Annotated in this window: 57 protein-coding genes (1 of these 57 running past the window's edge); 40 read left to right on the plus strand and 17 right to left on the minus strand. The window is 67.1% G+C overall.

All coding sequences use genetic code 11. From position 1 onward, the window contains the following. Nucleotides 1-90 precede the first annotated feature (90 nt). Both WEA29_09180 and WEA29_09185 read right to left on the minus strand, forming a co-directional pair. On the minus strand, nt 91-1203 hold the full coding sequence (locus WEA29_09180; GenBank protein MEX2323925.1) for an META domain-containing protein: 1113 nt from the start codon (nt 1201-1203) through the stop codon (nt 91-93). 40 nt (nt 1204-1243) lie between these two features. After that, nucleotides 1244-2116, minus strand: coding sequence for an alpha/beta hydrolase (locus WEA29_09185; GenBank protein MEX2323926.1), 873 nt, complete (start codon nt 2114-2116; stop codon nt 1244-1246). A 120-nt stretch (nt 2117-2236) separates the two neighbouring features. On the opposite strand from WEA29_09185, the gene WEA29_09190 reads away from it, so the two are divergent. The 10 genes from WEA29_09190 (at nt 2237) to groL (ending at nt 11161) form a co-directional block, all read left to right on the plus strand. After that, nucleotides 2237-3637, plus strand: a complete 1401-nt coding sequence (locus WEA29_09190) for an NAD(P)H-hydrate dehydratase (protein MEX2323927.1) — start codon at nt 2237-2239, stop codon at nt 3635-3637. Continuing rightward, nucleotides 3634-4722 (plus strand): alanine racemase, encoded by a 1089-nt coding sequence (gene alr / locus WEA29_09195; protein MEX2323928.1) that lies wholly within the window; start codon nt 3634-3636, stop codon nt 4720-4722. The genes WEA29_09190 and alr overlap by 4 nt, the downstream gene beginning before the upstream one ends. Further along, nucleotides 4719-5636 carry a P1 family peptidase gene (locus tag WEA29_09200; GenBank protein MEX2323929.1) on the plus strand — a complete coding sequence of 306 codons (918 nt, stop codon included), beginning with the start codon at nt 4719-4721 and terminating at the stop codon, nt 5634-5636. The genes alr and WEA29_09200 overlap by 4 nt, the downstream gene beginning before the upstream one ends. Continuing rightward, on the plus strand, nt 5633-6259 hold the full coding sequence (locus WEA29_09205; GenBank protein ID MEX2323930.1) for a uracil-DNA glycosylase: 627 nt from the start codon (nt 5633-5635) through the stop codon (nt 6257-6259). The genes WEA29_09200 and WEA29_09205 overlap by 4 nt, the downstream gene beginning before the upstream one ends. A gap of 124 nt (nt 6260-6383) precedes the next feature. Next, nucleotides 6384-6839: a tRNA (adenosine(37)-N6)-threonylcarbamoyltransferase complex ATPase subunit type 1 TsaE gene (tsaE, locus tag WEA29_09210; protein MEX2323931.1), complete on the plus strand. Its 456-nt coding sequence runs from the start codon at nt 6384-6386 to the stop codon at nt 6837-6839. Beyond that, nucleotides 6836-7540, plus strand: coding sequence for a tRNA (adenosine(37)-N6)-threonylcarbamoyltransferase complex dimerization subunit type 1 TsaB (gene tsaB, locus WEA29_09215; protein MEX2323932.1), 705 nt, complete (start codon nt 6836-6838; stop codon nt 7538-7540). The genes tsaE and tsaB overlap by 4 nt, the downstream gene beginning before the upstream one ends. Then, nucleotides 7531-8028 (plus strand): ribosomal protein S18-alanine N-acetyltransferase, encoded by a 498-nt coding sequence (gene rimI / locus WEA29_09220; protein ID MEX2323933.1) that lies wholly within the window; start codon nt 7531-7533, stop codon nt 8026-8028. The genes tsaB and rimI overlap by 10 nt, the downstream gene beginning before the upstream one ends. Next, nucleotides 8025-9035 carry a tRNA (adenosine(37)-N6)-threonylcarbamoyltransferase complex transferase subunit TsaD gene (gene tsaD / locus WEA29_09225; GenBank protein ID MEX2323934.1) on the plus strand — a complete coding sequence of 337 codons (1011 nt, stop codon included), beginning with the start codon at nt 8025-8027 and terminating at the stop codon, nt 9033-9035. The genes rimI and tsaD overlap by 4 nt, the downstream gene beginning before the upstream one ends. A gap of 165 nt (nt 9036-9200) precedes the next feature. Then, nucleotides 9201-9509: a co-chaperone GroES gene (gene groES, locus WEA29_09230; protein ID MEX2323935.1), complete on the plus strand. Its 309-nt coding sequence runs from the start codon at nt 9201-9203 to the stop codon at nt 9507-9509. Between the two features lie 20 nt (nt 9510-9529). Continuing rightward, a complete protein-coding gene (gene groL / locus WEA29_09235; GenBank protein ID MEX2323936.1) occupies nt 9530-11161 on the plus strand; it encodes a chaperonin GroEL in 1632 nt (543 codons plus the stop codon). A gap of 148 nt (nt 11162-11309) precedes the next feature. Here the strand turns inward: groL and WEA29_09240 are convergent, their stop codons facing one another. Next, entirely contained in the window at nt 11310-11915 is a 606-nt protein-coding gene (locus WEA29_09240) for a GNAT family protein (GenBank protein ID MEX2323937.1), read from the minus strand. Between the two features lie 230 nt (nt 11916-12145). Here WEA29_09240 and WEA29_09245 point away from each other — a divergent pair, with 230 nt between their 5' ends. Next, a complete protein-coding gene (locus WEA29_09245; GenBank protein ID MEX2323938.1) occupies nt 12146-12688 on the plus strand; it encodes a CoA pyrophosphatase in 543 nt (180 codons plus the stop codon). A 95-nt stretch (nt 12689-12783) separates the two neighbouring features. Here the strand turns inward: WEA29_09245 and WEA29_09250 are convergent, their stop codons facing one another. From WEA29_09250 to WEA29_09260, 3 genes are all read right to left on the minus strand, one after another. Beyond that, nucleotides 12784-13191 carry an arsenate reductase ArsC gene (locus WEA29_09250; GenBank protein MEX2323939.1) on the minus strand — a complete coding sequence of 136 codons (408 nt, stop codon included), beginning with the start codon at nt 13189-13191 and terminating at the stop codon, nt 12784-12786. 139 nt (nt 13192-13330) lie between these two features. Then, on the minus strand, nt 13331-14035 hold the full coding sequence (locus WEA29_09255) for a DUF554 domain-containing protein (protein ID MEX2323940.1): 705 nt from the start codon (nt 14033-14035) through the stop codon (nt 13331-13333). Beyond that, on the minus strand, nt 14032-15114 hold the full coding sequence (locus WEA29_09260) for a HEAT repeat domain-containing protein (protein ID MEX2323941.1): 1083 nt from the start codon (nt 15112-15114) through the stop codon (nt 14032-14034). The genes WEA29_09255 and WEA29_09260 overlap by 4 nt, the downstream gene beginning before the upstream one ends. Before the next feature lie 67 nt (nt 15115-15181). Between WEA29_09260 and trpS the strand changes: the two genes are divergently transcribed. From trpS to mdh, 14 genes are all read left to right on the plus strand, one after another. Further along, on the plus strand, nt 15182-16156 hold the full coding sequence (gene trpS, locus WEA29_09265) for a tryptophan--tRNA ligase (protein MEX2323942.1): 975 nt from the start codon (nt 15182-15184) through the stop codon (nt 16154-16156). Nucleotides 16157-16274: 118 nt separating this feature from the next. Further along, nucleotides 16275-17738, plus strand: a complete 1464-nt coding sequence (locus WEA29_09270) for an amidohydrolase family protein (GenBank protein ID MEX2323943.1) — start codon at nt 16275-16277, stop codon at nt 17736-17738. 72 nt (nt 17739-17810) lie between these two features. Beyond that, nucleotides 17811-18968: a GuaB3 family IMP dehydrogenase-related protein gene (locus WEA29_09275; GenBank protein ID MEX2323944.1), complete on the plus strand. Its 1158-nt coding sequence runs from the start codon at nt 17811-17813 to the stop codon at nt 18966-18968. 7 nt (nt 18969-18975) lie between these two features. Further along, entirely contained in the window at nt 18976-20511 is a 1536-nt protein-coding gene (gene guaA / locus WEA29_09280; GenBank protein MEX2323945.1) for a glutamine-hydrolyzing GMP synthase, read from the plus strand. Between the two features lie 107 nt (nt 20512-20618). Next, nucleotides 20619-22634, plus strand: a complete 2016-nt coding sequence (locus WEA29_09285) for a response regulator (protein MEX2323946.1) — start codon at nt 20619-20621, stop codon at nt 22632-22634. Nucleotides 22635-22795: 161 nt separating this feature from the next. Next, nucleotides 22796-24979: a DNA helicase PcrA gene (pcrA, locus tag WEA29_09290; GenBank protein ID MEX2323947.1), complete on the plus strand. Its 2184-nt coding sequence runs from the start codon at nt 22796-22798 to the stop codon at nt 24977-24979. Then, nucleotides 24976-25629: an MgtC/SapB family protein gene (locus WEA29_09295; GenBank protein MEX2323948.1), complete on the plus strand. Its 654-nt coding sequence runs from the start codon at nt 24976-24978 to the stop codon at nt 25627-25629. Before pcrA ends, WEA29_09295 begins: the two co-directional genes overlap by 4 nt. Before the next feature lie 86 nt (nt 25630-25715). Further along, nucleotides 25716-26111 carry a cobalamin B12-binding domain-containing protein gene (locus WEA29_09300; protein MEX2323949.1) on the plus strand — a complete coding sequence of 132 codons (396 nt, stop codon included), beginning with the start codon at nt 25716-25718 and terminating at the stop codon, nt 26109-26111. Between the two features lie 3 nt (nt 26112-26114). Further along, the gene (gene sucC, locus WEA29_09305; GenBank protein MEX2323950.1) at nt 26115-27260 is read left to right on the plus strand and encodes an ADP-forming succinate--CoA ligase subunit beta; all 1146 of its coding nucleotides are present in this window, start codon (nt 26115-26117) and stop codon (nt 27258-27260) included. After that, the gene (sucD, locus tag WEA29_09310) at nt 27260-28138 is read left to right on the plus strand and encodes a succinate--CoA ligase subunit alpha (protein ID MEX2323951.1); all 879 of its coding nucleotides are present in this window, start codon (nt 27260-27262) and stop codon (nt 28136-28138) included. Before sucC ends, sucD begins: the two co-directional genes overlap by 1 nt. A gap of 108 nt (nt 28139-28246) precedes the next feature. After that, complete coding sequence (udk, locus tag WEA29_09315) at nt 28247-28900, plus strand: uridine kinase (GenBank protein ID MEX2323952.1); 654 nt, start codon at nt 28247-28249, stop codon at nt 28898-28900. Between the two features lie 43 nt (nt 28901-28943). After that, on the plus strand, nt 28944-29804 hold the full coding sequence (locus WEA29_09320) for a tetrahydrofolate dehydrogenase/cyclohydrolase catalytic domain-containing protein (protein MEX2323953.1): 861 nt from the start codon (nt 28944-28946) through the stop codon (nt 29802-29804). A gap of 99 nt (nt 29805-29903) precedes the next feature. Continuing rightward, nucleotides 29904-31124 carry an NADP-dependent isocitrate dehydrogenase gene (gene icd, locus WEA29_09325; GenBank protein MEX2323954.1) on the plus strand — a complete coding sequence of 407 codons (1221 nt, stop codon included), beginning with the start codon at nt 29904-29906 and terminating at the stop codon, nt 31122-31124. A 127-nt stretch (nt 31125-31251) separates the two neighbouring features. Beyond that, the gene (gene mdh / locus WEA29_09330) at nt 31252-32190 is read left to right on the plus strand and encodes a malate dehydrogenase (protein ID MEX2323955.1); all 939 of its coding nucleotides are present in this window, start codon (nt 31252-31254) and stop codon (nt 32188-32190) included. A gap of 21 nt (nt 32191-32211) precedes the next feature. Here the strand turns inward: mdh and WEA29_09335 are convergent, their stop codons facing one another. Then, a complete protein-coding gene (locus WEA29_09335; GenBank protein ID MEX2323956.1) occupies nt 32212-33129 on the minus strand; it encodes a hypothetical protein in 918 nt (305 codons plus the stop codon). A 140-nt stretch (nt 33130-33269) separates the two neighbouring features. Here WEA29_09335 and WEA29_09340 point away from each other — a divergent pair, with 140 nt between their 5' ends. Next, nucleotides 33270-33554, plus strand: coding sequence for an HU family DNA-binding protein (locus WEA29_09340; GenBank protein MEX2323957.1), 285 nt, complete (start codon nt 33270-33272; stop codon nt 33552-33554). Between the two features lie 162 nt (nt 33555-33716). On the opposite strand, the gene WEA29_09345 is transcribed toward WEA29_09340, so the two are convergent. Both WEA29_09345 and WEA29_09350 read right to left on the minus strand, forming a co-directional pair. Next, a complete protein-coding gene (locus WEA29_09345; GenBank protein MEX2323958.1) occupies nt 33717-34103 on the minus strand; it encodes an SCP2 sterol-binding domain-containing protein in 387 nt (128 codons plus the stop codon). 31 nt (nt 34104-34134) lie between these two features. Beyond that, entirely contained in the window at nt 34135-35022 is an 888-nt protein-coding gene (locus WEA29_09350; protein MEX2323959.1) for a dihydrodipicolinate synthase family protein, read from the minus strand. Between the two features lie 185 nt (nt 35023-35207). Here WEA29_09350 and WEA29_09355 point away from each other — a divergent pair, with 185 nt between their 5' ends. The 5 genes from WEA29_09355 (at nt 35208) to WEA29_09375 (ending at nt 40300) form a co-directional block, all read left to right on the plus strand. Beyond that, on the plus strand, nt 35208-35930 hold the full coding sequence (locus WEA29_09355; protein MEX2323960.1) for a succinate dehydrogenase cytochrome b subunit: 723 nt from the start codon (nt 35208-35210) through the stop codon (nt 35928-35930). A gap of 7 nt (nt 35931-35937) precedes the next feature. After that, a complete protein-coding gene (locus WEA29_09360; protein ID MEX2323961.1) occupies nt 35938-37854 on the plus strand; it encodes a fumarate reductase/succinate dehydrogenase flavoprotein subunit in 1917 nt (638 codons plus the stop codon). Next, nucleotides 37854-38618 (plus strand): succinate dehydrogenase/fumarate reductase iron-sulfur subunit, encoded by a 765-nt coding sequence (locus WEA29_09365; protein ID MEX2323962.1) that lies wholly within the window; start codon nt 37854-37856, stop codon nt 38616-38618. The genes WEA29_09360 and WEA29_09365 overlap by 1 nt, the downstream gene beginning before the upstream one ends. A 321-nt stretch (nt 38619-38939) precedes the next feature. Continuing rightward, a complete protein-coding gene (locus WEA29_09370; GenBank protein MEX2323963.1) occupies nt 38940-39221 on the plus strand; it encodes a WhiB family transcriptional regulator in 282 nt (93 codons plus the stop codon). A gap of 158 nt (nt 39222-39379) precedes the next feature. Further along, entirely contained in the window at nt 39380-40300 is a 921-nt protein-coding gene (locus WEA29_09375) for a hypothetical protein (protein MEX2323964.1), read from the plus strand. A 189-nt stretch (nt 40301-40489) separates the two neighbouring features. Here WEA29_09375 and phoU read toward each other — a convergent pair whose 3' ends face one another. From phoU to WEA29_09400, 5 genes are all read right to left on the minus strand, one after another. Beyond that, nucleotides 40490-41182, minus strand: a complete 693-nt coding sequence (gene phoU / locus WEA29_09380) for a phosphate signaling complex protein PhoU (GenBank protein MEX2323965.1) — start codon at nt 41180-41182, stop codon at nt 40490-40492. Nucleotides 41183-41196: 14 nt separating this feature from the next. Beyond that, nucleotides 41197-42012: a phosphate ABC transporter ATP-binding protein PstB gene (pstB, locus tag WEA29_09385; GenBank protein ID MEX2323966.1), complete on the minus strand. Its 816-nt coding sequence runs from the start codon at nt 42010-42012 to the stop codon at nt 41197-41199. Nucleotides 42013-42085: 73 nt separating this feature from the next. After that, the gene (pstA, locus tag WEA29_09390) at nt 42086-43027 is read right to left on the minus strand and encodes a phosphate ABC transporter permease PstA (GenBank protein MEX2323967.1); all 942 of its coding nucleotides are present in this window, start codon (nt 43025-43027) and stop codon (nt 42086-42088) included. Continuing rightward, entirely contained in the window at nt 43027-43983 is a 957-nt protein-coding gene (gene pstC, locus WEA29_09395) for a phosphate ABC transporter permease subunit PstC (protein ID MEX2323968.1), read from the minus strand. Before pstC ends, pstA begins: the two co-directional genes overlap by 1 nt. Then, complete coding sequence (locus WEA29_09400) at nt 43980-44933, minus strand: PstS family phosphate ABC transporter substrate-binding protein (GenBank protein ID MEX2323969.1); 954 nt, start codon at nt 44931-44933, stop codon at nt 43980-43982. The genes pstC and WEA29_09400 overlap by 4 nt, the downstream gene beginning before the upstream one ends. A 151-nt stretch (nt 44934-45084) precedes the next feature. Between WEA29_09400 and WEA29_09405 the strand changes: the two genes are divergently transcribed. Continuing rightward, nucleotides 45085-46305: an ATP-binding protein gene (locus tag WEA29_09405; protein MEX2323970.1), complete on the plus strand. Its 1221-nt coding sequence runs from the start codon at nt 45085-45087 to the stop codon at nt 46303-46305. Continuing rightward, nucleotides 46302-46994 carry a response regulator transcription factor gene (locus WEA29_09410; GenBank protein MEX2323971.1) on the plus strand — a complete coding sequence of 231 codons (693 nt, stop codon included), beginning with the start codon at nt 46302-46304 and terminating at the stop codon, nt 46992-46994. Before WEA29_09405 ends, WEA29_09410 begins: the two co-directional genes overlap by 4 nt. Here WEA29_09410 and WEA29_09415 read toward each other — a convergent pair whose 3' ends face one another. Further along, a complete protein-coding gene (locus tag WEA29_09415; protein ID MEX2323972.1) occupies nt 46995-47456 on the minus strand; it encodes a redoxin domain-containing protein in 462 nt (153 codons plus the stop codon). A gap of 113 nt (nt 47457-47569) precedes the next feature. Between WEA29_09415 and WEA29_09420 the strand changes: the two genes are divergently transcribed. After that, entirely contained in the window at nt 47570-49174 is a 1605-nt protein-coding gene (locus tag WEA29_09420) for a PAS domain-containing sensor histidine kinase (protein MEX2323973.1), read from the plus strand. A gap of 93 nt (nt 49175-49267) precedes the next feature. Here the strand turns inward: WEA29_09420 and WEA29_09425 are convergent, their stop codons facing one another. Together WEA29_09425 and WEA29_09430 are read right to left on the minus strand one after the other, a co-directional pair. Then, a complete protein-coding gene (locus tag WEA29_09425; protein ID MEX2323974.1) occupies nt 49268-50344 on the minus strand; it encodes a zinc-dependent metalloprotease in 1077 nt (358 codons plus the stop codon). Then, nucleotides 50341-51552, minus strand: a complete 1212-nt coding sequence (locus WEA29_09430; GenBank protein MEX2323975.1) for a trypsin-like peptidase domain-containing protein — start codon at nt 51550-51552, stop codon at nt 50341-50343. Before WEA29_09430 ends, WEA29_09425 begins: the two co-directional genes overlap by 4 nt. 11 nt (nt 51553-51563) lie before the next feature. On the opposite strand from WEA29_09430, the gene WEA29_09435 reads away from it, so the two are divergent. From WEA29_09435 to WEA29_09460, 6 genes are all read left to right on the plus strand, one after another. Continuing rightward, on the plus strand, nt 51564-52016 hold the full coding sequence (locus tag WEA29_09435; GenBank protein ID MEX2323976.1) for a molybdenum cofactor biosynthesis protein MoaE: 453 nt from the start codon (nt 51564-51566) through the stop codon (nt 52014-52016). A gap of 136 nt (nt 52017-52152) precedes the next feature. Then, the gene (locus WEA29_09440; protein ID MEX2323977.1) at nt 52153-52935 is read left to right on the plus strand and encodes an ABC transporter ATP-binding protein; all 783 of its coding nucleotides are present in this window, start codon (nt 52153-52155) and stop codon (nt 52933-52935) included. Next, nucleotides 52932-53771: an ABC transporter ATP-binding protein gene (locus tag WEA29_09445; GenBank protein ID MEX2323978.1), complete on the plus strand. Its 840-nt coding sequence runs from the start codon at nt 52932-52934 to the stop codon at nt 53769-53771. Before WEA29_09440 ends, WEA29_09445 begins: the two co-directional genes overlap by 4 nt. Beyond that, nucleotides 53768-55618, plus strand: a complete 1851-nt coding sequence (locus WEA29_09450) for an AMP-binding protein (GenBank protein MEX2323979.1) — start codon at nt 53768-53770, stop codon at nt 55616-55618. Before WEA29_09445 ends, WEA29_09450 begins: the two co-directional genes overlap by 4 nt. After that, nucleotides 55615-56505, plus strand: coding sequence for a branched-chain amino acid ABC transporter permease (locus WEA29_09455; protein MEX2323980.1), 891 nt, complete (start codon nt 55615-55617; stop codon nt 56503-56505). The genes WEA29_09450 and WEA29_09455 overlap by 4 nt, the downstream gene beginning before the upstream one ends. Further along, a protein-coding gene (locus tag WEA29_09460; protein MEX2323981.1) for a branched-chain amino acid ABC transporter permease crosses the window boundary here: on the plus strand, nt 56502-57671 show its 5' portion. The gene runs 27 nt beyond the window's last position; only the first 1170 of its 1197 coding nucleotides appear in the window; the start codon lies at nt 56502-56504; the stop codon falls past the right edge of the window. The genes WEA29_09455 and WEA29_09460 overlap by 4 nt, the downstream gene beginning before the upstream one ends.

A 57671-nucleotide genomic window follows, 5' to 3' on the forward strand; every position in this document is an offset into this window, starting at 1 on the left:
GGCTTGTGGCAAGCCGAAACCTGATGAAGCCAGCGACCTATTCGCGCACCCCCTAACAGACCGGAGATCGACGAGAACCGCTGAGGTCGGTCAGGGCCTGTCGGCGTCGAACACCAGCGCCGTGCCGTCGGAGGAGGCGATGGTGAGCGTCGAGCCGTCGACCGTCACGAGTGGTGAACTCTCGAGGACAGCGACTACGAGGCGCTCCTGATCGGCCACGGCCTCGTCGAGGCAGGCTATCTTGATCAGCCCCAGGGGTCCGAACCCGTTGTCGTCGTCGTAGGTGCCGGAGAACTGGTTGCACCCGGTGTTTCCGGTGACGCTTCCGTCGTCTTCGATGCGGATCCAGGCGTCGGCGGCGGTCGTGCTCGCCGTTTCCCCGTCGATGACGGTCGTCAGGGTCCAGGTGGTGCCCCGGAGCGCCAGGTTGGGTTCGGGCGCCGACGCCCGGTAGAGGAGAGCCCGCTCACCGCTGCTGATGGTCATGGTGGCTCCGTCGATGGCGACTTCGGCGTCGCCGGTAAGGACTGACATCACGAACGCCTCCTGATCGGCGACCGCCCCCATGCACCCGATCAGGGTCTGGAACAGATCACGGAACCCGCCGGTCGTGTCGTAGGAGCCGCCGAACAGGTTGCATCCGTTGCCTCCGCCGACGTGCCCGTCGTCCTCGAAGACGATGAAGGCAGACGCCGCCGCCGCCGCCGACACCGAGTCGCCGTCGACCAGTGACTCCAACCGCCAGTTGGTGCCGATGAGAGCGGCCGGTGGCTCGGGTGGGATCTCGGAGAATCTCAGTTCGACTCCCTCACCCGTGAGTACCAGGTGGTCCTCGTTGTTGAAGGCGGTGTCGATGCGCTGGAGTGCAGCGAGGAACGCTGCTTCCAGTTCCATGACCCCGGCGACACCGCAGTACATCTCGGTGACCGCGATCTCGCTGATGGTCGATCGGGTCCCGGTCTCCACGAGGGTTCCCGAGTAGTGGTTGCAGGCGGCGGTGCCACTGACAGACCCGTCCGAGGCGGTCAGGGTCACGTCGTGACCGTCGACGAGCACGATTGGGCTGCCGTCGACGGTGCCCGACTTCAAACCCCAGGCCCTGTCGCCGAACGGACTGGTGCTCGGCAGGGTCTCCTGGCCGCAGGAGGCGAGGAGGGCGGTGGTGAGCAACGTCGCAGCGACAGTACGAGTGAGGGTGGTCATGCCATTTGGACGGAAAGTCCGGGCTGGTAGTTCCCTCGGATCAGAGCCCGGCGAGGATCTCTGCCCAGTGATCGACGGCGATGAAGTGCCCCTCTCCCTCGAACAGGGTCAGCCGGGCTTTGGGGAGCACCGCCGCCAGTCGCTCAGCCTCTTGAACCGGTACCAGCACATCGTGGGTTCCGTGCCAGAGAGAGACGGGGGTCTCGATGGCGCTCGGATCGTATCCCCTGGCGAGTGCCCAGACCGCCGCCCATCCGTCGGTGAGTCCTCGCGCCCCCTGTCGGGCACCCTCCTCCAACATCACATTGAAGGCGGCCCGAACCTCACCCCGGGCCATCACTGCGGCATCCGGATCTCCCTCGTCGGTCGTGGTGCGCTGGACGATCGCCGTCGGGTCATCGGCATAGAACGCGAACCCGGACTCGACGGTGGCCAACGCCTCGGAGTCCCTCTCGCGAAGCCGCGCGATGAGATCCTCCACTTCCTCGGTTCGTTGGCTCATGACATCGGGGTCGTCTGCCAGTCCGGAACCGGACACGAGTGCTACCGACTCGACCAGGTTCCGGTGGCGGGCAGCGATTGCAAGCGCTACCGGGCCTCCGTCGGACCAGCCGATGATCGGTACCGGCCCGAGTCCGAGGGCCGCCGAGAGTTCGGCGAAGTCGTCGGCGACCTCGTTCAGGTCGTGGAAGAGCGACGGGTCGGAGCGGCCCACTCCCGGGCGGTCGTAGGTGATGAGGCGGATTCCGGCGTCTGCCGTCGCCTGCTCATCCGGGCAGATCAGGCGGGACCCGGGGTTTCCGTGGAGGAGGACCACCGATCGTCCAGAGGGATCGCCAAACTCCGCATGGGCGAGCCGCCGCCCATCTCGGAGGGTGATGATCCCTTCACTATGGGGTTCCGCAGTCGCCACGCTCCTGTCTCCTCTCGCCGTCGATCAGATTGCAGGCTAGGGAGCAGCCCCCTGGTGCGGCCAGTAGGGGCGCACCCGTCGACCGGGTCTGGCCGTGAGCGATGCCGGTATCTTTGGCAGGTGCGCCCTGTGATCACTGCTGCCGAAGTCGCGCGACTCGATGCGTCCGCCGACGCCGCCACTGATGTCCTGATGGAGCGCGCTGGTCTGGCCGTCGCCATCCAGGCGGCGCGTATGGGGGCGACCTACGGATCTCGGGTGGTGGTGCTGGCCGGAGTGGGCAACAACGGTGGTGACGGCTTCGTCGCCGCCCGCCACCTGAAGGAGCGTGGGGTCGACGTGATCGTCCACTGCCTGGCCTTCCCCAAGGGTGAGCCGCTGGTGCACCGGGGCATGGGGATCCGTGCGGCTCGGGCCGGGGTTCCGATCGAGCCGCTGGGGGAGCCGGTGCCCGCCGATCTCGTGATCGACGCCCTCTTCGGGGTCGGCTTCCACGGCACGCTCCCCGAGGTCGTGGAGCCATGGCTAGGGCACCCGGCCCCGGTTCTCGCCGTCGACGTGCCCAGTGGACTCGACGCCACCACCGGTGAGGTCGAGGGTGGAGCGTTTCGTGCCGCCCACACGGTGACCTTCCATGCGTTCAAGACCGGGATGCTGGTGGGCGCAGGGCCCGACCACTGTGGGGTGGTGTCGGTGGCCGACATCGGCCTCACCGGGGAGCGGGCCGATTGGCTCTTGTGTGAGGATGGCGATGCAGCGGTTCCGGCGCGGCCCCGTGCCGCCCACAAGTGGTCGGCAGGATCGGTCGCCGTCGCCGGGGGTTCATCGGGGATCGTCGGTGCCGCCGTGCTCACCGGCTCGGCCGCCTTGTCCTTCGGGGCTGGAGCGGTGCGCGTTCTCGTGCCGGGTGCGTTGCGGTCCGAGGCGGCTTCGATGACGCCGTCACTGATGACGGAGGGTGTCGGGACGGCGACCATGCACGACGACGCGGACGCTGTGCTCGCCGCTGCCGACCGCTTCGACGTCCTCGTCGTCGGCCCCGGGATGGGTGCGAGCGAGGTGGTGGAGGGGATCGTCACCGGTTGGGATGGCGCGCTCGTCATCGACGCCGACGCGCTCCGCGCGGTGACGCCGGATCTTCTCCGGGAACGATCAGGTCCCACCGTGATCACACCTCATGCCGGGGAGTTCGAGGCGTTGGCCGGAGAGCCGGCGAGCCCGGCAGCAGCGGCGCGACTCGCCGAACGAACCGGGGCGGTCGTGGTTCTCAAGGGGAGTCCGACCTTCGTGATGGGTGAAGAGGCCTGGGTGGTGACCAGCGGGGGACCGGAGCTCGCCACGATCGGGACCGGAGACGTGCTGGCCGGTATGGTCGCCGCTCTCCTCGCCCGCGGGATGGACGCGGAGGCGGCGGCACGATCGGCGGCACATCGTCACGGCCGGGCCGCGGCTGCCCTGGCGGCGACCGGTACCGTCACCGCCGGCCATCTCGCCGACGAGATCAGGAGGTTCGCCTGGTGAGGTTGTCGGTCATCGAGGTCGATCTCGCCGCGATCCGCCACAACGTCGTGGTGTTCGCCTCCCTCGTGGCACCGGCGCGGCTCTGCGTGGTGGTCAAGGCTGACGCCTACGGCCACGGCGACGTGCCCGTCGCCGTGGCTGCTGCCGACGCCGGAGCCGACCGGCTCGCGGTGGCACTGGTGTCCGAGGGCATCGGGCTGCGCGAGGCCGGCGTCGAGCTACCGATACTCGTGTTGAGCGAGCCCGCTCCTACCGACGCGGTGGAGTCGGTGCGGTGGCGATTGACCCCCACCGTGTACACGGAGACCTTCATCACGGCCCTCGAGTCGGTCGCTCCGGCAGAATTGGGAGTTCATCTCAAGGTGGACACCGGCATGCACCGGGTGGGCGCGCCGTTCTCGGCTGCTCCCGACCTGGCGCGTCGGATCGCCAGCGGACCCTTGCGCCTCGAGGGACTCTGGACGCACTTCCCGGTTGCCGACGAGGACCCGGCCTTCACCTCCACCCAGGTGCGGGCCCTGCGCGAGGTCGAGGCGCGGCTCGCCGCAGACGGCATCTCACCCGATGTCGTGCACGCCGCCAATACGGCTGCCGCCATCGGCGACCCGGAGTCCCGGCTGGGCATGGTCCGTATCGGGCTGGGGATCTACGGCCTGCTGCCGATCCCCGACGCTGCGGTCGACGTCCACCCGGCAATGCGGGTGGTCAGCGGCGTGGCGCACCTGGCGCGACTCCCCGGCGGTGCCCGTCCCTCCTACGGTCGCCGCCGTCCCCTGGCTCATGAGTCCACGGTGGCGACCGTTCCGATCGGCTATGCCGACGGGGTGCCGAGGCGCCTGTTCGACGCCGGTGGCGAGGTCCTGATCCGCGGCAACCGGTATCCGTTCGCCGGGATGATCACGATGGACCAGTGCGTGGTCGACGTCGGTGACGATCCGGTGGCGGTTGGCGACGAGGTGGTGTTGCTTGGTCGTCAGGGCGATGGCGAGATCACGGCGGAGGAGTGGGCGCAGCGCCTGGGGACCATCGTGTGGGAGGTCGTCTGCGGGTTCGGGCCCCGCCTCCCCCGGCGGTACGTCGGATGACGCTCACGGCGGTTCCCGGTGTTCGCGTGGGCCACTGGACTGATGCGGTCGGGGTGACCGGGGTGACCGTGGTGGAGCTGCCGGAGCCCAACGTGACCACCGTCGAGGTGCGCGGGGCGGCTCCCGGTTCGCGGGAGACCGCATTGCTGGCACCCGGTATGCGGGTCGAGACCGTCCAGGCGATCGTTCTCGCCGGGGGTAGCGCTTTCGGTCTCGCCGCCGCCGACGGCGTTACCAGCGCTCTGGCGGCCGCAGGGAGAGGCCATCCGACGATGGCCGGTCCGGTCCCCATCGTCCCGTCGGCGATCATCTACGACCTGGCCGTGGGGGACCCGACGGCCCGGCCCGGTCCTGCCGAAGGCGCTGCCGCCTACGGGGCGTGCTCCGCCGATCCCGTTCCCATGGGCAGTGTGGGAGCGGGCACCGGCGCCTGTGTGGCCGGTTGGCGGGGTCGGGAGCACCGACGCAAAGGCGGTGTGGGATCGCACGCCGTCACCCATGAGGGGACGACGGTGGGGGCGCTCGTGGTGCTCAACGCCGTCGGCGACGCCTTCAGCCTGGAAGGCAAGTCGCTGACCGGCGGCGACCTGCTGCCCAGGAGCACCCCGGTGATCCCATCCATCGCCGAGAACACGACGCTGGTCGTGATCACCATCGATGCCGCGGTCGACCGCGCCGCTCTCAGCAGGCTCTGTGTACAGGGTCACGACGCCCTGGCCGTCTGCCTTCGCCCGAGTCACACCCGATACGATGGCGATGCCGTCTTCGCGGTGTCCTGTGGCACCCGCGAGGCGGATCTGGATCGTCTGGGGGTGATGGCGTTCGAGGCCGTAGGGCGGTCGATCGAGGCAGCGGTCCGCCAGGCCACGACACTGGGAGGGATCCCGGCCATCGAATCGGAGGAGTCGTCGTGAACGAAGCCGGGCTGGCCGAACTCGCCGCCCTGGCCGAACGCGCCTCGGGATGCGTCGACTGCGGGCTGTCCACCACTCGCACCACGGTCGTGTTCGGCGACGGGTCGCCGGAGGCGGACGTCATGTTCGTCGGCGAGGCGCCCGGGAAGAACGAGGACGAGCAGGGGCTTCCGTTCGTCGGCGCCGCCGGCAAGCTGCTGGACACGCTGCTCGACGAGATCGGGCTGCGGCGGCAAGACGTGTACATCGCCAACGTGATCAAGTGTCGTCCACCGAACAACCGGGATCCCCAGCAGGAGGAGATCGACGCCTGCAAGGGCTACCTGCGGTCCCAGATCGCGCTGATCGACCCGTCTGTAGTGGTGACACTCGGCAACTTCGCCACCAAGCTGCTGCTCAAGCGGGATGTCGGCATCACCCGACTGCGCGGCCAGGTCTACCCATGGTGGAACCGGCAGCTGGTACCCACCTTTCATCCGGCCGCTGCCCTGCGCGGGGGTCAGCGTGTCCTCGACGACATGCGCCACGACTTCGCCCTGGTCCGCGGGGTGCTGGATGAGGAAAGCGACGCGACGACATCGCCCGCCCCCGACACCGCCGACCAGCTGGGCCTGTTCGAATGAGGCGCGATTCGCGATTCGCGATTCTCGGTTCGCAATTCGCGATACCGGAAGCTTGCCCGACGACGCGCTGTCGATCCCGCGAATCGCGAATCACGAATCACGAATTGCGGAGCGAAGCGACCCCATGAGCGTCTCCCTCTTGTGTCCCACCGAGGCCGACACCCGTGCGGCAGGTCGCCGCCTCGCCAGCCTGCTGCGGCCCGGTGATGTCGTACTGCTCGCCGGGGACCTGGGGGCGGGTAAGACGGTGTTCGCCGGTGGGATCGGGGAGGGCCTGGGGGTCGACGAGCCGGTCATCAGCCCCTCCTACATCCTGAGCCGGCGCTACGAGGGGTTCCTGCCGCTGGTGCACGCCGACATCTACCGCCTCGGGTCTTCTGCGGAGATCGACGATCTCGACCTCCTCGGCGACGCCGCCGACGGGGTCCTGGTGGTCGAGTGGGGCCATGCTGCCGAGCAGGTGTTTGGTGACGAGCACCTGATGATCCGTATCGAGGTGGTGGAGGACGGTGCTCGCCGGGTTGACCTCGAGCCGCATGGTCAGTGGCGTTCTCGGCCGCTCGCGGAGATCGTCTCATGAGGATCCTCGCCATCGAGACCGCCACCGCGGCATCGTCCGTCGCCCTCGGTGACGACTCCGGCGTCGTCGCCATGGCGAGCCTCCTCGACGCCCGGGGTCACGTCGAGTTCGTGATCCCTGCGGTCGAGTTCTGTTTCCATCGCGCCGGGTGGGATCCGGGGGAACTCGATGCGGTCGCGGTGGATGTCGGTCCCGGGTTGTTCAGCGGCCTCCGTACGGGCCTGGCGACGGCCCAGGCGATCGCCGGAGCCGTCGGGGTGCCACTGATCCCGGTGGGGTCCCTGGACGCCGTCGCCTTCGACGCCGCCACCGGTCGTCGACGGGTCTGGGCGGTGATCGACGTTCGGCGCGGCGAGGTGGCGGTGTGCCCGTATCGGCCGGTTCCGGGCGGCGTCGTTCGGGATGGGGCGGTCGAGCTGTGCACACCCGACGAGTTCAGAGGGATGCTCCAGGAGGACCGTTCGGACATCCTCGTCGTCGGGGAGCACGCCGCCTTGCCCGAGGGAAGCCTGGTGGGGTTCCACTCCCTCAAGACGGGACGCCCGGAGAACCCGTCGGCCGCCGCAGTCCTGGCGATCGCTCGCACGCGCTTACTCCGCGGCGACGTTCCCCATCCTGAGGAAGTGCGACCCGCCTACCTCCGAGACCCGGACGTGACGATCAACTGGTCCGACTTCAGGTCGGAGGGGCCATGGTCGTGACCGTTGGCACCATCCGCCCGATGACCACCGCCGACGTGGCTGCCGTGGCCGACCTCGAGGGCGCTTCCTTCGACATGCCGTGGCCGCCCGAGGTGTTCTTCGAAGAGTTGTCCGCACCGAGCCGCTGGTACCTGGTGGCCGAGTGCGAGCACGGGGTCACCGCCTACGGCGGGATCATGCTCGTCGACGGCGACGCCCATGTGATGACCATCGCCGTAAGCCCCGATCATCGCCGCAGCGGGGCAGGGTCGCGGATGCTCATGGCACTCATCGACGCTGCGTTGGAGATGGGGGCGAACGCCATCACCCTCGAGGTGGCGGTGTCGAATCGCCCCGCCATCGCCCTGTACGAGGTTTTCGGATTCGAAGCCGTGGGTACCCGGCCGGGGTACTACGGCGGGGAGGACGCCCAGATCATGTGGGTGGTGGAGGCGGATGGTCCGAGCTATCGGGACCTCCTCGACGAGATCCGGGGCAGGTTGTCATGACCGACAGGCCGCTCATCCTGGGCTTCGAGACCTCGTGCGACGAGACCGGGGTCGGCGTCGTCCGGGGCCACGAGGTGCTCGCCAACGTGATCGCCTCCCAGGTGGAGGAGCACGCCCGCTTCGGTGGGGTGGTCCCGGAGGTTGCGGCCCGGGCCCACGTCGAGGCGATCCGATCGCTGACGCACCGGGCGTTGCGCGACGCCGGCGTGCACTCGACCGACCTCGATGCCATCGCCGCCACACGCGGTCCGGGGCTCGCCGGTGCGCTCATGGTCGGATTCGCCTACGGGAAGGCCCTCGCCTGGGCGCTGGAGAGGCCATTCCTTGGTATCGACCACATGGAGGGGCATCTGGTGGCGCCGCGGCTGGAGGACGATCGGTTCGAGCCGCCGGCCGTGGTCCTCCTGGCCTCTGGTGGGCACAGCCAGATCGTCCATGTCGAAGCGTGGGGGCAGTACCGGACGGTCGGGTCGACCATCGACGATGCCGCCGGAGAGGCGCTCGACAAGCTGGCCCGGTTCCTCGGCCTCGGGTACCCGGGTGGACCGGCCATCGACCGCGAGGCTCGCCACGGCGACCCGTCGGCGGTGGCGTTCCCCCGGGCGCTACCGGACCGTCCTTTCGACATGTCGTTCTCGGGTCTCAAGACGGCGGTGATCACCTTCGTGCGGGAGCACCACCGGGCGGGGACCCTGCCCTCGATCGCCGATCTGGCCGCCTCCATCCAGGAGGCCGTCATCGACGTGCTCGTCGACAAGACGATGAACGCCGTCGAGGAGACCGGCGCACTGCGAGTCGCCGGCGGCGGCGGTGTCATGTCCAACAGCAGGCTCAGACAGCGGCTGGGCGAGGCGTGTGAGGAGCGGGGGATCGACCTGCACCTGCCGTCGCCGCTGCTGTGCACCGACAACGGCGCCATGATCGCCAGCGCCGCGGTCCGTCGGTTCCTCGAGGGTGAGCGAACTCCGTGGGATTCGGCGATCGACCCGGGGTTGCGATTGGGCTGAGGTCAGGCTCCAGGCGCCAGCCAGGCGAATTGCGAATCGCGAATCGCAACTTGATATCCCTCCACTCACATCACCTGCTCCCGTCTGGCACTCTCCCCGGGTGATTGCTAGTGTTGGCACTCGGTAGCGACGAGTGCTAGCGCCATGACAGGAGGAATTCGTCGTATGGCAAAGACATCGAAGGGGTTTCGGCTCCAGCCGCTGGGGGACCGGGTTGTCGTCCTCCCCAAGGAGGATTCGGACTCTCGTACGCCGAGCGGCCTCGTCATTCCCGACACCGCCAAGGAGAAGCCGCAGCTCGGCGAGGTACTCGCCGTCGGCCCCGGTGACTTCCAGGACGGTGAGCGGGTCCCGATGGACGTCGAGAAGGGCGACCTGGTCGTCTACTCGAAGTACGGCGGGACTGAGGTCAAGTTCGAAGGGGAGGACTATCTGATCCTCTCATCTCGCGACATCCTCGCGGTCATCCGCTGAGGCCTGAGGAGGAACACGCAATGGCTGCAAAGGATCTGAGATTCAACGAGGAGGCCCGTAGGGGTCTCGAAGCAGGCGTCGACAAGCTGGCGAACGTGATCAAGGTGACGTTGGGCCCCAAGGGCCGCAACGTCGTCCTCGAGAAGAAGTGGGGCTCGCCCACCATCACGAACGACGGTTACACGATCGCCAAGGAAATCGAGCTGGATGACCCGTGGGAGAACATGGGCGCCCAGCTCGCCAAGGAAGTCGCCACCAAGACGAATGACGTCGCCGGTGATGGAACGACCACCGCAACGGTGCTCGCCCAGGTGATGGTCCACGAGGGCCTGCGCAACGTGGCCGCCGGGGCCAACCCGATCGAACTGCGGCGTGGCATCGCCAGCGCCGTCGACAAGGTCGTCGAGTTCATCGCCGAGATCGCCGAGGCGATCAAGGCGACCGACAGCCAGAAGATCGAGTTCGTCGCCTCCAACTCGGCTGCGGACACGGATGTCGGCGAGAAGCTCGCCGAAGCCATGGCCAAGGTCGGCAACGAGGGCGTGATCACGGTCGAGGACAGCCAGACGTTCGGCATCGACCTCGAATTCACCGAGGGCATGCAGTTCGACAAGGGCTACATCTCGCCGTACTTCATCACCGACCCGGATCGCCAGGAGGCGGTCTTGGAGAACCCGTACATCCTGGTGGCCAACCAGAAGATCACCGCGGTGCACGACCTGCTGCCCGTGCTCGAGAAGGTGATGCAGGCGGGCAAGCCGCTCGTCGTCATCGCCGAGGATCTCGAGGGCGAGGCCCTCGCCACGCTCGTGGTCAACCGGTTGCGCGGCACCTTCCAGTCGGTGGCCGTCAAGGCTCCCGGTTTCGGTGAGCGCCGCAAGTCCATGCTCCAGGACATCGCCATCCTCACGGGTGCCACGGTGATCTCGGAGGAGGTCGGGCTCAAGCTCGACGGCGTCACCGTCGACATGCTGGGCAAGGCGCGCAAGGTGGTCGTCACCAAGGACAACACGACCGTCGTCGAGGGATCTGGCTCGAAGGCAGACGTCGGCGCCCGGATCAAGCAGATCCGTCGTGAGATCGAGAACTCGGACTCCGACTGGGATCGCGAGAAGCTCCAGGAGCGTCTGGCCAAGCTGGCCGGCGGTGTAGCCGTCATCAAGGTCGGCGCCGCCACCGAGGTGGAACTCAAGGAAAAGAAGCACCGTATCGAGGACGCCATCCAGGCGACTCGTGCCGCGGTCGAGGAGGGCATCCTCCCGGGCGGCGGTGTGGCGCTCCTACGTGCCCAGGGGGCCATCGACAAGATGCGCGGCGGCACGCCCGACGAGAAGACGGGCCGCGCCATCGTGCGTCGTGCTCTCGAGGAGCCGATGCGCCAGATCGCGTTCAACGCCGGCTACGAGGGTGGCGTGATCGTGGAGAAGGTGCGTGGCCTCACCGGCAACGTCGGCTTCAACGCCGCCAACGGTGAGTACACGGACCTCATCAAGGCCGGGATCCCCGATCCCGCCAAGGTGACCCGTTCCACGCTCCAGAACGCGGCGTCGATCGCCTCGATGCTCATCACCACCGAGGCGCTCATCGCCGAGCGCAAGGAAGACAAGCCCTCGGCCCCGGCCATGCCCGGCGGCGGAGACATGGACTTCTAAGCGCAGCGTTTCGAAACGAACGGTTGAGGGGCGGCCCACGGGTCGCCCCTCAACGCGTCGTTAGTTGCCAGTTGCCAGTTGCCAGTTGCCAGTTGCCGGTCGCCGGTCCCCAGTCTCTTGGGGCGGGGCTCTGGCTGGTGGCTGATGGCTACTCGCCGAGCCACCCCTCTTCGACATACCGTGGCTGCTCGCGGGGGTACTCGTCGTCGAGGAGGGCCCAGAGGGAGTGGTCCACCCATTCGCCGCGGACGAGGACTTCACGGCGCAGGACGCCTTCCTGGACGAAACCGAGTTTTTCGGCGATGCGCTCACTCGCCCGGTTGCCCACCGCGATGCGCAGGGTCACCCGGTGCAGTTCGAGTTCTTCGAAGGCGGCCTGCACCACCCGCGCTCCGGCTTCGGTGGCGATGCCCTGACTGCCGACCGAGGTCCGCACCCAGTATCCGATCTCACCCGACTGCTCGCGACGGGAGGTGTGCCACACCGAGATGTTGCCCAGGTGGCGCTCGGGATCGTCGAGGGGGCGGATCGTCATGTCGAAGGCTCGCCCATCGACCCACGCCGCCGCCGAGTCACGGATGAAACGGAGGGCATCCGCGCGGCGATAGCGGTCGGCTGCCCATGGGAGCCACGGTTCCAGTTGGGACTTGGATTCGGTGACGGCCTCGAGTAGGGAGTCGAGATCGCGCCGACGAAAGGGCCGCAGCTCCAGTCGTGGCGTGTAGCGCGATTGTGCGGCCAGCCGTGAAGGCATAGCGAGAAGTTAGTCAACGCTCAACGCTCAACGCTCAACGCCTTCACGCTCAACGCTCAACGCTCAACGCTCAACGCCAGACTCGTCGAGTACTGCGTTCAGCGTGAAGTGTTGAGCGTCTTCTCCTGCGTTGAGCGTTAGGCGTTGAGCGTCTTCTCTGGCGTTGAGCGTTTTCTCCTGCGTTGAGTGTCTTCTCCTGCGTTGAGCGTTCTTGTCGTATCGTCCTCCCCATGACCGACCTGTGGGCCCCCCTCGCTTCGCTGCCGTCGGTGGCGAGTCCGTCAGGGGTGCGGGCTGCCGTCCTCGTGCCGATCTATGAGGACGACGGGCGGTTGCGGGTCATCATGACGCAACGGCCTGAGGAAATGCGCAGCCATCCGGGCGATGTCGTGTTCCCCGGTGGGATGATCGAACCAGGTGACGCCGACCCGATCGCTTGCGCCATCAGGGAGGCTTCCGAGGAGGTGGGACTCCCGGCCCGCAACGTCATCGAGATCCTGGGCGGTCTCAGCCCGGTGAACACCCGGTCGGTGACGATGAAGATCGTCCCCGTGGTCGCCCGGGTGGAACGCCCCGCCGAACTGGTGCCGCAGCCCGACGAAGTCGCCGCCATCTTCGAGCCGAGCATCGACGAGCTGCTCGACGACGATGCCTGGCGCACCACCGACTGGGGCGGTCGCACCATGTGGTTCTACGAATTCCCCAACGCGGTGCTGTGGGGAGCCACCGCGTTCATGGTGCGAGACCTGTTGGAGTACTTCAGGAACGCGTAGTAACGCTCAACGCAAGAGAAGACGCTCAACGCCTAACGCTCAACGCCAGATCTGGCGAGTCCTGCGTTGAGCGTTGAGCGTTGAGCGTCGGCCCCTTAACGGAGCGCGTCGAACTCCTTCAACAACGCTTTCACACGCTCTTTGATCTCATCCCTGAGCGGGCGGATGTCCTCGAGGGGTAGGCCCGAGGGGTCGTCCAGTTCCCAGTCGCGGTAGACGACGCCGGGGAAGTAGGGACACTCGTCTCCGCAGCCCATGGTGACCACGACGTCGGCGTCGCCGATGACGTCGTCGGTCCACTTCGCTGGCTTCGTCTCCGACATGTCGATGCCGACCTCGAGCATGGCGGCAACCGCACTGGGATTGACATGGGCGCCGGGATCGGACCCACCGGAGAACACCTCTACCCGGTCGCCGCCCAACTCCCGAGCGAACGCCGCAGCCATCTGCGATCGCCCTGCGTTGTGGACGCAAAGGAAGACGATGCGGGGCGTGGCGGTCACAGGCGCGATTGTCCCACGCGCGAGAACGCTTAACGCTCAACGCTCAACGCTCAACGCAAGAGAGGGTGAGTCTGGCGTTGAGCGCTCACCCCCTAAGCGTCTGCAAGGCAACGATGACCGTCTCACTAGGTTCTCCTTGCTACGCGCCCCACCACGCCACGAACAGCGGTGCCAGCGCGATGGCCGGCAGCATGTTCGCCACCCTGACCTGCTTCAGGTCGAGGAGGCGCAGCGCAATGCCGAGCAGCAATATCCCGCCGGCCGTTGCCAGGGCATCGATCATCGGGTCGGTGAGGAGTCCGTCGAGCGCTCCTCCGGCGACGGCCAGGCCGCCCTGGACGACGGCGACGGTCATCGCCGCCAGTGCCACCCCCCACCCGTAGACGGCGGCAAAGGCGATCGAGGCGAATCCGTCGAGCGCCGCCTTCACCAGCAGCATCTCGTGATCTCCGAGCCCGTCGCGGATGGACCCGACGACGGTGAGCGGTCCCACGCAGAACACCAGAGAGGCGAGGACGAAGCCTTCGCTGAACCTCCGCTGGCCGCCTCCGGAGAGGTCTTCGGACGAGACTCGTGATTGGAGGAACCGGCCGAAGCGCTCCAATCCCTGTTCGATCCGCAGGCTCTCTCCCAGGAGCACACCGACGAGGACGGCGGCGATGACGAGCGGGAATTCGCCGGTGGCCATCGTCTCGCGAATCCCGAGTGCGGCGGTGATGAGGCCGAGCGTTGCCATCAGGGTGGTGCGGAACCGCTCGGGGAAGCGACTGCCGGCGACGGCTCCTATGGCACCCCCGACGAGCACGGTCACGACGTTCACCAGGGTGCCGATCGGGAGGCTCATCGTCGTCCCTCCAGGGCTGCCGTCGCCTCGAAGCGCACCCGGAAGTCCTCGTCGACGGCGGCGAGGATCATGGTCTCCTCGCTCGGGCCGATGCCGAGGGCGGCGATCGCCTTTACCGCACGCCAGCGGGTCCACGCGTCGGTGTCGAAGACGGCTTCCTCGAAGAGGGGTCGGAACGCATCGTCCTCCCGGTCGGCTGCGGCATCCACGGCGGCTCGTCGCACCATCCGGGTCGGATCCCGGTAGCCGGTGACGATGGCCGCGGTGGCCACCGCCTCGTCCCCGGACAGCGCCAGGGTGACGACGGCTGCCCGGCGTCGCCTCGGCTCCGACGAGGCGAGCGCCTCGACCAGCGTCTGCTGTTGCGGCTGGTCGTCGGGGTCCATCAGGTGCAGATCCTCGGCGCGGATGGGCGTCGTGTGACGACGTCCCGCCTCCTCGAGCAGCTGTTCCCGGGTGCGAACCGGGGGAGTGCCTGCGTCGCCGATCCAGAACAGCTCGGTGACCCGTTCGAGGACGTCGTCGAGTCGCTCCTCCCAATCGGCCGACGGGCGCAGCCCGACGGTGACGAAGTCACCGGCCACCATCACGTCCGACACGTCCTCGTCGTCCATGAGGGCGCGGACCCGCTCGTCCTCGACGTCCTCGCCTCGGCGATGCCAGACACCCGGGGCGGGGGTCCCGCCGACGGTGAATTTGATCTTGCGGGGATGCGGCGTCTGCTCGGGTCGGACCGGCCCGGAGAACGCCCGTTGGAACAGGGTCGTCATGCTGGGTGGCTCCCCGGTCACGGCCAGGGTGTAGCGGCCGTCGCGGATCCCGTGCTCCAGCGTGAGGCCATGGCCGAGGTCGTGGACCCACCATCCTTCGGAGAGGTGCGGAGTCACCAGGTTGCTGAGCCGCTCGGCGTCGTTCTCATCCCACGGAGCGTGTGAGAAGAACCGCTTGAGTGCTGACTTCAGCGCCACCACCCCCTCGAACGGCAGCTGGACGGCCACCGTCTCCGTGAGGTGCGCCGATGCGGCGGCGACCAATTCCAGTTCGGCGACGGCGGCGCGGGGCTCGGTTCCGGCGGACACTCGGGCATGTTGGCACGATCACGGATGGCAGTCGGCCGCGAAGCGGCCGGTCTACCCTGCGGCCCTCATGGAACGCAAGACCGCTTTTTCCGGCCTGCAGCCCACGGGCAACATCCACGTGGGCAACTACCTGGGTGCCCTGCGCAACTGGGTGCGGCTTCAGGAGGAGTACGACTGCATCTATTGCATCGTCGATCTTCACGCCATCACACAGGACTACGACACCGGCGCATTCGCCAAGGAGCGCCAGGGGGCCGCCAAGGTCCTGATCGCCTGTGGCGTCGACCCCGAGAGGTCGCTGTTCTACTACCAGAGCCAGGTGCCCCAGCACACCGAGCTGGCGTGGATCCTCGGCACGATCACCGGAACCGGTCAGCTCGCTCGCATGACCCAGTACAAGGACAAGGCCGACGACTCGGGCTCCAATCTTGGCCTGTTTGCCTACCCGGTCCTCATGGCCGCCGACATCCTCCTCTACAGGGCGCACGCGGTGCCGGTCGGAGAGGATCAGAAGCAGCACCTGGAGTTGACCCGCGACCTCGCCGAGCGCTTCAACCATCGCTTTGGTGACGAGTTCCCGATCCCCGAGCCGATCATCCCCGAGGTCGGGGCTCGGATCATGTCGCTCCAGGATCCCACCCAGAAGATGTCGAAGTCGGACCCGGACGAGTCGAGCCGCATCCTCGTGCTCGACAGCCCGGACGAGGTCCGCGCCAAGCTGAAGCGGGCCGTCACCGACTCGGAGACCGAGGTCCGGTTGGACTGGGAGAACAAGCCCGGCGTGTCCAATCTGCTCGAGATCATGTCGCTGTTCACCGGCAGGCCGATCGCCGACCTCGAGACCGAGTTCGGGAGGGGCGGATACGGCAAGTTCAAGGAGGCGGTTGCCGAGGCGGTGATCGACGGGCTGGCGCCGATTCGCGCTCGACACCGGGAACTCGCCGACGCCGACGTCGATCGGATCATGCAGCGCGGTGCTCTTGACGCTCGCACCCGAGCCGAAGGCTTCCAACAGCGGGTGCGCAAGCTCGTCGGCCTCTGACCGGTAACCAGCCTCCAGACACCGGCGGCGGTAGTGCGGGTTCTGGAGCGCCAGGGCACGGTCTGCAGGAGGCACACATCGCCGGCGTCACTACATTCCCTGGAGAAGGCGAGGTGCCATGGTGGATTGGCGAGACGAGGATCCCGGTCTCCCGATCAAGCTCGGCCCCGTCTCCAACGGCGAGTTCCTACCGGAGCCGCTCTCACCGACCGTCACCGAGGCTCTGCGCGCGGCGCGGGCGCAGTGTGATCGGGCTGCCGACAGGCTCAGCATCGACCGTCGCGAGTTTCTCAAGATGGCAGCTGCTTCCGCGATCACCCTCTACTTCCTCGACCGTTTCACGTCCAGAGCCGAGGCGCATCCGGGCGGTCGCTTCGTCATACCCCGGGATGCCCTCTGGGAGCCTGCGGCTGCTGAGGTCCGGCTCTCCGGTGACGAATTCATCATGGACGTGCAGGGCCACCTGTTGGAGTACGACCTGAATCCGGCGACCAGGGGCCGCCGCTTTTGGGGAAGCCAGTTTCCACAGGTGAACTGTGGGGACGACGACCCCAGGGCCTGTTTCTCGATGACGCACTTCATGGAGGAGATGTTCCTGCGGTCCGACACGTCGATGGCGGTGGTGTCCGCCTTGCCCATCCACCCGGAAGGGAGCCCGCTGCCGATCGAGGTGATGGACGAGACCCGCCGGGTCGCCCTCGGGCTCAGCCGTGACGACCGGATCCTGCTCCATGCCCAGGCACTACCCCAGGTGGGCAACATCGACGCGACGCTCGAGGAGATGGAGGCGACGGCCGCTCGATATCCGGTCGCCGGCTGGAAGACCTTCACTCACTTTCGTGATCCGCAGACCGGCAACCGGTTCTGGCTCGACGACCACGAGTCCGGGATGCCGTTCGTCGGGCGATCCTTCATCGAGAAGTCGCTGGAGTTGGGGATCAACATCATCTGTGTCCACAAGGGCTTGTCGGGTGGAGACCGCTACGCCTCGCCGGTGGACATCGGTGCCGTCGCTCGCGACTACCCGGACATGAACTTCGTCGTCTACCACTGCGGGTTCGAGGTGTCGGTCTCAGAGGGCCCGTATACCGAGTCGACGCGTGATGTGGGGGTCAACCGGTTCATCTCCTCGCTCGTCGACAACGGGATCGGGCCGGGTAGCAACGTGTATGGCGAGTTGGGCTCGACCTGGTGGTACCTGATGCGGACCCCGACGCAGGCCGCGCACGTTCTCGGGAAGCTGCTCACCTACCTGGGCGAGGACCGAATCCTTTGGGGCACCGACTCGATCTTCTATGGCTCGCCCCAGGATCAGATCGAGGCGATGCGGGCTTTCGAGATCACGCCGTCCTTCCGCGATCGGTACGAGTACCCGAAGCTGACGCCCTACGTGAAACGCAAGATCTTCGGTCTCAGTGCCGCTGATCTGTATGGGGTCGAGCCGGAGCGCCGGTGGTGGTCGTTCGACCGAGATGACATTCGCGACCTGCGGCGGACCTTCCCCGACGGGAACAAGCCATGGGGGCCAGCGACCATCGAGGAATTCCGGCGCTTTCACGAGTATCACCAGGGGTGGGCCTAACGGCATGCCGTCGCTGGTCTCGTTCCTGGAGCCCAGGGCCTCGGGCCCGTGGCCCGGAGTAACCTCTGCGCCATGGACGTCGAGATCGGGATCGGGAAGGTGGGTCGTCGGGCATGGGGCCTCGACGACATTGCCATCGTTCCCAGCCGCCGCACCCGGGACCCCGATGACGTCGACATCTCGTGGGAGGTGGACGCCTACACCTTCGACCTCCCGTTCTTGGGTTCGGCGATGGATTCGGCGATCAGCCCGGCGACCGCCGTGCAGATCGGTCGGCTCGGCGGTGTGGGGGTCCTCAACCTCGAAGGGTTGTGGACCCGGTACGCCGATCCCGAACCGCTCCTGGATGAGATCGCGGCGTTGCCCGCCGACAAGGCGACCCGCCGGATGCAGGAGATCTACCTGGAGCCGATCGATCCCGACCTGATCACCGAGCGCATCGCCGAGATGAAGAAGAGCGGCGTGGTCACCGCGGCAAGCCTCACGCCGCAGCGTGTCGCCGAGTACGCCCCGACGACGGTGAAAGCCGGGTTGGACCTGCTCGTCATCCAGGGAACCGTGGTGTCCGCGGAGCACGTGTCCACCCGCAGCGAGCCCCTCAACCTCAAGGAGTTCATCGCCGACTTCGACCTCCCTGTGATCGTGGGCGGCTGCGCCTCGTTCTCCACCGCCTTGCACCTGATGCGGACCGGGGCCGTGGGGGTTTTGGTGGGGGTGGGACCGGGGGCGGCGTGCACCACCCGTGGCGTCCTCGGCGTCGGGGTTCCACAGGCGACAGCCATCGCCGATGCCGCAGGAGCCAGGATTCGCTACCTCGATGAGACCGGTCGGTATGTCCATGTCATCGCCGACGGCGGTATGCGCACCGGTGGGGACATCGCCAAGGCGATCGCCTGCGGAGCCGATGCGGTGATGCTGGGCTCGCCGATCGCTGCCGCCACCGAAGCCCCGGGGCGGGGTTTCCACTGGGGGATGGCGGCCTTCCATCCCACCCTGCCGAGAGGCACCCGCGTCGAGGTGGGCGACCTGGGCACCCTCGAGGAGATCCTGGTGGGGCCCGCCCACGAGAATGACGGCCGCCGGAACCTGTTCGGTGGGCTCAGGGTGTCGATGGCCACCACCGGCTATGCCGATCTCAAGGAGTTCCAGAAGGCCGAGGTGATGGTCGCCCCGGCCCTCCGGACCGAGGGGAAGAGCCTCCAGCGTGATCAGCGCGTCGGCATGGGTTGACCGGTTCGTGCCGACCAGCCAACGGGTCCTCGTCGTCGACTTCGGTGCCCAATACGCCCAGCTGATCGCCCGACGCGTGCGCGAGGCCCGCGTCTTCTCGGAGATCGTCCCCCGGGAGGTGACGGCAGCTGAGGTGGAGGCGGCGGCACCGATCGCCATCATCCTGTCCGGCGGCCCTGCCTCGGTCTACGCCGACGATGCCTACCGGCTCGATCCCGGGATATTCGACCTCGGCATCCCGGTCATGGGCATCTGTTACGGCCACCAGGTGATCGCCGACACCCTCGGCGGCACGGTGGAGCGCACCGACGCGGCCGAGTTCGGTCGAACGCCGATCACCGTCGCCGACCGGACCGGGCTGTTCTCGGGGCTACCCGCCGCCCACGAGGTGTGGATGAGCCACCGGGACGCCGTGGTGAGACCCCCCGACGGGTTTACCGTCACCGCGGCGACGCCGGGGTCTCCGGTAGCCGCCATGGAGTCTGTGGGCCGCCGGATCGTCGGTGTGCAGTTCCACCCCGAGGTGGCGCACAGCCCTCATGGTCAGGCGGTGCTGGAGCGCTTCCTCTACGACGTGTGCGGTGCGTCGCCGTCATGGACCGCGGAGTCGATCGTGGACCAGGCGGTGGCTCGGGTCGCCGCCCAGGTCGGCGACGCCGAGGTGATCTGTGCGCTTTCGGGCGGCGTCGACTCGGCTGTGGCCGCGGCGATCGTCCATCGCGCCGTCGGCGATCGTCTCACCTGTGTCTTCGTCGATCACGGTCTGTTGCGCGAGGGTGAGCGGGCACAGGTGGAGGCGGCCTTTCGTGCGGCGCTCGACGTGCCCCTGGAGGTGGTCGACGCGTCGGACCGCTTCATCGATGCGCTCGCCGGTGTCACCGACCCCGAGGAGAAGCGCCGCATCGTCGGGGAGGCCTTCATCAGGGTGTTCGAGGAGTTCGCGCGACGGCACCGCGGCGCTCGCTTCCTGGTCCAGGGCACGCTTTATCCCGATGTCATCGAGTCGGGGAGCCGGGATGCGGCCCGGATCAAGAGCCACCACAACGTCGGGGGGCTGCCCGAGGACATGGACTTCGAGCTCGTGGAGCCGCTGCGTGACCTGTTCAAGGACGAGGTACGGGCCGCCGGCGAGGAGCTCGGCCTACCGGAGGCCATGGTGTGGCGGCAGCCCTTCCCGGGTCCCGGTCTCGCGGTGAGGATCATCGGCGAGGTGACCCGTGAGCGTCTCTCCATCCTGCGTGCTGCCGACGCAATCGTCACCGAGGAGATCCGCAAGGCGGGGCTGGAACGCGAGGTGTGGCAGGCGTTCGGGGTCCTTCCGGCGATTCGGTCCGTGGGCGTCCAGGGGGATACCAGGACCTACGCCCATCCGCTCATCCTGCGGGCGGTGTCCTCCGAGGACGCCATGACCGCAGACTGGGTGCGGCTGCCCTACGAGGTGCTGGAAGCGATCTCGTCGAGGGTGATCAACGAGGTAGACGGGATCAACCGGGTGGCCTACGACATCTCGTCGAAGCCGCCGGCGACGATCGAGTGGGAATAGGCGCGATACGCGAATCGCGAATCGCGAATTGCGGTGCCGCGGCGGCTTGTCTCAAGGCGCCGCGTGCCACGCCGATACCCTGACGAGTGGTAGTCCGAGGTAATCCCGTGTCCGCAAGCGATGAAGTAGATCTCCAATCGCTCTTCGCCGCCGAGATCGATGAGCGCAGTGCCCGTCTGGCCGAGGGTGCGACGCGTTTGCATGGCGCGCCGCTCGATGCCGAGTCCCTCGCCACGATGGTGAGGGAGGGGCACACCATCAAGGGAACGGCCCGGATGATGGGGTTCATCGCAATCTCCGACGCCGGCAAGCTCCTCGAGGACGGATGGCGATACCTGCGTGATGGGGAGCTCGAGGCCTCGAGCACCATCGCCGAGGCTCTCGCCCTGCTCACCGCGGAGGTGCGTGCCGCCGTGGACGCCGACCCGGCCACCGGCACTCCCGGTCTGGCCGCGGGGATGCGCGCCCTGCGGGTCGCTCTCCATGACCAGGGCGCCGATGCACCCGAGCCCACGCACGATCCCGTTCCCACCGCCAGCGATCTCGACGGTCTGCTCGGCACGATCGGCACCCTCGGGTTCGGCGACAACGTTCGGGTCGACGCCACCAACCTGTATCGCCTGATCAACGAGTTGTGCTCTCTGCGCGTCGACGTAGAAGTGCTCGCCGAGAAGGCGGGGAGCGCGGTCGCCGATGGCTCCAAGGTCGCCGAACTCGCCGCGTTGGTAGATGAGATCGACGCCTCCGTCGTCGACCTGCAAGAACGCGCCGTCGAGCTGGCCGCTATGCCGCTCAGTGAGATCACAGCGACGTTCATCCAGCTGGTTCGCTACATCGCCCGTCGCTCCGACAAGGACGTCCGGCTCGAGATGACCGGGACGGACACCGTCGCCGACCGCCGGGTCGTGGAGAGACTGTCGGACCCGTTGCGCCATCTCCTGGTGAATGCGGTGGAGCACGGGATCGAGACGGTCGCCGAGCGTCAGGCGCGAGGCAAACCCCGTACAGGGTCGCTGACGCTGACCGCCGAGGTCACCGGTCAGCGGCTCACCATCACGATCGAGGACGACGGGCGCGGGGTGGACTGGGCGGCGGTGCACCGCGTCGGAATTCGGCGCGGCCTGATCGACGAGAGTCAGGTGGACGATCGGGATGCGCTTCGCTCCCTGCTGTTCACCGCGGGGGTGTCGACGGTGCCGGACGGCGAGTTGGTCGGGGACGGATCCGGCCTGGCCCTGGTGGCCTCGGTGGTGGAGTCGCTCCAGGGAACGCTCACTTTCGACACCGAGCCGGGGCGGGGGACCCGGGTGGTGATCGCGGTTCCGCGAAGTAGGGCCCTTCAGGATGCGGTGATCGTCACCGCCGCCGGCCAGGACTGGGGCATTCCCGAGATCTCGATCCTCGAGTCGGTGCCCTTCGCCGATCTGGAGATCCACGAGACCGGGTCGCGCCGCGAGGTGTTCTGGCTCGATCGCTGGATCCCCGTGGTGGGATTTGCCGAGGCCGTCGGGCTGCGACCGGCTGGCGAGCCCGATCGCCTCCTGGTGGTGTCGACGACATCTGGTCCGGTGGGTCTCGCCGTCGAGTTCGAGAAGGGCCGCCGTCAGGTCGCGGCCCGCGAGCTGGGGCCGGTACTCGCAGGCATTCCCCATCTCACCGGCGCGGCGCTCCTCGGGGCAGGCGAGGTGATCGTGCTCGTCGACCCGACCCGGCTGGCCGATCGGGCCCGCGCTGCGCAGACGCCGACAGGCCCGCGGCCCAAGGTGCTCGTCGTCGATGACTCCCGAGGGGCTCGACTGGTGGTGGGCGGGGCACTCGGTTCGGCCGGGTTCGAGGTCGAGCTGGCCGGCAGCCCGACCGAGGCGCTGTCCGTTCTCGCCGAGCAGTCGTTCGATGCACTCGTCGTGGACTATCAGATGCCCACCATGGACGGTGCCACCCTGGCGGCTCGAATCAGGGAGTTGGGGATCGATTCTCCGATCATCATGCTGTCAGGCGTGGCTACCGCCGCCGACGCCAGCCGGGCGATCGAGGCCGGCGCCAACGCCTATCTCGACAAGGACGACGTCCGTAAGGGCGCCCTCGCCGAAGCGATACGGGGATTGGTGAGGACCAGCGACTAGCGCTGGTCCGCGATTCGCGATTCGCGATTCGCAAGACGCACCGTGAGCCTTCCAGCGCGGCTCTGGCGTCCTGTCTGACGAATAGCGAATTGCGAATTGCGAATAGCGCTCAAATCACAGCCCGGTGATTCGAGCCATACCCCCGCCCTAAACTCTTTCTCGTGGCCGAATCGACGCTCCTCGACGATCTGAACGCGTCGCAGCGCGACGCGGTGACGACCACCGAGGGACCGGTGCTCGTGGTGGCCGGCGCCGGGTCGGGCAAGACCCGCGTCCTCACCTATCGGGTCGCCCATCTGATCAGGGACCTGGGGGTGTCTCCGTACGCCATCCTCGCCATCACCTTCACCAACAAGGCCGCCGATGAGATGAAGGAGCGAGTAGCTCGTCTCGTCGGTGGGGTGGCTCGCGGCATGTGGGTGTCGACCTTCCACTCGGCGTGCGTGCGGATCCTGCGCCGGGAGGCCCATGCCCTCGGATATCGCTCGGGATTCACCATCTACGACGACATCGACTCGCGTCGGCTCGTGGAGATGTGCGTGCGCCAGCTCGACATGGATCCGAAGCGGTTCCCTCCCAAGGCGATCCGCGGTGCCATCAGCAATGCGAAGAACGAGCTGATCGACGCCCAGTCGTTCGCCGAGAAGGGAGGCGGCCCCTATCATGCTCGGGTCGCCGAGGTGTATCGCCTCTACCAACGGCGGCTGGTCGAGGCGTCGGCCATGGACTTCGACGACCTCCTCATGGTGACCGTCGACCTGTTCGGTGCCTTCCCCGACGTGCTCGAGCAGTACCGGCAGCGATTCCAGTACGTCCTGGTAGACGAGTACCAGGACACCAACCACGCCCAGTACCGCCTGGTGCAGATGCTCGCCGGCGCTCATCGGAACCTGTGTGTGGTGGGCGACTCAGACCAGAGCATCTACGCCTTCCGGGGCGCCGACATCCGCAACATCCTCGACTTCGAACACGACTACCCCGACGCGACGGTCGTGGTCCTCGACCGGAACTACCGATCCACTCAGACCATCCTCGACGCCGCCAATGCGGTCATCTCCAACAACGCCAGCCGTCGCCCCAAGGAGTTGTGGACCGAGGTCGGCGTGGGGGACCCGATCACCGTGTACCGGGCCGAGGACGAGCACGACGAGGCTGCCTTCATCGCCGAGCGCCTCGCCGAGCTGCCCGAGCAGCGCCTAAACCTATCGGATGCGGCGATCTTCTATCGCACGCACGCCCAGTCGCGCGTGCTGGAGGAGGTCCTGGTGAGGTTCCGCGTGCCCTATCAGGTGATCGGCGGGCCCAAGTTCTACGACCGGCGCGAGGTCAAGGACGCCATGGCCTATCTGAAGGCCATCGTCAACCCCGACGACCAGGTGGCTTTGAAGCGGATAGTCAACGTGCCGAAGCGGGCGATCGGTGACACGACGGTGGCTCACGTCGACCGTTTCGCCGAACGGGAAGGCATCTCATTCCACGATGCCCTCACCCGTGCCGCCGAGATCGAGGCGCTCACGTCGCGAGCGGCGAATGCTGTGGCCGAATTCGTCGCCCTGCTCAGCGTGCTCGCCGCTGCGGCGGAGGATGGCCCTCGCGCCGCGCTCGAGGCCGTTCTCCACGACACCGGCTATCTGGCTGCGTTGCAGCAAGAGGGGAGTGTGGAGGCGCTGAGCCGGGTGGAGAACCTGCAAGAACTCATCTCGGTGGCTTCCGAGTTCGAGGAGGCAGGTCCGACCGGCGACTTAGGGGACGAGCACTGGAACGACATGACCGGTACCCGGCGTCTGGAACGCTTCCTCGAGGCAACCGCCCTCGTATCCGATGTCGACGCTCTGGAGGATTCGGGCGTGGTGACCCTGATGACGCTCCACAACGCCAAGGGTCTCGAGTTTCCCGTGGTGTTCATCGCCGGCATGGAGGACGGGGTGTTCCCCCACATGCGCAGCCTCGGCGATCCGACCCAGTTGGAGGAGGAGCGGCGCCTCGCCTATGTCGGCATCACCAGAGCCCGCCAGAAGCTCTACCTGACCCACGCCACGACGCGGAACCTGTTCGGGGCGAACCAGTGGAACTCGGCGAGCCGGTTCCTCACCGAGATCCCCGCCAAGTACGTCGACGAGCAGAAGCCGCGTCTCCGGGTTCGTGAGCGCGAGGAGACGGCGCCGCGTCGCACGATGCGTGGTGCCGATGTTGGTCGGGGGCACCGGGTCCGCCACGGCACATTCGGTCTCGGTACCGTAAAGGCGATACACGGTGAGGGCGACGACGCCGAGGCGGTGGTGGTGTTCGACGAGTTCGGTGAGAAGCGGCTGGCGCTGTCGATCGCCCCTCTGGAGTCGGCGTGAGCGCCGAGACGGCAGAGGTCTTGGTCCGACTCGCCGTGGCGGCAGGCCTGTCGGGCATAATCGGCTTCGAGCGTGAGGTCGCCCACAAGAACGCCGGTCTCCGCACCCACATGCTCGTCGGTCTCGGTGCCGGTGTGTTCACCCTGCTGAGCCTGGAGTTTCCCCGATCTCCGGTATCCGACCCGGCCCGTATCGCCGCGCAGATCGTCACCGGTGTCGGCTTCCTCGGAGCGGGAGCCATCTTCAGGTCTGGTCTCGCCGTTCGCGGGTTGACCACGGCCGCCGGTCTGTGGCTGGCAGCCGCCGTGGGCATGGCTGCGGGCGCCGGCGAGTACTTCATGGCCGTCGTGGCGACGATCATCGCCGTCGCCGTGCTCTACGTGGTGGGTATCGGTCAGTGGCTGGTGCGGGGCAGGCGGGAACAGGCGATCACCGTGATTCGGATCCGGGTGTCAGAACCCGCCCTCGTCGACGAGGTTCGGTCCGCCGCTCGGTCGCTCATCCCGCGCGGTGGCGAGGTGTCCATTCACGAGATCGGCGATGACCGCGCCACGATCCACACCACCGTCGAACCGAAGATGTCCGACACCCTCATGCGCCAGCTGGCGGCGATCCCCGGCGTCGATCGCGTCTTCCGCGTAGAAGGCTGAGGCTCCGCCTCAGCCGTTACCCGTTTCCCGTTTCCCGGCAGGCGACAGGTAACCGGCAACCGGTAACGGGTAACCTGCTGGCCGCCATGCCCCGCAGGATCCTCATCGCCAAACCCGGCCTCGACGGCCATGATCGTGGCGCCAAGGTGATCGCACGAGCGCTTCGCGACGCCGGCAATGAGGTCATCTACTCGGGTCTCCACCAGACCCCCGAGCAGATCGTCGAGACCGCCATCCAGGAGGATGTCGCCGGGGTGGGGCTCTCGGTGCTCTCAGGGGCGCACATGACCCTGTTCCCGAGGGTCGTGGAGGTACTCGCCGAGCGCGATGCCTCCGACATCATCGTGTTTGGCGGCGGCATCATCCCGCCTGCCGACATCACTGCCTTGAAGGAGCGGGGCCTCGCCGAGGTGTTCACTCCGGGCACTCCGTTGGCGACGATCGTCGACTGGGTCGAAGCGAACATCCCGGCGGAGCGCTGATCGATGGACCTCTTCGAGTTCCAGGGGAAGGAGCTGCTGGCGAGTGCGGGTGTGCCCACGCCGGCGGGGAGGGTGGCCACCACCGCCGCCGAAGCCCGCGCCGGGGCCGAGGCCCTCGGGGGGCCGGTGGTGGTCAAGGCACAGGTGCAGGTCGGCGGCCGGGGCAAGGCTGGTGGCATCCAGCTCGCCGCGTCTCCTGATGAGACCGAGACGGTCGCCGAGGCCATCCTCGGTATGGACATCAAGGGCCACACGGTGCGCACGGTGTGGGTCGAGGAGGCCTCGGACCTGGCCGCCGAGTACTACGTCTCGTTCACCCTCGATCGCCGCGCCAGAAAGCACCTGGCGATGGTTTCGGCCAAGGGCGGCATGGACATCGAAGCGGTCGCCGTCGAAACACCCGAGGCGGTCGTCCGGATGCACATCGATCCTGTCGTCGGGCTCGCCAACTGGCAGGCGACCGAATTGGTGTATCGGGCGGGCTTCGACCGAACCACCGCACGCCAGGCTGCCGATGTCCTGCGCCGTCTGTATGAGGCGTTCGTGTCGCTCGACTGTGACCTGGTCGAAGTGAACCCGCTCGCCCTGACCGCCGATGGCAGGATCCTCGCCCTCGACGCCAAAGTGACCCTCGACTCGAACGCTTTCTACCGGCATCCGGACTTCGAGGCATTCCGCGAGGCATTCACCCACGATCCGCTGGAGGTGATGGCGCGTGATCGGGGGCTCAATTTCATCAAGCTGGATGGCTCGGTCGGCATCATCGGAAATGGCGCTGGCCTGGTCATGTCGACTCTCGACCTGGTGTCGTTGGTCGGCGGGTCGGCGGCGAACTTCCTCGACGTCGGGGGCGGTGCCGGCGCCGACACGATCACCGGCGCCCTCGAGTTGCTGACCCATGACCCCCAGGTGGCATCGGTGCTCATCAACATCTTCGGTGGCATCACCCGGTGTGATCTGGTCGCAGAGGGCATTGTCGAGGCGCTAGGCCGTCTCGACGTCCCCTGGCCCATCGTGGTTCGCCTCGACGGCACCAACGCCATCGCGGGGCGCCAGATCATCGCCGATGCTGCCTCCGAGCTGGTGGTTTCGGCGGCCACGATGCGCGAGGCAGCCGAGAAGGCCGTCGAGCTGGCGCGGGGTCGCTGATGGCGATCTTCGTCGACGCCAGCACGCGACTCGTCGTCCAGGGGCTCACCGGCAGCCAGGGCCGATTCCATGGCTTCCGCAACCGGGACTCGGGGACGCGCCTGGTCGCCGGGGTCACTCCTGGCAAGGGCGGGATGGATCTCGACGGCGTCCCGATCTTCGACACGGTGTCCCAGGCGGTCGAAGCGACCGGTGCCAACACGTCGATGGTGTTCGTGCCTCCCGCCTTCGCCGCCGACGGCATCCTCGAGGCGGCCGACGCCGACGGAATCAACCTGATCGTCGCCATCACCGAGGGCATCCCCGCCCACGACGAGGCCCGGGTGTACAACTACATTCGCCAGACCAGCCGGACACCGCTCATCGGACCCAACTGCCCGGGACTCATCTCGCCGGGGAAGGCCAATGTGGGGATCACCCCCCACGAGATCACGCTGCCGGGCTCGGTCGGCGTGGTGTCGCGCTCGGGGACCCTCACCTACCAGGCGGTCCACGAACTCACGGTGCGCGGCATCGGACAGAGCACCTGTGTTGGCATCGGTGGCGATCCGGTTCCGGGCACGTCGTTCGTCGACGTGCTGGAGCGATTCGAGGAGGACTCCGAGACCGAGGTGATCGTGATGATCGGCGAGATCGGCGGCAGCGCCGAGGAGGAAGCAGCGCTGTTCATCCGTGACCACGTCAGCAAGCCCGTGGTCGGCTACATCGCCGGGGTCACCGCACCCGCGGGCAAGAAGATGGGCCACGCCGGAGCGATCATCTCGGGTTCCTCCGGCACCGCCGCCGCCAAGCAAGAGGCGCTGCGCGCCGCCGGAGTCACCGTCGTCGACGACCCCAGCGCCATAGGCGAAGCAGTAGGAATAGCGATTGGCAATTAGCAATTAGCAATTGGCAAGAGTCGGAGTGCCGGGTTCTTGGACTCTTGCTGGTAGCTGGTAGCTGGTGGCTGGCGACTGGGGCCCGGTGACTTCTTGTATCGTCGCCTCGTGCCCGCGCCTCCCGACTCCTGGCCCTCTTCGGGTCCTCTCGTCATCGGTATCGCTGGGGGATCCGGGTCCGGCAAGACCACCATCGCCGAGGCCATCGTCGAGGCGATCGGTCCCGAGGACGTCTCACTCATCCAGCACGACGCCTACTACCGCGACCTGAGTCATCTTCCGCTGGAGGAGCGGTCTCGGATCAACTACGACCACCCCGATTCGCTGGAGACCGACCTCCTCGTCGAGCATCTGACGGCCCTTCGGGCGGGCGGCGCCATCGACCGTCCTGTCTATGACTTCACGGTGCATAACCGTTCACCGGAGACGGTTCGGGTCGAGCCGTCGACCGTGGTCGTGGTCGAGGGGATCGTGGTCCTCTGGGAGCCACGACTCCGGGAACTGATGGATCTGAAGGTGTACATCGACACCGATGCCGACCTGCGGATCGTGCGCCGCCTGCAGCGTGACATCGAGGAACGGGGCCGCACCTTCGAGTCGGTCCGTACGCAATACCTGGAGACGGTCCGTCCGATGCACCTGCAGTTCGTGGAGCCGTCGAAGCGCTACGCCGACATGATCATCCCTGAGGGATACAACGTGGGGGCCGTGTCGACGGTGATCAGCATGATCCGCGACGTGATGACGCGACGCCTTGCCTGAGGGGTCCTCGGGGCTCGACCGGCGACACCGGTAGCCTCATCTCGTGACCGCTCACATCCTGTCCGGAACCGACGCCGCCGCCGTGTGGCGAGCAGAAGTGGCCGGCCGCGTCGGCGCCCTCGCCGCCGAGGGGATCCGACCCCGCCTCGCCACCGTCCTGGTCGGAGACGATCCGGCGTCGGAGGTATACGTCCGCATGAAGTTGCGGGCTGCGGCGCGTGTCGGGCTCGACGCCACTGGGATCCGGCTCGAGGCAACAGCAGCGCAGCAGGAGGTCGAGGAGGTCGTCGCCGGGCTGGCAGCCGATTCATCGATCGACGGTTTCCTGGTGCAACTCCCGTTGCCCGCTCACCTCGATTCGATCCCGATCGTGCAGGGCATCCCCCCGTCAAAGGACGTCGACGGCCTCAATGTCGCCAGCCTCGGGCGGATGGTGCTCGGACTCCCCGGGGCGCGCCCGGCGACCCCTACCGGGATCCTGCGCCTCCTCGATCACTACGGGATCTCCATCGCCGGGCGGCCCGTAGTCGTCGTCGGGAGGTCTCAGCTGGTTGGTCGACCGCTGTCGATCATGCTGTCGCTGGCCGGTCGTGATGCCACCGTCACCGTCGCCCATTCCAGGACCAACGACTTGCCGGACATCACCCGTCGCGGCGAGGTCCTCGTTGTGGCGGCCGGCCAGCCTGGCCTCATTGGCCGTGAGCACGTCGCACCGGGAGCGGTCGTCGTCGACGTCGGCGTCACCCGAGTCGGAGACCGCCTCGTCGGTGATGTGGCGGCGGAGGTCGCCGAGGTCGCAGGTGCACTATCACCGGTCCCGGGAGGCGTCGGCCCGATGACCATCGCCGCCCTCCTGGCGAACACGGTCCTCCTGGCGGAGGCCCGAGTAGCGAGTAGCGAGTAGCGAGTAGGAAGTACCAAGTACCAGGTACCAAGTACCTCTCTGGCTAATTGCCAATTGCGACTTCCCAATAGCGACTTGCGATAATCCCCTTGTCCACGACTGAGGAGCCCCGCTTTGCCCGACACGATCACGATGAGCGCCGACGGTCTCGTCGTTCCCGATGAGCCGATCATCCCGTTCATCGAAGGCGACGGCATCGGCCCCGACATCTGGGCCGCGGCGAGTCGGGTACTCGAGGCGGCCGTGCATCGAGCGTACGACGGCAAGCGGCGCATCGCCTGGATGGAGGTCCTCGCTGGCGGTAAGGCGCACGACGAGACCGGCGAGTGGCTTCCTGAGGCCACTCTCGACGCCCTCAGGACTCACATGGTCGGGATCAAGGGTCCGCTGACCACCCCGGTGGGTGGAGGTATCCGCAGCATCAACGTCACGCTGCGCCAGGTCATGGATCTCTACGTGTGCCTACGACCGGTGCGGTGGTACCAGGGTGTCCCGTCGCCGGTGCGTCAGCCCGAGCTGGTCGACATGGTGATCTTCAGGGAGAACACGGAGGACGTGTACGCCGGGCTCGAGGTGCCGGCTGGCTCGAAGGAGGCTGCCCGACTCATCGAGGTCTTCGCCGAGATGGGGTGGACGGTGCGTCCCGACAGCGGAGTGGGCATCAAGCCGATATCGGAGACGGGGTCGAAGCGGCTGATCCGTGCTGCCATTCGCCATGCCCTCAGCGCCGGGCGCTCGTCGGTGACCCTCGTCCACAAGGGCAACATCCAGAAGTTCACCGAGGGCGCCTTCCGCGAATGGGGCTACGAGCTCGTTCGCGAGGAGTTCGGCGACGTCGCCGTCGGCTGGGAGGACTGCGGCGGCGATCCGGGGGACCGGCTGCTGGTCAAGGATTCGATTGCCGACGCCTTCCTCCAGCAGATCCTGCTGCGGCCCGCCGAGTACGACGTCATCGCCACCACGAACCTCAACGGGGACTACATCAGTGATGCGCTTGCCGCTCAGGTCGGTGGCATCGGTATCGCTCCCGGCGGCAACATCAACTACGACACGGGCCACGCGGTGTTCGAGGCGACCCACGGCACCGCCCCCAAGTACGCGGGTCAGGACAAGGTGAATCCGGGGTCGGTGATCCTTTCGGGGGTGATGATGCTGCGGTACCTCGGATGGGGAGAGGCTGCCGACCTGGTCGAGTCGGGTCTGGAGCGGACCATCGGCGACCGTATCGTGACCTACGACTTCGCCCGCCTCATGGATGACGCAGAAGAGGTCCGGACCAGCGAATTCGCCGACGCGATAATCCAGCGGCTGAGTTCGTGAGCGCCATCGAGGGTTGCGGGGCCCCGGGCCCGGGGCTGCCGGCTGCCAGCCGTCAGCCATCTGCAGCACACGGCGGGTCGAGCGAATTGCGAATTGCGAATTGCGGTCTGCCCGGAAGGAGCGCGTCTTGAGCAAGGTAACCGTCGTCGGGGCAGGCAAGTACGGGTCCACGACCGTCCAGCGGCTCGCCGAGGCCGACGTGTGCGACGAGATCGTGATGACCGACATTGTCGAGGGCCTGCCACAGGGACTCGCCCTGGACATGAACCAGGCGCGTCCCCTGGTGAGGTATCGGACCCGTGTGGTGGGGACCAACGACTACGCCGACACCGTAGGCAGCGACGTCGTGGTGATCACCGCCGGACTACCGCGCAAGCCCGGGATGAGCCGGATGGACCTGCTCGAGGTCAACGCTCGCATCGTCAAGCAGGTGGTGGACGGCGTTCTTCCCGGGTCGCCGGATGCCGTGTTCGTGGTGGTGACCAATCCGCTCGACCAGATGACGACGCTCGTGTCCGATTTCTCCGGTCTCCCGCGCCAGCGCGTCATGGGCCAGGCCGGCAATCTCGATACCGCCCGTTTCGTCCACTTCATCGCCGAAGCGACCGGAGCCGACATCCTCGACGTCGTGGCCCTGACCCTCGGCAGTCACGGCGAAACCATGGTCCCTGTGCCGTCCCGGTGCCGGGTGGGCGGGCGTGCCCTGTCTGAGGTGCTGGATCAGGCGGCCATCGACGAGGTGGTGGAGCGCACGAGGGACGGTGGCGCCGAGATCGTGTCGCTCCTCAAGACCGGGAGCGCCTATTACGCCCCCTCAGCGGCCGCCGCCAAGATGGTTGCCGCCGTACTGGGCGACACCGGCGAGGAGATGCCGGTGTGTGCCTGGGTGGAGGGCCAGTACGGCGTGAGCGGCGTCTACCTGGGTGTGCCCGCTCGGATCGGTGCGGGCGGGGTGACGAGTATCGTCGAGATCGACCTGACCGACTCGGAGATCACCGCACTTCGAGCCGCGGCCGAGGCAGTTCGTGAGAAGATGGGCGAACTGGAGCAGATCGCGCTGGACTGAGATCGCCTGCGCCCCGCGGACTCATCCGGTAGCGGCTCCGGCGAGCTCTAGCTCCGACTGTCTGGCGGCTTCGGCCTGACGGCGGGCCCGGTTCTGAGCAGAGACCTCATCCCGTTCGCCAGCCCAGAGTCCGATGGCGGCCATGGTGGCGAGAGCGCCGCCCATCCAGGCCATGAAGACGCCCCAGGTGATCTGCACTTCCCGCAGGTCGGCCGCCGCCTCCCAGGTGGCGAACTGCATGCCGGTGAGCTGGATCCGTACGGCCGTCGCCATCGAGATTGCGACCAGCATGATCGCTGCTGCCCCGATGATGATCATGCGGTACGGGCCGAGCTGCGGCGGGTTGCGGAACACGACCACTCCTCCGACGAGGGCGAGCCCTACGGCCAGCACCAGCCAGGTAGGGCGCTGAAGGCCGCCCACGGTCGCGCCGATGACGACGTAGATCATCAGGGGGAGTGCCACGAGCCAGACTCCCAGGCGTACCCATCGGCGGTAGCGATCCGCCACCTTGGATCCGACCGTGCGCATCGCCGTAGCCGCCACGAGGGCCGCACCGACCATCGACAGCACAACCACGCCGACGCCCCCGACCGTGGTCGGGCGGGCATCCCCGACGAAGGTGGCGGCGACGGCACCGACGATGAGGCCTCCGGTGATGGTCAGGGTCCCGACTCGGTTGGCCTTGATCTTCCCCATGACCAAGAGGATGGCGAGCACCGCGAGGATGGCGGCAGACAGCAGGATCACGAGGCCCTGCGGCGTTTCGTAGCCCCGCAGCGACCACGGAGTGATGATGAACCGGTCCCCCCGCCAGCGGGGCTGGACCCGGGCGTATTCCCAGAGGGTCGACTGGCTGAGGACGAGCAGGCCGAACAGCAGCACCGTCAGCATCCGCTTCTTCAGCACGATCACCAGGCCGTCTCCGGGGTCGTCCAAACTGGAACGGCACTGTACACGGCCGTGGCCGGCCGCGTCCTTCAAGGGGGCATAAATGGCCCCATGCCCGGTATTGATGGCTTTTTGTGCGCGAATCGCCTACAATTACACGGTTGTCATTCCCTCAAGGAGGAGTGGACATGAACAAGAAGGAGCTCGGCGACGCCGTCGCCGCAGCACTCGATGGCCAGAAGACCATGGGCGGCGCCGCCGTCGATGCCGTCTTCGCTGCCGTGGCCGGTGCCCTCGCCAAGGGGGACAAGGTCTCGATCGCAGGATTCGGATCCTTCGAGGTCCGCCAGCGTGCGGCGCGTATGGGACGCAATCCGCGTACCGGACAGCCTGTGCACATCAAGGCGGCGAAGGCGCCTGCCTTCAAGGCGGCCAAGGCGCTGAAGGAAGCGGTCAACGCGTTCAACCCGTAACCCACGGTCGACCAAGGAAATGTGTGAGGGGCGCCCAACCGGGCGCCCCTCACACATTTCAGCTATTAGCCATTAGCTATTGGCTTTTAGCCAGAACCGGGCGAAGGCCTCGCGAGCGTCTGGCCAATTGCTAATAGCCAATAGCCAATAGCCAATAGCTCTCTAGTACTCCACGTCCACCGTGGATGCGGCATTGGCGAAGTCGGTCATGATCCGCTGATGCTGGAGCAGCTTGCCCATGTTCCCCGTGATCTTGATCTTGCCGGTCATGAACGCCATCTGCGTGTTGAGTTCCCCCTTGCTGATGGCGACGGCCGTCTGGTAGGTGCTACTGATGGTGGCATCGGCGGAGTCGCTGCCACCGGAAGCGACTGCGACCGACCCATTGTCGAGGGCCAGCGTGTATGCCAACAGGCGATCTTCTGGTGGGTCGGTCACCTCGAACGAGAGGGTGAGGTCGACGCCACCGATGGCGGAGGTGAATCCCTCATGCCCCGACAGTGCGGTCTCGAGGGCCTCGAGCCACTCATCGGTCAGAAACTTGGCCACGTGCTGAACTCCTTCGTCGCTCACCGGGAGATTAGTGGGCGCTGCGAGCCGCTTCCCCCAGTGCCCGAGAAGCTTCATCGAGCGCAGCATCGATGAGCGCCGTGGTCTTGTCGTCGGGGGACTCCAGGGGGCGACGCGGCGATCCGCATCGCAAGCCCGCCCGCGTCGCCGCGTACTTGACCGCGCCGACGCCGTGTCGTTCGACGGCTGCGGATACCGCCGTCAAGACGGCCTGTAGAGGGGTCTCCTCGCCCGTGAGAGCGAGGGCCACGACCGTCGCGGCCAGTTCGGGGGCATAGTTGGCGCTCGCCGTGATGGCGCCGTGGGCGCCGGCGGCGACGGCCGGCCATGCGATCGCCGACGATCCGACGAAGACGGTCAGTGAGGTGGCGACGAGCGCCCGGGCCCGGTCCAGGTCGCCGCTGGAGTCCTTGATGCCGACCACGTTGGGGTGCTCCGCCAGTCGGGTCGCGGAGTCGAGGGCGAGGTCGTAGGCGGTCACGCGGGGGACCGAGTAGAGGAACACGGGGAGCGGCGATGATGTAGCGACATCCTCGTAGTACCGCTCCACCATCGCCGGTTGATGGCGGACGAGGGTGGTCGGCGTGGTGACGAGCACCGCATCGGCGTCGGTGTCCGACACTTCGGCGATGAGCTCCATCGCCGATCGGAGGGACTCGGCCACGATCCCCACCAGCACGAAGGCGTCCGGGGCGACTTCCCGGGTCGCCCGCGCCAGGTGGGCGCGTTCACCGGGCTCCAGGTAGGGACTCTCTCCGTTCGAGCCCCCGATGACGAACCCCTCGACGCCCCGCTCCGCGAGTAGGGACACGTTGTGCCGGTGCGCGTCGAGATCCAGTTCGCCCGCGTCGTCGAAGGGGCTGACGATGGCGGGCATGAGCCAGGGTGGCGTTCGCATGGGCGGAGGCTATCGCGGCGAGCGAAGGCTGGCGCCTTCGCTCGCGGAGGGCAGAAGGCAGAGGGCGGATGGAGTTCGCTGTCTGCTGTCTGCTATCTGCTATCTGAGGCTCTGCCCTCTGCCGTCCGCCGTCTCCTCGGCTCCCGGTCTTGGCCCCACGGCCTGCAATCCGCGATACTCCCTTTGTGACCGCCGCTGACACCAAGCCGCGATTTCAGCCGCCGTGGCTCATACGCTTCTATCGCTCGGCGGTCGTCAAGAAGTGGGCGATGGCCCTCTCAGGCATAGTGCTCATCGCCTATGTGATCGCCCACCTGTACGGCAACCTCAAGATGTACATGAGCGCCGAGCAGGTGAACCACTACGCCGAGGCGCTGCGCGACCTCGGTGGCGACCTGTTCCCGCGGACCAGCGTGCTCTGGGCGATGCGGCTGGGCCTTCTCGCCGCACTCGTCCTTCACGTCCATGCCGCCTACTCGCTGACCTATACCAACTGGAAGGCGCGCGGCGGGCGGTATCACGAGCGTGACTACGCCGTCGCCAACTATGCCTCCCGCACCATGCGGTGGACCGGCATCATCGTGCTCCTGTTCGTCGCCTTCCATCTCGCCGACCTCACCTGGGGCACCCAGCCCGCGGCGACTGCCGAATTCACCCGCGGCGAGGTCTACGACAACGTCATCCGCTCGCTCCAGCGCCCCGCCGTCGCAGGCATCTACGTCGTCGCCAACCTGGCACTGGCATTCCACCTGTACCACGGGGTGTGGAGCCTCTTCCAGAGCATCGGGTGGAGCCACCCCACCTTCAACCGCTGGCGCCGGTACCTCGCCTATGCCGTCACCGGTGTGGTGACCGCGGGCAATCTTTCGTTCCCGATAGCCGTCCAGACCGGACTGCTGAGTCTGTGAGGCCGTCATGAGGCTGGATGCCAGGATCCCCGGAGGACCGATCGAGGCCAAGTGGGACGACCACCGGTTGGCCATCCCCCTGGTGTCGCCGGCGAACCGCAAGCGGTTCGACGTGATCGTGGTGGGGACTGGACTCGCCGGAGCGGCCGCGGCGGCGACGATGGGCGAGCTGGGCTATCGGGTCAAGGCGTTCACCTTCCACGACAGCCCCCGCAGGGCGCACAGCGTCGCCGCCCAGGGTGGGATCAACGCCGCCAAGAACTATCGAAACGACGGGGACAGCATCCGTCGCCTGTTCGCCGACACGATCAAGGGCGGCGACTACCGCTCCCGCGAGGCCAACGTGTTCAGGCTCGCCCAGGTGAGTACCGAGATCATCGACCAGGCGACCGCTCAGGGCGTGCCGTTTGCCAGGGAGTACGGAGGACTCCTTGCCAACCGATCGTTCGGTGGCGTGCAGGTGTCGCGCACGTTCTACGCTCGGGGTCAGACCGGGCAGCAGCTACTTCTCGGGGCCTATCAGGCGCTCGCCAGACAGGTCACACAGGGCACGGTGACTGTGTACACCCGGTCGGAGATGCTGGATGTCGTGGTGGCTGATGGGCGGGCTGTGGGGATCGTGGTTCGCGACCTGGTCACCGGCGAGATCACCTCTCACTCGGCGCACGCCGTAGTCCTCGCCACCGGCGGCTACTCGAACGCCTACTTCCTGTCGACCAACGCCAAGGCAAGCAACGTGACCGCCATATGGCGCGCCCACCGCAAGGGGGCTCTGTTCGCCAACCCGTGCTTCACCCAGATCCATCCCACCTGTATCCCGGCTTGTGATGAGTTCCAGTCGAAGCTGACGCTGATGTCCGAGTCCCTGCGCAACGACGGTCGGATCTGGGTCCCCACCGACATCGGTGACGGTCGGTCCGCCGGAGACGTCCCCGCCGGCAAACGCGACTACTTCCTCGAGCGCCGCTACCCGGCTTTCGGCAACCTGGTGCCGCGCGACGTCGCGTCGCGAGCCGCCAAGGCAGTCGTCGACGAGGGGCGGGGCATCGGTGCCCTCCAGAACGGCGTGTACCTCGACTTCGCCGACGCTATCGCCACACTCGGGCGCGAGGTCATGACCGAGCGGTACGGGAACCTCTTCGAGATGTATGAGCGAATCACCGGTGAGGACCCCTACTCGGTGCCGATGCGCATCTATCCGGCGCCGCATTACACGATGGGCGGTCTCTGGGTCGACTACGACCTGATGACGACGATCCCCGGGCTCTACGCCATCGGCGAGGGGAATTTTTCGGATCACGGAGCCAACCGACTCGGCGCCTCGGCCTTGATGCAGGGGCTCGCCGACGGATACTTCATCCTGCCCAACACGATCGCCGCCTACCTGTCGGGTCGCCTCGGGGAGGCGTCGGAGTCGCTCGACCACCCGGCGTTCGCCGAGGCCGAGACCGGGGTCCGTGAGCGGACCGCCCGGCTATTGGCCACCAATGGTTCCCGCACCGTCGACTGGTTCCATCGTGAGCTCGGCAAGATCGTGTGGGACCACTGCGGCATGGCCCGCGACGCAGTTGGTTTGGAGAAGGCGATCGCCGAGATCCCGGCCCTCCGCGAGGAGTTCCACAGTGACGTTCGTGTGCTCGGCGACGACGCCTCGATCAATCAGTCGCTCGAGAAGGCGGGCAGGGTGGCCGACTTCTTCGAGCTGGCTGAGCTCATGTGCCGCGATGCCCTGCACCGCGAAGAGTCGTGCGGCGGGCACTTCCGGGTCGAGCACCAGTCGGACGATGGCGAAGCCAGGCGGGACGACGAGAACTTTGCCTTCGTGTCCGCCTGGGGATTCGAGGGGGTCGGTGCCGAGCCGTCGCTGGTGAAGGAGCCGCTGTCGTTTGAGAACGTCGAGTTGAAGACGAGGAGCTACACCTGATGGACCTCACGCTGCGCGTCTGGCGCCAGGAAGCTGCCGGCAAGACAGGCAGGTTCGAGGAATACCGGGCGAGCGAGATCAGCCCGGATGCCTCGTTCCTCGAGATGCTCGACGTGGTCAACGACCGTCTCACGCTGGAGGGCGAGGAACCGATCGCCTTCGAACACGACTGTCGCGAAGGGATCTGTGGCTCCTGTGGCGTCATGATCAACGGCAAACCGCATGGCTCCGAGCGAGGCACGGCGACCTGCCAGCTCCACATGCGCCACTTCAGCGACGGTGATCTCATCGTGGTCGAGCCATGGCGTGCGTCCGGCTTTCCGGTGCTGCGCGACCTGGTGGTCGATCGGAGCGCCTTCGATCGGATCGTGGAGGCGGGAGGCTTCATCAGCGTCGACACGGGTAGTGCTCCAGAAGCCAACCTGATCCAGATCCCCAAGGAGGCGGCCGAGGCCGCCATGGACGCCGCCGCCTGCATCGGCTGCGGGGCGTGTGTCGCCGCCTGCCCGAACAGTGCGGCCCAGCTGTTCACCGCGGCGAAGATCTCCCATCTCAACCTCCTGCCCCAGGGTCAGCCGGAGCGGTGGTCCCGCGTCGAGGCCATGGTGGATACGATGGAACAGTTCTTCGGGTCCTGCACCAGCTACGGCGAGTGTGAGGTGGCGTGCCCGAAGTCGATCTCTCTCGACTTCATCGCCCTGATGAACCGGGATTACGTCCGGTCGAAGTGGAAGAACCGTCGGTTGACGGGGCAGAAGAATTAGCGAGTAGCGAGAGAACGCTCAACGCTTAACGCTCAACGCCAGAGTTCGTCGGTCTTGCGTTGAGCGTTAAGCGTCATTCCAGCTACCAGCTACCGATTGATCAGTGGCCAGTGGCGAGTAGGACGCTCAACGCTCAACGCTCAACGCCAGAGGTTGTCGCGTCTTGCGTTGAGGCGTTAAGCGTTAAGCGTGATTCCCACCTATCGAGGCCGCTTTCTCCCCAATTCGCGCTTTCCGCGCGATTCCTGGTTGACTGCGCGCGCTCCGCGCGCAATACTCATGGGATTAATCACATCAATGTAATTCACGAGGTGAGGCCACATGCTGGATGATCTGCGGCAAGCCCTGTTGGGGACCGGGGACGATCTCGCCTGGCAGGATCGGGCCAACTGCACCGGTGCCAACGCCGATCTGTTCTTCCCGGAGCGCGGTGCATCGACCCGCACCGCAAAAGCCATCTGTCGCGCCTGCGACGTTCGCGAGGAGTGCCTCGAGTTCGCCATTACGACCGGCGAGAAGTTCGGCATCTGGGGCGGCATGTCAGAGCGCGAACGCCGCAAGGTCCGTCGCGACCGCCAGATAGCGGCGAGACGAGCTTCGTAGCGGGTAGCCGGTAGCTGGGAGCTGCTCTTCACGCTCAACGCTTAACGCCCAACGCAGGACTTGACGACCTCTGGCGTTGAGCGTTGAGCGTTACACGTTCCTCAATTCCCTGACCACTGGCTCCTCCCTTAGAATCGGGTCACGTCGACCGTAGGAGCGTGTCTCTCGTGGAGTGGCTGGCCGTAGCCGGTGGGGTGATCGTGGTAGCCGTCGTGATTGCGTTGGTGCGCCGCGGCAGGGGATCCGAAGACTCGGGTGCCGCGGTGGCCGGTTCCGGCGATGCCGGCGACGATCGGCTTCGCCCCGCGGTGGCCGACTTTCGGGTGGCCGACGGTGCCGCCCGCGTCTACTTCGAGGTGCCGCTGTCCGATGGCGACGACCCCGTGCTCGGCGAACTCCTGGGCCGTGAGGCCATCGAGGTGGTGCGAGAGAAGCGGCATCAGCTTCCGATCGACGACGTGACCCGGGTGGTGGCGTTCGGACGCCGCGGGACGGAGTGGGTGGAGGCGGCCCGCATCTCCCTGGACACCCCCGGGACCCTGCCGCCGCCGCTGATCCCCGAGGCTTTCGCCCACGCCCGTCGACCCGAATTGGATCTGTTCGACCGCTTCGTCGACCTGCCCGCACACGCTCCGGGCCTCGCCGACCGGGTTCGGGGTGAGGAGCTCGCCCCGCTCTCCTCCGAGTTGCGTTTCCCCGGCGTCGTCGCGGCCGGACTCCGATCCCAGGGCATCGACCCGGACAGCGCCTCGGCCGGCGACATCGTCCTCGGCGTGATGCGGGTTGCCGGCTACCAGATCTCCGAGGCGGGAGCCGCCACCTACACGGCACTTCGCGGCGGCCAGCGCACCTTCGTGCGGGTGATCGGCCATGGGGCCGGTGAGCATCCCGAACTCGGAGAGCAGGCGATCCGCACCTTCGTCGTCGACTTCGGCTCCGCCGGTGCGGAGCGCGGCCTGCTCATCACCGAGAAGTACGGACCCTTCGAGGTCTACGACCGCGAGCGTCGCGACAAGCGGGTGCGGTTCGTCACCAGAGAGCGTCTCCAGAGCTTTATCGATGCGCTCTCCGTGAGCTGAGCCACGGTCTCGTTTCCCTCCCCCGTAGGGGGAGGTGGCAGCGGCCGCAGGCCGATGACGGAGGGGGAGGCCAGACGCGTCGCGAGGCCTCCGTACGGTGCACCCTCCCCCCTCCCCTCCGGTCGCTCTGCTCCCTGCGGTTCTCCCCCCTTCGGGGGGAGAAAGGAATCCTGTGGGCTGTTGCCCGGCTCAGTCCTCATCGCGAACCGCAACCGACTCGTCCTCCGGGAATGACCCGGTGACGATGAAGGTGACGTGCTCGGCGACGTTGACGGCGTGGTCGGCGATGCGCTCCATGTACCGGCCGACGCGGGAGAGTTCGACGGCGACGTCGAATCCGAGGTCCCCCGCCACCCGGGCGATCGCGGCGTAGAAGTCACCGACGAGTTCGTCGACGACATCGTCCTCGCGGTCGAGCCGTGCTCCAGCGGCCGGGTCGAGGGTGTCGAAGGCGTCGAGGCCCTTGGTGAACAGATCGATCGATCCCCGACCCATCCGGGCGATCAGTCCGTGCAGCTCCTCGGGGAGGGTGTAGCCGTCCTGGTGGATCAACCCCTTGGCCATGTTGACCGCCAGGTCGCCGCTGCGTTCGATCTCGTAGAGGATCCGCGTCACCGACACCAGGAGGCGCAGGTCGCCGGCGACCGGCTGCTGTCGGGCCATGATCTCGAACACCCTGCGCTCCAGACCCGAGTAGAGCTCGTCGATCTCCCCGTCGGCCTCGACCACGCGGCGCGCCAGATCGACCTGGTTCTCGAGCATCGCCTCGGTGGCGCGTCGGGTGTTCTCGACCACCAGGGCACCCAGCTGCAGCGTCCCTCGTTTCACGGCTTCGAGGCTCTCGGCGTAGCGTGAGCGGGTCTCGTCGTGTTCCGGGGCCATGGTCGGGTCCTCTCTCAGCCGAACCGGCCGGTGATGTAGTCCTCGGTCGCCTTGATCTTGGGTCTGGTGAAGAGCGTCGCGGTGTCGTCGAACTCGACGAGCCGTCCGGTTCGGCTCCCTTCGTCGGTCACATCCACCGTGAAGAAGGCGGTGCGGTCGCTGACGCGGGCTGCCTGCTGCATGTTATGGGTGACGATCAGGATCGTGTAGTCACGCTTGAGCTCGAACATGAGCTCCTCGATACGGAGCGTCGCAATCGGGTCGAGGGCCGAGCACGGCTCGTCCATGAGGACCACGTCGGGGCGGGTGGCGATGGCCCGGGCGATACAGAGGCGCTGCTGCTGACCACCCGACAGGGCCATCGCCGATTCGCCGAGCTTGTCCTTCACCTCCTCCCACAGGGCTGCCTGGCGTAGGGACTCCTCCACGAGACCGTCGAGGTCGTCGTCGCCGCCGAGCACCCGGGGGCCGAAGGCGACGTTGTCGTAGATCGACTTGGGGAACGGGTTGGGCTTCTGGAACACCATGCCGATCCGCCGGCGCACCTCGACGGGATCGACCCCGGGGCCGTAGAGGTCGACCCCGTGATACTCGACCACCCCGCTCACCCGGGCGATCGGGATCAGGTCGTTCATCCGGTTGAGACAGCGCAGCACCGTCGACTTGCCGCAGCCGGACGGTCCGATCAGCGCGGTGATCTGGTTCTCCTGGAGGGCGAGGTCGACGTCGGCCACGGCCAGGAAGTCTCCGTAGTGGACCGACAGGCCCCGCACGTCGAGCATCACGGCGGCGTCGGGATTGGGCCTCGAGGCGCTGGTGGCCGTGGTCATGGTGGGCCGGTGGCCGGCGTCGATGCCCTCGGGGTCTGTCTGGTCCACGCTCGGGTCCTCCTCGTTGGTCATGTCAATGCTCCCGGTACTTGGTCTCGAAGTGGTTTCGCAGCCAGACCGCGACCGAGTTCATCGCCAGCACGAGCACCAGCATGATGATGACGCCGGCGGCGGCGAGCACCCGGAACTCCTCCTGGGGTCTCGTCGAGTAGTTGTAGATGAGAACCGGCAGAGTCGTGTACCGGCTGGTGAAGGTGGGATCGAACGTGATGAAGTTCACGGCTCCCACCAGGAGCAGCGGGGCGGCCTCCCCGATGGCCCGGGCCACGGCGAGGATCACGCCGGTGAGGATCCCGGGGAGGGCGATCGGGAGCACCTGCCGCCGCGTGGTCTGCCACTGCGTCGCACCGAGGGCCATGGCTCCGTCCGAGATCGACGATGGGACCGCCTTGATGGCCTCGCGGGCCGCCAGGATCACGGTGGGGAGTACCAGCATGGCGACGGTGATGGATCCTGCGATGGCGACGAAACCGAGCCCCAGCGGTCCTCGGGCCACGAAGGCGAGGCCGAGGATGCCGAAGACGATCGAGGGCACGCCGGCGAGGTTCTGGATGTTGAGCTCGATGAGTCGGTTCCACCAGCGGTCCTTTGAGGCGTACCGCTCCAGGTAGATGGCCGACCCGACGCCGAGGGGCACGATCAGCATGATGACTCCGCTGATGACCCAGAGGGTGCCCAGGATCGCCGGTCGGTAGCCAGCGCCGCCGGGGTTGATCGTCGATGGTCCTTCGGTGAGGAGTGTCCAGCTGAGGCGCCCTCCGCCCTCGACGAACATGAAAACGATGAGGGAGAGCAGTCCGACCAGGGCGAACGAGAGCCCGACCAGCATGATCCCGAGGAACGCCGTGCTCGTGGCCCGACCGCGTCGGGTCCGTGCGGTCAGTGCAGCCATCGTGGCCGACCGGGCGCCCTCGGCCGCCCGGCGTACCCGGCGGGGGGTGGCGGTGGGGGGCATCAGTCGTACAACTCCCGGAAGCGGCGGACGAATCGGATGGCGATCGTGTTGAGGATGAGGGTGGCGGTGAAGAGAAGGGTGCCGACGGCGAATAGCGTGTCGTAGGCGAGGGTCCCCACCGGGATGTCGCCGGTCGCCCTCCCGGCGATGTAGGCGGTCATCGTCTGGACCCCCTCGGTGAGATCGAAGGACAGCCTGGGGTTGCCGGCACCGGCGGCAATGAGCACCACCATCGTCTCGCCTACGGCCCGGGAACCGGCGAGCACGATCGCGGCGACGATGCCGGAGATCGCTGCCGGGAAGACGACCCGGAGAGACACGGCGAGCTTGCCCGAACCCAGGGCGTAGGCCCCCTCTCGCAGCGCTCGGGGTACTGCTCGCATGGCGTCGTCGGCGATCGAGGCCACGAGCGGCACGATGAGCAGCCCGACGGCGACGCCGGCCACGCCGACCGAGAAGGGGGATCGCCAGTCGCCGAGAAAGGGGAACAGGTTCTTGATCAGGGGGTGGAGGAACCAGAAGGCGAACAGGCCAATGGCCACGGTGGGGATTCCCTCGAGCACTTCGAGCGCCGGCTTGATCACGCGACGAACCTTCGGTGATGCATACTCGGACAGGTAGATCGCCGACAGCAGCCCTACCGGGATGGCCACCGTGAGGGACACGACGAGGATGATCCCGGTCCCCACCACGATGGGGAGCACGCCGAAGGAGGGCGTGGCGAACGACGGCGCCCAGGTGGTCCCGGTGAGGAACTCACCGATCGGCACCTGGCCGAGGAACGAGATGGTCGGCCCGATCATCGAGAGCACGATGCCCATCGTGATCACGACCGACAGGGCCGCACACAGGAAGAGGAGACCCCTGATCACGGTCTCCCCGTACCGGGACCCGGAGGGAACCAGGGGCCGGCGTGTTCCCACGCCGGCCCCTGGTTCGTCGCTGCCTCTGGTCATCCGCCGACGAGGTTAGCGACGCGCTGCCGGGCCTCTTCCTGCTGCTCGGGAGTCATCGGCACGAACTCGGCGAGTTCGGCGATGTGCAGGGCGTTCTCCACGTAGAACTCGGCGAAGGCGAGCACCTCCGGCCGGGCGAGCGCCGAATTGCTGAAGTAGACGAACAGCGGGCGTCCGAGCGGCTGATACGTCCCGTTGCGTACGTTCTCCGGGGTCGGCTCGACGCACCCGTTGCCGCCGTCTATGGCCAGACCCTTCACATCCGCCAGGACCTCCTGGTAGTAGGAGAAGGGGATATAGCCGGTGGCGCCGCGGTCGGTCTGGATGGCCCGCACTGCGGCGAGGTCGTCCTCGCCGATGTCGTTGTAGTCGGTCCGGATCTGACCGACCTCCCCCATGATCGACTCCGTGAAGAAGTCGAACGTGCCCGAGTCGGTGCCAGGCCCGTACGGGCGGAGGGGTTCGTTGGCCCACTCGTCGGGCAGGTCGAGACCGTCGACCTCTCCCCAGATGTTGACCGTGGACCCGAAGTCCCAGATCTGGCGGACCTGCTCGACGGTCAGGCACTCGATAGGCAGGTCGTTGTTGACCAGGATCGTGAGAGCGTCGTTGGCGAACTGAACGAAGTCGTACTCGATGTCGTTCGAGGTGCACAGTTCCATCTCGCTCTCGGAGATCTGCCGCGACGAGTCGTTGCCGTCCGTCTCACCGATACAGAACTTCTGGAACCCGCCTCCGGTGCCCGAGATGGCCACCGTGACGCGAACGTCCGGGTTCTCCTCCATGAACAGCTCGGCGGCGACTTCCGTGAGCGGTCCGACGGTCGATGATCCGTCGATGAGGACGTCTCCGCTGAGTCCGTCGCCATCTCCGGAGCGCCCACCACAGGCCGCCGCGGTGAGGAGCACTGCCAGTGTGACGGCACTCAGCCGCCTCGATGATCGTGTCATGGGTTCCTTCCTCATTTCGTGATGCTCATGCATGTGTCGCCGGGGACGCTACGGAGCGGCGGTGAAGCCGACGGGACGGGTGCGTGACGCCGGCGTGAACTCTTGATCTCCTGCTGCTGTGTGGACGCGGGCTGCTCCTATGCTCGGCGTCGTGGACACCGGCACCGTGATCGCCGTGGTGGTCGCCGCGACGACGTCGATCGTGGTGGTCCTCCTCTGGATCACCCACCGCCGGAGCGCCGCGGCCGTCGATGACGCCCTGCGGCGGGTCAGCGGTTCCGTGCCGCGCAAGCGGCGTGCCAGCGCCCTGGCGTCCGCCTTGGACGCCTTGGAACGCTCCACCGCGTCGGCACAGCGCGAGCGCGGTCGGCTCGCCGGAGCGGTACATCTGGCGCCGCTAGGCATCCTCATCACCGACGACAGCGGGGGCGTCATCAGCGCCAACCCCGCGGCGGAGCGGTTCCTCGGGTCGAGGCTGGGCGAGGCCGTCGCCGAAGTTCGCGTCCGTCAGGCAGTGGAGAAGGCGGTCGTCACCCGGCGCGCCGTCGAGGTCGAGGTCGAGCTGTACACGCCGGTTCGCAGCATCATCGAGGTGACGGCCGTTCCCCTCGACTTCGGCGTGGAGAGCATCGGCGCGGTCGCCTTCATCGTCGACGTCACCGAGGAGCGACGGGTGCTCGCCATGCGGCGTGACTTCATCGCCAACGTCAGCCATGAGCTCAAGACCCCGCTGGCGGCCCTCGCCGTCCTCGCCGAGACCCTCGCCGCCGGGGTGGGGGATCCGGTCACCGCCACGGCACTGGCCGGCCGGGTCGAGGCCGAGGCGCATCGTCTTGCCGAGCTCGTCGACGACATCCTGGACCTGTCCCAGGCCGAGGCGGCCGAGGTTCGGCATCGACCGGTGCCGATCGCCGCCGTGATGGGCGAGATCGAGACCCAGTTCGCCGACCTGGCAGCCGATCGCGGGGTGTCTCTCGTCGTCGATCCCGTCCCCGAGGAGGCGCTGGTGAGCGGCGATCGGCGTCAGCTGCGAGCCATGGTCGCCAACCTGGTCGACAACGCCATCAAGTACTCGGCGACCGGCGGGAGTCGGGAGGCGGAGGTGCGTGTTCATGTTGTCGTCGATCGTGGCCGGGTTCGGATCGCGGTGACCGACGAGGGGATCGGAGTCTCCGAGGCCCATCTCGACCGCATCTTCGAGCGCTTCTACCGGGTGGACCGGGCGCGCAGCCGGCAGACCGGTGGCACGGGCCTCGGCCTCTCCATCGTGCGGCACATCGCCCGGACTCACCGCGGAGATGTCACGGTGATCAGCACCGAGGGTGTCGGGTCCACGTTCACCGTGGACCTGCCGCGGTGGGAGGGCGAATGACTCGCGTCCTCATCATCGAGGACGAGCCGTCCTTCGTCGACGCCCTGACCGTAGCGCTCGACCGTGAAGGGTTCGAGGTGTCGGCCGCCTCCGACGGGAAGGTCGGGCTCCAGGCGTTTCGTCGTGACCCGGTCGACATCGTGCTCCTCGACCTGATGCTTCCCGGCATGTCCGGACTCGACGTGTTGCGGGGGATCCGTAGCACTTCGGCCGTTCCGGTGATCGTCGTCAGCGCCAAGGATGCTGAGGCCGATGTCGTCACTGCCCTCGAGATCGGGGCCGACGATTACGTGACCAAGCCCTACTCGGTGCGGGAACTGATCGCCCGGATCCGAGCGGCATCGCGACGGGCGACGCCACAGGCCGACGACTCGGTCTGCACCGTCGGGACCGCCACACTCGACCTGGGAGCGATGCGTCTCACCGTCGGGGACCGAGGCGACGACCTCCCCAAGAAGGAATTTGAGGTCCTGGCGATGCTGATGCGCCAGGTGGGACGGGTGGTGTCCAGGGAGGACCTCCTCGACGAGATCTGGGGATACGCCTGGCTGTCCGAGACCCGCACCCTCGACCAGCACATCCGCCGATTGCGTCGCCGCCTGGAAGTGGATCCGGGAGCCCCCCGCATCGAGACGGTGCGCGGCGTTGGCTACCGGCTCACGGCTCCGCCGGTAACCGGTAACGGGTAACTAGGAGAGGCGCCCCAGCGCCTCCACGTAGGCGTCGAACTCGCGGGCATTGGCGCGGCTGTCGGTGGCGATGATGTCACGCACGATCCCCCCCTCATCGAGCACGAACGTGCTCCGGTTTGCGGCTCCCACCGCCTCGTCGAACGTCCCGTAGGCAGCGGTGACCGCCCCGTGGGGCCAGAAGTCCGACAGCACCGGGAAACCGAAGCCGTTCTGGTCCGACCAGGCCTTGTTCGCTGGCAGGGTGTCGGTGGTGATGGCGACCACGTTGGCGTCGAGGTCGTCGAGCTCGGACAGGCGATCCCTGATCGCACAGAGCTCCCCCTCACAGGTCCCGGTGAACGGGAAGGGGATGAACACGACCAGCGTCTTGCGGCCCGTGAGATCGTCGAGGCTCACGAGCTCGCGGTCGACGTTTCGCAGGGAGAACGGAGGTGCCGGCTGGCCGATCTCGACGGTCATGGAGAGGTCCCTTCAGACGCTTGGAACAGCATCGTATCGGTCCGGTGGGAGTCTCCGACCTCTCAGGAGCCGATCGCCTCAAGAGCCGACCGCCCGAGTCCGATAGGAAAGTGATGAGCGAAACGATCGTGCTGTCGCCGCGCCCGGTGGCGACCGACATCCCGACCCTGATCCGTCTGCGCCGCCGGACCATGGCGGCCCTGACGGTCGTGCTCGTCGTCGTCATCCTGGTGATCTGCGTCGTCGCCGCCGTGTCGGCGACACCCCGGCTCTTCGTATGGGCGGCCGTCGGGATCGCCACTGCCATTCTGCTCGTGGTTCAGATCAGGGCGGGCTCCGACGACCTTCGCCCGGTCGCCGTGCTCCATGCGGCAGCGGCTCCTTTCATCGTCGCGCTGGCACCCTCCGGGTCGATACCGGGGGTGCTCACCGCTCTCGTCATGTCCGCGGTCCTGGTGTTCTCCATCTCGGCTCGGACCCGCCTCACCGGCATCACCGGTGCGGCGGTACTCGCCACCTACGGCTTCGTGGCGTACACCCGGACGAGCGGCCCTGGCGGCCTCGTCGGCGCTGCCGCTCTCGTCGGTGCCGCCGCCGTGGCGTGGAGGGTGCTCGACGGCCTGGTGGGGGAGCTCCGGGAGGGGGAGGACTCGTATCGGCACCTGTTCGACCGGGTTCCGGTCGGCTTGTACCGGACGGCACTGAGCGGTGAGATTCTCGACGCCAACCATGCCCTCGGCCAGATCCTGGGCTACTCCCGCCACGAGGTGATCGGCGTCAATGCGCGAGATTTGCTCGAGGATCCCGAGGACCTCGGGCGTCTCCGATCGAAGCTCGGCGGTGATGTCGACCAGTTGACCACCGACGTGCGGTTCCGCAGAGCCGACGGAGAGCTCATCTGGATCCGGGACCGTACTCGGTTGGTCCTCGATCAGGATGGCCAGATTCTCTGTTTCGAGGGAGAGTTGCAGGACGTCACCGAGGAGCGGCGGCACCTCGAGGAGCTCGAGTCGCTGGTGAAGTCCAAGTCGGAGTTGATCGGCGCGGTGAGCCACGAGATCCGCACGCCGCTGACCGCAGTCGTCGAGTTCCTCGATCTGGTGCTCGACGGGTCGAGGCGTCTCGATCCCGAGCACGGGGAACTGCTGGCGATGGCCTCGGAGCAGGCCTATGACGTCGCCGGGATCGTCGAGGACCTGTTGACCGCCGCTCGCATCGACAACCGCGAACTCGTCGTCCACATGGAGTCCGTCGACGTGCGCGCCGCCATCGACGCAGCCGTCAGGTCGCTGGGTGTAGCCGGCTCCGATGACTTCAGCGTCGACGTCGGGTCAGGGCTCGCGGTGATGGCTGACGGGGGACGCGTCCGCCAGATCGTGCGGAACCTGGCGGTGAATGCGACCCGGTACGGCGTGCCACCGATCCGGGTCTCGGCCCAGGCGACACCGGACGGCGTCGAGATCGTCGTCGCCGACCGGGGGACGGCCATTCCGACCGCCGTGGCCGATCGGATCTTCGAAGCCTTCTACTCGGGTGCGCCTGGATCGAGCCAGCCCGGCTCGATCGGTCTCGGTCTGTCGGTGTCACGACGCCTTGCCCGGCTCCTGGGGGGCGCTCTGGATCACCGTCGAGTCGACGGAGAAACCCAGTTCGTCCTCAGCCTTCAGGCGGCCTCCCAGCACGACTACGCCACGAGCACTGCAGCAGCAGCCAAATAGCTACCGGCTACCGGCTACCGGCTAACAGCTACCAGCTACCGGCTACCGGCTACCAGTCAGACTCCGGTTGACGGTTGACGGTTGACGGCCAGCTCAAAGAAGCACTCTCGCTGCCCAGCCGGTGGGGTCGTCGAGTTCGGTGTCGGTCGGGAGCATGTCCGGACCCTCCCAGAGGCGATCCAGGGCGTCGTCGCCCCAGCGGCGGGCGACGTCATTGCAGAAGGTGGTGCCCCTCGACGGTACACCCGGGTCGAGGCTCACGCCGAGGAAGCCGTGGGCGAGCCCCTCCTGTCCTCGAGCCTCGGACCGGCGAGCGTCGAGCGCCACCTCGATCCGGTCCAGGTCGGGCAGGTAGGCGGCTCCGACCCGCCGGACGATCGCCGCTCCACATCCTTCGATCACGGAGTAGAAGGCGGTCAGCCTTTGGTGCGACTCGCCGAACTCGGTGGGCTGATCGAAGATCTGCGGGGTGTCACCGCCATCGAGGATCCTCTGGATCGCATCGGGATCTTGGAGGAGTCGCAGCCGTTCCTGGAGCGCCTCGTCATCGATGTCCGTGCTCGCCGCGTGGGCATCGCCGAGCATCTCCAGGTGCTCGTGGGTCCAGGGGACCTCGAGGATCGCCTGGTGTGCCACTTCGCGCAGCGCCGCCCACATGGTCACCTGCTGCCGGTCGAGGTCGTGGCCGTCGGCGAGTTCGGTGAGGTTGTCGGGCACGAAAGTGGGGGCGCGCGCTGCGCTCTCGATGATCCCCCGGTCGAAGCTCGCGCAGACTCGTCGGCTCACGAGGCCGCTGAGCGCACCCACCTGCATGCCGACTAGCGACGGTGCCAGCGGCTGCAGCATCGCACCCAGCTCCCCTCCGGCGGCCCCCATGCGCTCGGCGATCGGAGCCGCCAGGTAGGTGAGGCCCTCGCTGGTCGAGCCTGCCCAGGAGCGGCGATCGAGGATGGACGGTGGTGACGGAAGTGCCGTCGCATCCAGCGGGGTACCGGCGGCAACGAGCCGCTGAGCCGTTGGCACGAGATCCAGTAGCTGATCTGCTGCCCACGGATCGATGGGCGCGGCCGGCCCGGCGACGCTCTCGGCGATCTCCCGGGCGAGGCGCCAGTTGACCGGCCCGGGGGATCGGAACAGGTCGGCGAGCCGGTCGAAGAGGTTGTCGGTCACACGCCCTCCGGTCGCTGGCGGAGGGTGATGTCGAAGGTGAGGCGTTCGCCGGATCGGTCGACGACGAGCTGGACGACATCATCCACCCGGCGAAGCCGCATACGGACGACCAGGTCCTCCATCGTCGTCAGCTCGAAGCCGTCGACGGCCACGATCACGTCGCCAGTGGCGACCCCGGCATCGGCGGCCGCGGTGTCCGCGATCACCTCCTCGACGAGCACCCCGGCAGGGCGGCTGGAACCGTCATCCGACTCCGGATAGTGGGTGCTGCCGGAGACTCCGAGGAAGGCATGGGTGACCACCCCGTCCTCGATCAGGTCGGCGACGATGCGCTCCACGATCTCGATGGGGATGACGAACCCGACACCCTCCTGCCCGTAGTCGCTCACTCCGACGCCGGTGGTGATGCCGATGAGGAGTCCCCGTCCGTCGACGAGGGCGCCGCCGCTCGACCCACGGGTGAATGGCGCATCGGTCTGGAGGAGGCCGAAGTGATCCCTACCGCTGATGGTGACACTGCGATTCAACGCCGAGACGACGCCGGCGGTCACCGATGGGCCACCCCCGATGAGCTGCGGGTTCCCCACCGTGTAGGCCGAATCCCCGACGGAGATGTCCTCGGTGCTGCCTGTGGCGAGTGGCACCAGTCCGGGACGGTCGACGGTGACGACGGCCAGATCGGTCAGGTCGTCGCTGCCGACCAGTGTCGCCGGGACGATCGTCCCGTCGCTGAAGGTGATCTGGATGGCGGCGGCATCGGCGATGACGTGGTGGTTGGTGACGATGTGGCGATCGTCGAAGATCACACCCGAGCCGCCGCCCTGTCCGACGAATCCGTCGTCGGTGGCCGTACCGACCTGCACGACGACGATGGACGGGATGACGGCGCGAGCGACGTCGGCGAGGCTCGGGTCTGCCGGCAGTGTCGAGGTGGTAGTGGCCGGGGGCAGGGTGGTGGTGACGGTGGTGGCGACCGCTTCCACCCGGTCGGTCGCCCATCGGGTCGTCACCGCTCCGACGATCGAGCCGAAGAGCGCGGCCATGGCGACCACCAGCACGAGCGCAGCCGAGACTCGCCGCGATCGGGGCTCTCTTCGCGGGGTCGCCGCCGGTAGCGGGGGCCAAGCGATCGGCTGGGACGGCGCCGGCTCCGCGGGATCGAACGTCGGGTCGGTGCCAGCGTCGGCTGGCCCGGTAGTGTCGGCCATGAGGCGATTGTATGGACCCAGAATCCCTACGCCGACCCGGCGACCTGGTGGTCGTCTCGGCCGACCCCATCGACCCGACGGCCCTCGTCGCCCGGGTCGTTGTACCCGCCGCGGGCGCCGTGGTGCTGTTCCTGGGCACGGTGCGGGACCACTCTGCGGATCGCCGGGGGGTCGTCGCCCTCGAATACGAGGCGTACACGGGCGTGGTGGAGGAGTCGATCTCATCGGTCGTCGGCGAAGCCCGTGACCGCTGGCCGCTGTTGGTGGTCGCCGTGGCTCACCGCACCGGGCGACTCGCGGTGGGGGAGGCCTCGGTCGGCGTCGCCGTGTCGGCTGCTCATCGTCCCGAAGCCTTCGACGCCGCCCGCTACCTCATCGACGAGTTGAAGCAGCGCGCCCCGATCTGGAAGAAGGAGATCTGGGAAGAAGGCGAAGAGTGGGTTTCAGGAGCTGGTAGCTCATAGCTCATGGCTCATGGCCAGAGAAGCATCGGTTGACGGGTAACGGGTAACGGGTAACCGGCAACGGGTGACGCCGCTGCCCCGGCAGCGGGGCGCCCGGCTTGGTATCGTGCTCGCCCAACGCCCCCGGGGAGTCCCGTTGTTGCAGCTGAAGAATCTCGAGGTCGTCTACAGCGATGTGATCCTCGTGCTTCGCGGCATCTCGCTGCAGGTTCCCGACGGCAAGATCGTCGCGCTTCTCGGCGCCAATGGCGCGGGGAAGACCACCTCGCTGCGGGCGATCAGCGGGCTGCTCGACGTACACAACGGGGATGTGACCAAGGGACAGATCCTGCTCGACGAGCGTCCGATCCATGCCCTCGCCCCACACAGGATCGTGGGGGCCGGAATCAGTCAGGTGCTCGAGGGCCGGCGGATCCTCGGCGAGATCAGCGTCGAGGAGAACCTCCGGCTGGGGGCGCACACCGCCCGCAAGCACATGGCCGAGAGTCTCGATCGCGTCTACGGGCTGTTCCCCGCCCTCAAGGAGCGACCGAAGTTCACCGCCGGCTACCTCAGCGGCGGCCAGCAGCAGATGCTGGCGATAGGACGGGCGCTCATGTCGCGTCCGAGGTTCCTGCTCCTCGACGAGCCCAGCCTCGGGTTGGCGCCGCTGCTGGTCCAGCAGATCCGCGACATCATCGTGGAGATCAACCGGCAGGGCACCGGCGTGCTCCTCGTCGAGCAGAACGCGATGATGGCGCTGTCGATCGCCGATCACGGCTACATCCTCGAGACCGGGAAGGTGGTCATGGACAAGCCCGCCCAGACCTTGCTCCAGGACGACGACGTGCGGGAGTTCTATCTGGGCCTGCACGGTGAGGACACCGCCTCGTTCGCCCAGGTCAAGCACTACCGACGCAAGAAGAGGTGGTTGTCATGAGAGCTCGCTTGCTTCACGAGGTCCTCGAGCCGAGCACCGGCGACGAGGTGGTGCTCGACATCGATGATCTCCACCTCTCGTTTGCCGGCATCAAGGCGATCGACGGCGTATCACTCGCCGTCCGCAACGGTGAGATCTTCGCCATCATCGGACCCAACGGAGCCGGCAAGACGTCGATCTTCAACTGCATATCGGGTGTCTACCACCCGCAGGAGGGGTCGATCCGATTCCTGGGCGAGGACATCCTGGGTAAGAAGCCGAGCGCCATCGCCAACATGGGGGTAGCGCGCACCTTCCAGAACATCGAGCTCTTTCCGCAGATGACGGTGCTCGACAACCTCATGTTGGGCCGACATCGCCACCTCCGCTACGGAACGGTTGCCGGAATGGTGCGGGTCGGCAGGGCGGCCCGCCAGGAGGCCGAGAACCGCGAGGTGGTCGAGGCGATCATCGACTTCCTCGACATCCAGCCTCACCGCAAGTCCTACGTGTTGATGCTTCCCTACGGGATCCAGAAGCGGGTCGAGCTGGGTCGGGCGCTCGCCATGGCCCCCAGGGTGTTGCTCCTCGACGAGCCCGCCGCCGGGATGAACCTCGAGGAGACCGAGGACATGGCCCGGTTCATCACCGACATCCGCCGGGAGCTCGGTATCGCCGTCGTTCTCGTAGACCACGACATGCGCATGGTCATGGATCTCGCCGATCGGGTACTCGTCATCGACTTCGGCAAGCCGATAACCACCGGGACCCCGGCCGAGATTCAATCAAACCAGGACGTGATCGCCGCCTACCTGGGGCAGCCCCATGCGACCGCAGAGACAGGAGAGCACTCATGACCGCCACCCTCGATCACCAGACCACACTGAACACGCCGGCGGCCCAGTTGCGCCGTCGTGCCGAGGAGATGCCGACCGCGGTGGCGCTGCGCGAAAAGAATCGCGGCATCTGGCGCGAGGTCACCTGGGCCGAGTATTGGGATCAGGCGGAGACGTTCGCCCACGCCCTCATCGCTCATGGCGTGGAGCGGGGCGATCGGATCGGCATCCACTCGGACAATCGACCGGAGTGGTTGTACACCGACCTCGGGTCGCTCTCCGCCGGGGCGGCCTGCATGGGCCTGTACCCCACCAACCCGGCCGCCGAAGTCCAGTACCTCCTTCAGAACTCGGGGTCGCGGATCCTGGTGGTCGAAGACGAGGAGCAGGCGGACAAGGTCCTGGCGATCCCGACGGACGTACTCCCCGCACTCGAAGTCATCGTGTACCTGGAGCATCGGGGGGTGGACGCCTATGACGATCCCCGGCTCATCTCCTGGGATGCCTTCATGGCCGCCGGCCGCGCCCATCGCGAGGAACATCCCGATGCCGTGGCCGAGAGGATGGCGGCGGCGACCCCGAGCGACCTCGCCTACCTGGTGTACACATCCGGCACGACCGGCCCTCCCAAGGGATCGATGCTCACCCTGGGGAATCTCCAGTTCGCCATGCAGGTGGCGAACAGTGAGGAAGGCCTCATCGGCGAGCCGCCCGGCACCGACGACCTGGTGGTGTCCTACCTGCCGCTGTGTCACATCTACGAGAAGCTGGTGTCCGTCCTCGTCGGCATAGGATCGGGCACGGTCATCCACTTCGGGGAGTCACTGGACACCCTCGTCCAGGACATGCGTGAAGTCCAGCCCACGATCGTGCAGGGCGTCCCTCGCATCTGGGAGCGGATCCACTCCATGATGCTCGTCAAGCTGGCGTCCGGGTCCCGCCTCAAGCGGGCCAACTCGGTGATCTGGATGCGGGTGGCACGCCTCGTCGGGCGAACCCTGGTGCGTACCGAGGGTCGCCACACCCTCCTGTCCAGGGCGCTCTACACGCTGGGCAACCTGTTCCTGTATCGGGCGCTCCGCGACCGCGTCGGGCTGCGGCGGGTGCGGTACGGGATATCCGGCGCGGCGCCGATCGCTCCCGAGATCCTCGAGTTCTTCATGTCGATCGGTGTCCCCATCCATGAGGCCTACGGCATGACCGAGAACTCCGCCATCGCCACCCGTAACGTTCCCGGGCGTATCAAGGTGGGCACGGTCGGCGAGCCCTCACCGGAGATCGAGGTGAGACTCGATCCGGCGACCAACGAGATCCTGATGCGGCACCCGGCCGTGTTCGCCGGCTACTGGAACATGCCCGATGCTACGGCGCGCACCATCGACGCCGACGGCTGGCTCCACACGGGAGACGTGGGGGAGTGGGTCGACGGCACCCACATCCGGATAATCGACCGCATCAAGGACATCATCATCACCAGCGGCGGCAAGAACATCTCGCCGTCGGAGATCGAGAACTCGATCAAGACGTCACCGTTCATCAAGGAGGCGATCGTCATCGGCGATCGCCGCAAGTACCTCACCGCGCTCATCGGCATCGAGTTCGAGGTGGTCAGCGAGTGGGCTCAGCGGCGCAAGATCCCGCACACCACCTATCGCGACCTGTCAGAGAAGCCCGAGGTGGTGGAACTGGTACGCAAGGCGGTCGATGCCACCAACGAGAAATTCGCCCGGGTCGAGCAGATCAAGACATTCCGCCTGCTCACCAAGGAACTCGATCATGAGGACGGCGAGCTGACGGCGACCCAGAAGGTGAAGCGCTCCATCATCGAAGAGCGGTTCGCCGACGACATCGAGTCGATGTATCGATGAGCCTCCTCCAGGTCCTCGTCAACGGCGTGGCCCTGGCCGCCATCTACGCGATGGTGGCGCTCGGATTCGTGATCGTCTTCAAATCGACGCAGGTGCTCAACTTCGCCCAGCCGGCCCTCCTGTTGCTCGGTGCCTACTGGGTGGTCTACTTCGCCACCGTCTGGAACTTCCCGTTCTATATCGCTATCGCCATCGCCGTAGTGCTGTCGGCGCTCACCGGGGTGGTGGTGGAGCGGACCGCGCTGCGCCCGATGGTGGGCAAACCGGTCTTCGCTGTGGCGATCATGACGATCGGCATCAACACGGTGCTGACCATCTTCGCCCTCGACCTCATCGGGGTGAACATCCTGGGTATGGGCGACCCCTGGGGCCTGCAGACCCTCCAGATGGGTCCGGTGTCGATCGGGCATCGCCAGCTGGCGGCGATCGCCACCGCAGCGATCCTGGTGGTGCTCCTGCTCGCCTTCTTCCGGTACACGCGGTTCGGCCTGGCGATGCGGGCCAGCGCCTTCGATCAGGAGGTGGCGCTGACCGCGGGGGTCTCGGTGGCAGCGGTCTTCGCCGTCTCCTGGGCACTGGCGGCAGTGTTGGCGATGTTCGGCGGCCTCTTCATCGGGACCGGCTTCGGTCTCGACCGGACCGCGGGCGTGGTCGCCCTCAAGGCGTTGCCCGTGGTGGTGGTCGGCGGGCTCGACTCGATCGCGGGAGCCCTGGTCGGCGCGCTGATCGTCGCCGTCGCCGAGACGATGACGGCCTTCTACCAGCCGCAGTACGCCGAGTTCCTCGGCAGGAACTTCTCCCAGGTGGTGCCCTATCTCGTCATGTTCCTGGTGCTGTTGGTCAAGCCGCACGGCCTCTTCGGGACCGAGGAGGTCGAGCGCGTATGAGGCTCCGACCCGGCCTCGTCACCGACTACGACTCGGACGGCGCCATCTTCCGCAGCAGCGTGACCCGGCTCTGGTTCGGGCTGTTGTTGGTCGGGGCCGTGATCCTGGGCCTCGGCGTGCGCATTCCGATCGTCCCGGGTGTCTTCGGGATCCAGCTCGAGGCCGACATCCGCCTTCTGGCTGTTGGCGCTTTGTTCGCCGCCATCGCCGCCATCGGCCTGAACATCGTCACCGGTCTCGCCGGGCAGGTCTCGCTCGGCCATGCCTTCTTTTTGGGCGTCGGGGCGTTCACCGGCGCCATCCTCGGCGGGGTCGAGGTCAGCCGGCAGGTGTTCGACCTGGAGACCGGCGGTTTCGCCGAGCGGACCATCCTCTACGGCTTCGACCTCGACCTGATCGTCTGGCTGCCGGCTGCCGGGCTGGTGGCCGCCGCCATCGGGCTCCTGGTGGCACCGGTGGCGTTTCGGCTGAAGGGGCTCTATCTGGCATTCGTCACCCTCGGCCTCGTCTTTCTCGGGGAGCACGTGTTCCGCGAGGCCGAGTCCTACACCGGCGGCGTCGGGGTCGGACGCGACACCGGCGTCCCCGAGGTCCTCGGGTTCCGTTTCGACCAGGCCGGCGAGGTGTTCGGCATCTTCCTGTCCAAGAATCAGAAGCTCTACTTCCTCGGCCTGATCCTGCTCCTCGTCATGGGTCTCGCCGCCAAGAACCTGGCGCGGTCGAAGGTGGGCCGGGCATTCGCCGCGGTGCGCGACCGGGACATCGCCGCCGAGATGATGGGCATCTCACTGACTCGCTACAAGACGATCGCCTTCGTGGTCTCGTCGTTCTACGCCGGGGTCGCTGGCGCTCTGCTCTATGCGGCGATCGGCCGACTCGAACCTGCCGAGTTCAACCTTCTGCTCTCCATCCGCTACTTGGCGATGGTGCTCATCGGCGGCGTGGCGACCATCAGTGGGTCGATCATGGGGGCGTTCTTCATCACCTTCCTCCCCACGATGGTCAAGTGGCTGGCGGGTTTTGCGCTCTTCGGCTTCATCTCCACCACCGGCGGGGTGTTGACCACGGCCCAGTTCGAGCAGGTGATGTTCGGTCTGCTCATCGTCGGGTTTCTGATCTTCGAGCCGCTGGGGCTGTACGGTATATGGATCAGGGTCAGGAATTAC

The sequence above is a fragment of the Acidimicrobiia bacterium genome, from assembly GCA_040902765.1.
Lineage (GTDB): Bacteria > Actinomycetota > Acidimicrobiia > Spongiisociales > UBA11373 > DATKBG01.

Coding starts and splice junctions, on each gene's coding strand:
- WEA29_09415 (MEX2323972.1), bottom strand. CDS start 47,456: ATGACCGTCGAGATCGGCCAGCCGGCACCTCCGTTCTCCCTGCGAAAC.
- sucC (MEX2323950.1), top strand. CDS start 26,115: ATGGACCTCTTCGAGTTCCAGGGGAAGGAGCTGCTGGCGAGTGCGGGT.
- trpS (MEX2323942.1), top strand. CDS start 15,182: ATGGAACGCAAGACCGCTTTTTCCGGCCTGCAGCCCACGGGCAACATC.
- WEA29_09350 (MEX2323959.1), bottom strand. CDS start 35,022: ATGCGAACGCCACCCTGGCTCATGCCCGCCATCGTCAGCCCCTTCGAC.
- WEA29_09300 (MEX2323949.1), top strand. CDS start 25,716: ATGCCCCGCAGGATCCTCATCGCCAAACCCGGCCTCGACGGCCATGAT.
- WEA29_09445 (MEX2323978.1), top strand. CDS start 52,932: ATGAGAGCTCGCTTGCTTCACGAGGTCCTCGAGCCGAGCACCGGCGAC.
- WEA29_09275 (MEX2323944.1), top strand. CDS start 17,811: ATGGACGTCGAGATCGGGATCGGGAAGGTGGGTCGTCGGGCATGGGGC.
- pstB (MEX2323966.1), bottom strand. CDS start 42,012: ATGACCACGGCCACCAGCGCCTCGAGGCCCAATCCCGACGCCGCCGTG.
- WEA29_09240 (MEX2323937.1), bottom strand. CDS start 11,915: ATGCCTTCACGGCTGGCCGCACAATCGCGCTACACGCCACGACTGGAG.
- pstC (MEX2323968.1), bottom strand. CDS start 43,983: ATGACCAGAGGCAGCGACGAACCAGGGGCCGGCGTGGGAACACGCCGG.
- WEA29_09435 (MEX2323976.1), top strand. CDS start 51,564: ATGGACCCAGAATCCCTACGCCGACCCGGCGACCTGGTGGTCGTCTCG.
- tsaD (MEX2323934.1), top strand. CDS start 8,025: ATGACCGACAGGCCGCTCATCCTGGGCTTCGAGACCTCGTGCGACGAG.
- tsaE (MEX2323931.1), top strand. CDS start 6,384: ATGAGCGTCTCCCTCTTGTGTCCCACCGAGGCCGACACCCGTGCGGCA.
- WEA29_09245 (MEX2323938.1), top strand. CDS start 12,146: ATGACCGACCTGTGGGCCCCCCTCGCTTCGCTGCCGTCGGTGGCGAGT.
- groES (MEX2323935.1), top strand. CDS start 9,201: ATGGCAAAGACATCGAAGGGGTTTCGGCTCCAGCCGCTGGGGGACCGG.
- WEA29_09180 (MEX2323925.1), bottom strand. CDS start 1,203: ATGACCACCCTCACTCGTACTGTCGCTGCGACGTTGCTCACCACCGCC.
- WEA29_09255 (MEX2323940.1), bottom strand. CDS start 14,035: ATGAGCCTCCCGATCGGCACCCTGGTGAACGTCGTGACCGTGCTCGTC.
- WEA29_09360 (MEX2323961.1), top strand. CDS start 35,938: ATGAGGCTGGATGCCAGGATCCCCGGAGGACCGATCGAGGCCAAGTGG.
- WEA29_09420 (MEX2323973.1), top strand. CDS start 47,570: ATGAGCGAAACGATCGTGCTGTCGCCGCGCCCGGTGGCGACCGACATC.
- WEA29_09430 (MEX2323975.1), bottom strand. CDS start 51,552: ATGGCCGACACTACCGGGCCAGCCGACGCTGGCACCGACCCGACGTTC.
- WEA29_09340 (MEX2323957.1), top strand. CDS start 33,270: ATGAACAAGAAGGAGCTCGGCGACGCCGTCGCCGCAGCACTCGATGGC.
- WEA29_09365 (MEX2323962.1), top strand. CDS start 37,854: ATGGACCTCACGCTGCGCGTCTGGCGCCAGGAAGCTGCCGGCAAGACA.
- tsaB (MEX2323932.1), top strand. CDS start 6,836: ATGAGGATCCTCGCCATCGAGACCGCCACCGCGGCATCGTCCGTCGCC.
- WEA29_09455 (MEX2323980.1), top strand. CDS start 55,615: ATGAGCCTCCTCCAGGTCCTCGTCAACGGCGTGGCCCTGGCCGCCATC.
- WEA29_09450 (MEX2323979.1), top strand. CDS start 53,768: ATGACCGCCACCCTCGATCACCAGACCACACTGAACACGCCGGCGGCC.
- WEA29_09410 (MEX2323971.1), top strand. CDS start 46,302: ATGACTCGCGTCCTCATCATCGAGGACGAGCCGTCCTTCGTCGACGCC.
- rimI (MEX2323933.1), top strand. CDS start 7,531: ATGGTCGTGACCGTTGGCACCATCCGCCCGATGACCACCGCCGACGTG.
- WEA29_09270 (MEX2323943.1), top strand. CDS start 16,275: ATGGTGGATTGGCGAGACGAGGATCCCGGTCTCCCGATCAAGCTCGGC.
- pstA (MEX2323967.1), bottom strand. CDS start 43,027: ATGCCCCCCACCGCCACCCCCCGCCGGGTACGCCGGGCGGCCGAGGGC.
- phoU (MEX2323965.1), bottom strand. CDS start 41,182: ATGGCCCCGGAACACGACGAGACCCGCTCACGCTACGCCGAGAGCCTC.
- WEA29_09200 (MEX2323929.1), top strand. CDS start 4,719: ATGACGCTCACGGCGGTTCCCGGTGTTCGCGTGGGCCACTGGACTGAT.
- groL (MEX2323936.1), top strand. CDS start 9,530: ATGGCTGCAAAGGATCTGAGATTCAACGAGGAGGCCCGTAGGGGTCTC.
- WEA29_09370 (MEX2323963.1), top strand. CDS start 38,940: ATGCTGGATGATCTGCGGCAAGCCCTGTTGGGGACCGGGGACGATCTC.
- sucD (MEX2323951.1), top strand. CDS start 27,260: ATGGCGATCTTCGTCGACGCCAGCACGCGACTCGTCGTCCAGGGGCTC.
- WEA29_09400 (MEX2323969.1), bottom strand. CDS start 44,933: ATGACACGATCATCGAGGCGGCTGAGTGCCGTCACACTGGCAGTGCTC.